Genomic DNA, 55635 nt, shown 5'->3' with positions numbered 1-55635 from the left:
CGGTGAGCACCATGCCGGGGGCGAGCACGTCCGGGTCGGTGAGCCGCTCGCCGTCGGGGGCGGTGACGCCCTTGTTGGCGGCGAAGAGCTCGGGCCAGCGGTCGCCGTCGCCCAACTCCCGCTGGGCGATGGCGGAGAGCGAGTCGCCGGAGTGCACGGTGACGCTGCCGTGCGCGGGCGCGGCGGGCGCGGCGGGCAGGGCGGGCGCGGTGCTGCTGCCCGCGGTGGCGCCGGTGGCGCCGCCCGCGGTGTCGGGCTTGGCGTCGGCGGGCATCAGCAGCCGCCAGCCGGGCTGGATCGGCCGGTCGGCGTCGAAGCGGGTGCCGGCCTCGTCCATCGGGCGGCCCGCGTTGAGCTTGGCGATCTCCGTCCAGCGTTCGCCGGAGCCGAGTTGGCGTTCGGCGATGGACCAGAGGCTGTCGGCGGGCCGGGCGTCGCGGACGGTGTAGACCGGCTGCTGCTGGGGGTCGGCGGCGGGGGCGGCCGCGGGTGCCCCGGCGGGCAGCGCGGCGTAGGCCGGGGCGGCGTCCAACTGGGCTGCGGCGGACGGTCGTTGCGCGAGTTCGGGGGTGGCGGCGAAGGCCGATCCGGCGACCGGGAGCAGGGCCAGGACGGAGCCGATCAGGCCGGCCGCGATGCGCTGGCTCCAGCCGAAGGCGGGGATCCGGCGGGCGACCCGGCCGCGCAGTTGGGCGGGGACCTCGACCAGGACGGAGAGCAGGAAGCACAGCCAGCCGATCCAGCCGACGCCGACCAGCAGCCACAGGAAGAGGCTGCCGTCGTCGGGGCTGGTGAGCGCGGCGAGCAGGTCGCCGTGGACGGGGTCGCCCGCGGCGGCGACGGCGAGGGTGCCGTAGCCGAGCAGGGCGGGCACGCCGACCAGCAGCAGGACGAGTGCCAGCAGCGCGCCGAGCGCGGCGAGCACCGAGCCGCCCGCGCCCCGTCGGCGGCGCCGTCCGGGGGCCACCGGGACGGGCCGGGGCCCGCCGCGGCCGGGGGTGGCGGTGCGGTCCGGTTGCCGCTCCCGGCGGCCCTTGCGGTGCTGGTCGTCGGCTCCGCGCGCGGCCATCAGCCGGTCTTCCCTTCCGTGATGCCGTGCAGCAGGGTGGCCTTGCCGTGGCCCTGCACGGAGAGTGTGTCGATGCCGACCACGCCGAGCAGCGCGGTCCGGTAGGTGCTGGTGACGCTGACGCTGATCACGCTCAGGTCGGGGTAGCGGGGGTACTCGACGCGGCCCTCGACGCCCTGGGAGGCGAGGTAGGCCCGGGCGGCGGACTCGGCCTGTCGGGGGTCAACCTGGTAGCCGCCGCCGGAGCGGAGCCGGTCGATGTCGAGTTGCTGTCCGGCCACCCGGGCGGCTTCCTGCGCCACCGCGTCGGCCCGTTCGGTGGCCCGGAGTTGGCCGCCGAAGTCGAGCACCAGGCCGACCACGGCGACCAGGCTGACGGCGGTGATGGCGACCATGACCGAAATGCTGCCCCGGTCCCGCCCGTTCACGCCTGCTTCGTGCACGTTCCCTCCCCCCACGGTCTGTTGACGTCCTCTCAGTTTCCCCGGTACCGGTCCAGCACGGAGGTGAACGTGCCGGTGACGGTCTTGCTGCCCGGCAGGCCGTCCAGTCCGACCAGGTCGGAGAGCGGCACCGTGCAGGAGACCCGGACGGTGACGGTGGTCAGGGCGCCGCCGGTGGTGGCCAGGGTGCCGTACACCGGGTCCCCGGTGGGTTCGGCCGTGCACGTCACCGACCGGGCCGCCAGCGCCTGCCGGACGGCGTCGGCGGCGTCCTGCCGGGCGGCTTCGGGGCTGCGGGCCAGTGAGGCGGCGCGGGCTCCGGCGCGGGCGGCGGCGTCGACCACCGAGCCGGTGGTCTGCAGGCGTCCGGCGGCGACCGCCATCAGGGCGAAGCTGAGCACCACCGGCACCAGGACCGCCGCCTCGATCGCGAACGAACCGCGGTCCCGGGGGCGGGAGCCGCCCCTCCCCGCCGCTCCCCCGCCGTTCACGGCGCCACCGGCGGGACGAACTTCTCCCGGGGTGCGGTGGCGGTCTTGCTGATCGCCACGTCCGCGAACGGGAACAGGGTGAGCGGCTGCACGGTGACGGTCAGTTGGTACAGGTCGGGGTCGTTGCCGGTCTGCCGCGGCGGCGCGCCCAGTTCGACCACGTCACCGAGCCGCCGGACGAACTCGGTGGCCCGTTCCTCACCCGCACCGGGCGGCGCGCCGTTGATCCGTCCGGCTTCCACGCCCTCCCGGGCGGCGGCCAGCGCGGCCTGTTCGGCGTACCACCACAGGCCGGCCTGCACCACCAGGAGGATCACGAAGAGCACGGCCGGGAACACGATGGCGAGGCTGATCGCCATCGCGCCCCGGTCGGAGCTGCGGGCACGCGCGAGCCACCCGGCCGGTGCGGGCCGGGTGGCGGGCCGGTGCGGGCGGCGGGTCACGGCGCGGTGCCGCCGGCGGGGACGTCCTTCTGGATGTTGCCCTGGACCTTGTTGCCGAGCTGGGTGATCGCGTAGACGACCGTCCCGGCGATGGCGACCAGCACGATGACGGCGAGGGCGAGTTCGATGCTGATCGCGCCGCGGTCGCCCGACTCGCGGGCGGCGCGCAGCTTGACGAGGCGGTACTCGAGGGCGGGTCGGACGAGATGGAACGGGAGCAGCGGCCGCAGGGCGGTCGCCACGGTGCGGATCCGGGTCATGGTGTGGTCTCCAGGACTTCGACGGGAGGGGCTGGTGGTGCGGGGGTGCGGGGTGCCGCGCGGGGCGGGTGGCGCTGTTCCTTAGCTGCTCGGTCGGAGGGGGTCGGATTCGGCTGTGGTCAGGAGGTGTTGAGCATCTGGTAGACCGCGGGGAAGGCGATCAGGACGGTCATCAGCAGGGTCAGGGCGGAGCCGGGGGCGACCATCCGTTCGCTGTCGGTGTTGGCCTTGGCGAGCTCCTCGGAGAGCAGTTCGCCGCGCAGGCTCTTGGCGCGGGCCCGGAGGGTGTCGTAGACGGCCGCGCCGTCGACGCCGGAGATCCGCATGATGTCGGCGACGTCCTGGAGCGGGGTGAGGCCCAACTCCCGGGCGAGCGCGTCGAGTCCGTCCCAGGGCGGGAGCCGGTCGGTGGCGGCCCGCTCCAGCGCGTCGCGGATCCGCCGGAACACGGTGCCGCGCCCGACCGAGGCGGCGCGGCGCAGCGCCTCGGCGGGCCCGCAGTCGGCGGCCCGCTCCAGCGCGACGAGTTCCAGGTACGCGGCGATGCCGTGCAGGTACTCGGTGCGGGCCTCCTTGGCCTCGCCCGCGACGATGCCGTCGGGGACGAACCAGAGCAGCCCGGCGAGCAGCGGCCCGACCAGCAGCGGGACGGCGATCGGGAGGCCGTCGCCGATCACGGCGGCCATCACCGTCAGGTAGCCGGGCAGCGCGAACCCGAGGGCGGCGAACAGCAGTTTGTGCGCCATGAAGCGGGCCGGGCTGCGGCCGATCAGGGCGAGTTCGCGGCTCGGGATGCGCACCCCGGGCAGCCGGGCGGAGCCCTCGCCGACCCGGTCGTACCAGGGCAGCGCGAGGTCCTCGTCCTCGGCCCGGCGGGGTTCGGGGACGCGGTGCAGCCGGTCCAGGGCCTGGCCCAGGTCCGGTGGTGCGGGCCGGAGTTCGGCCAGCAGCAGGGCCACGCCGCCGGCCGCGGCGGCTCCGGCGAGGACCGCCCAGGGGGAGATCACCTGGCCTCCTTCAGGAGTGGTTCGCCGTCGCCGCCGGAGGCCCCGGACGGGCCGGACGCCTCGGACGCGGCGGATGCCCCGTCCTCGGTCCTCCGGCCGGGCAGGCGGCCGGTCCTGGAGCGGCGGTCGGGCTCCAGGACCCGGGGCAGCGGGGTGTGCCGGGCCAGCGAGCGCATCCAGGCGATCACCGCGACGAACGCCAACGCGACGACGGCGAGCACCAGTTGGCCGGTGACGGTGGTGTAGGGCTCGGTGTAGTGCGAGTTGAACCCGCCGATGACGATGACCAGCAGGATGATGCCGACCATCCAGCGGATCGTGGTGCGGTGCTTGGCGCGGTCCGCCTCGATGGCGCGCCGCTGCCGGACCTCCTCGCGCACCGAGTCGGCCATGTCGGCGAGCGCCCGGGCCAGGCCGGGGCCGCTGTCCCCGGCGCGCAGGACGAGGGCGGCGAGCACCTTGTCGGCGGTGGAGTCGGCGAGCTGGTCGCCGAAGGCGCGCAGCGCGTCCTCGGGCCGCCAGCGGGCCTGCAGGCGGGCGGCCAGGTCGGTGATCTCGGTCTCCAGGGCGGCGGGCGCGGTGCGTCGACTGGTCATGATCGCCTGGTTCAGGCCGACGCCGAGCAGCAGCACGTCGGCCAGGCGCTGGGTCCACTCGGCGAGCGCCTCCAGGCGTTCGATCCGGCGGGTGTCGGAGCGGGTCGCGTCGAACAGCCAGGGCAGGCCGAACACCGCGGCCGGGACGAGCAGTCCGACCAGCGGGATGCCGGTGAACAGCCAGCCGCCGGGGGCGCCGAGCAGGGCCAGCACCAGCTGGATCCGGCGCAGCCGGGCCATTCCGGGCGAGGCGGTGCCGGGCGCGCCGTACCAGAGGGTGTGCAGCCGGCCCTCCAGCGGGTTGTCGTGCTCCTCCTCGTCCACCGGGCGTCCGACCAGGCCGACCACCAGCGCGACCAGCCCGCCGGTCACCGCCAGTCCGCACAGCACGTACAGCAGCATCAGCGCGTCCCCCCGATCCGCAGCGCCAGCGGCGCGCCCCACGTCCCGTACGGCGAGCCGAGCAGCCCGGCGTCGAACCCGGCGCGGCGCAGGTCGTCCAGGCAGTGCGGCGGGGTGAGCGGCACGGCCCGGACCTCGCCGATCTCCGGGCGCGGCCCGAAGACGGTGTTCAGCGCGGGGCGGCCGGACTCGCCGAGGCCGGCCACCTCCAGCACGTGCGAGACGAAGCGGTGGCGGCGGCCGCCGACCGCGGTCTCGTCGACCATGGTGACGTGCACGATGAAGTCGACGGCGTTGGCGGTGAGCCGGTAGGCGAGGGTGTCGGTCATGTGGGCGCCGTACTCCAGGCAGAGTTCGGCGATCCGGTCGACCACCATGTGCGGGCCGCGGGCGTGCAGAGTGCACATCGAGCCGCCCTCGCCGTTGGTCATCACCCGCAGCATCGGCACCACCTCGGCGGAGCGGACCTCGCCGACGATGATCCGCGACAGCGTCATCCGCAGCGCCGCCGGGATCAGCTCGCCGATCGTCAACTCGCCCGCCAGGCGGCCGTCCACGCGTTCGCCGTTGCCCTCGCGGGCCTCCATCGGGACGACCTGCCGCAGGTGGCCCAGGGTGTGCAGCCACAGCTCGAACTCGGACTCCAGGGTGCCGACCCGCTCGTCCGGCGGGATCTCGGCGGCCATCGCGCGCAGCAGGCTGGTCTTGCCGACGCCCTGCGTCCCGGTGATCATCACGTTCTTCCGGGCCCGGATCGCGGACGCCAGGAACGCCGCCAGGGTGGTGTCCACGGTGCCGAGCTGGACGAGGTCGCTGAGCGTCGCACTGGCCACCCGGTGGCGGCGGATCGCCACGTACGGGCGGGGCGTCACCTCGGTCATCGCCTGCAGGCGCATCCCGCCCTCCAGGCGCAGCGCCAGCATCGGGCTGGCCGTCGACAGGCTGCGCTCGCTGCCGCCGTGCTGGCGGGCCAGGTCCTGCAGCAGCTCGACCAGTTCCTCGTCGCTGTCGGCCACCGGCGGGACCTGCCGCAGCGGCTGGTGCACCCGCGAGACCCACACGTCGTCGCACCCGTTGATCAGGATGTTCTCGATCTCCGGGTCGTCCAGGTACGGCTGCAGCCGTCCGGCCCGGAACAGCAGGTCGTACACCGCCTCGGCGAGCACCCGGTCCTGCTCCCGGGTCGGCGGGATGCCGTGGGTCTGCGCGTACGCGTCCGACCAGCGGGCCACCGCCTCCTCGATCAGCGCCCGCCCGCGCTGCCGCCGGGTCGCCCGGTCCGCCTCGCTCCCGGACGCCTGCGACAGCCGCGACAGCTGCTGGTGCAGCTCCGCCGCGACCTGCCGCTTCAACTCCCTCGCCACCTTGGTGTCCACCGCCGGACGCGCCCCCGCCGGCGAGAGCGCGGGCACCGCCGACGCCGCCGCGGACGCCGCCTGGCCGACCGGCCCGGTCGGCACCTGCGGCTGCGGCTGCACGGGTGGGTTCCCCCACGGCAGCCCGGCCGCGTCGGCCGAACCCCCGTACGCCACCTGGCCGTTCACCGGCTGCTGCGGCGGCACCGGCCCCTGGTACGGACTAGCGCGCACGCCACCCCTCCTCTCCGTCCGGCCCTTCCGCCCCCGTCTGCCCCGGGAACGGCGCGGGCACCGGCGGCTGCGGCACCGCGGGCGGCGCTATGTACGGCGCGGGCGCGGCGTACGAGATCTGCGGCGCCTCGGTCCGGACCGGCCACTCCCCCGTGAACTGCCCGCCCCCGACCGGCCCCTGCGGCTGCGGCTGGAACTGCTGCGGCTGCTGGTACGGCTGCGGCTGCTGCTGCGGCTGCTGGTACGGCTGCCCGTTCACCGGCCCCGCCACGAACGGCGGCACCGGCTGCGGGGCCTGCACCTGCGGCACCGGCTGCACCTGCGGCACCGGCTGCACCTGCGGCGGCAACTGCTGCTGCCGCGGCGGCTGCTGGTGCTGCTGCGGGCCGGCGAGGCGTCGGCGGCGGGTGGCGGCGAGGTCCTGGATCCGGTCCGCGGCGGTGCGCACGGTGCGCATCAGCTCGGAGCGGACGAACCGCCGGTCGGCGGTGTCGCCGCCGTCGGAGAGCACCCGGGCGGTGCGCGGCGCGTGGGCGAGCGCCCCCAGCACGGGGAGCCGGAACTGCCGGGAGACCTCGTTCTCCGGGTAGGGGCCCTCGGTGACCAGCAGCAGCCCGAGGCCGTCCGAGCCGGTGCCGTGGGTGTCGAGGTCCTCGCGCAGCGCGGCGATCCGGGGCCGGGCGGCGGACAGCCCGCGCAGGGTGGTGCGGACGGTCGCGGCCACCACGTCGGCCCGCCGCGGCAGCACCGCCATCGGCCCGCTCGCGCCGGAGCGCCCGAGGTCGAGCAGCACGTCGTAGCCCTGCGGTTCGAGCGCGTGCAGCGCCTCGACGAGGGGCTCCCAGGTGTAGACGAGGCCGGGGGCCTGGGCGGGGTCGGTGAGGCCGGGCAGCAGCAGGCGGTCGCCGGTGCCCTGCGGGGAGACGTCGAGCAGCTGCTCCCACAGCGTCTCGACGAGCAGCCCGCGCCGATCGGCGACGGCCAGGTTGCGCAGCCCGTACACGGCCTCGACCCGGCCCTCCAGCGCCCCGGCCAGCACCGCCCCACCGTCCGGGTCGCACTCGACCAGCAGCACCCGGCGGCCGGGGCCCAGCGGCCAGGACAGCAGCAGCGCGAGCGCACTGCTGGTGGCCCCCGGCGCGCCCGGCCCGCCGAGCACGGCCACCACCGTCATCAGGACCCCCCGGCGGTTCGGGGCGCCAGGATCACCTGGAACTTGCCGCCCGCCACCCACAGCGCGAGCTGCGGCCCGTTGGAGGGGCCGACCGCGACGTCTATCACGGTGCTGCCGTCGGTGTCCGGCTTGCCGACCGCGGCGACCACGGCGGTCATCGTCTCCGGCGTGCGCGTGGTGCCGCTCCCGCCGTCGGGCGTGTTGACGATCAGGATCTGCAGGCCCGGCTGCAGCCGGGTCGCGGGCAGCTGGGAGCGCTTCGCCGAGATGCCGACGATCTGCTGCCCCGGCTGCGTCGCCGGGTCGCTGGTCAGGTCCGACCTGACCAGCAGCGCCCCCCGCTTCAGGTCCGTGGTGGCCCGCAGCCCGACCGTCCCCTGCAGGTCCTGCGCGTCCAGCGGGTGCAGCGCCGGGTCCCCCGCGATGTGCGCCACCACCAGGTCGTCCGAAGTGATCACCTGCCCCATCGGCACGTCCCGGGCCAGCGCGAGCACCGCGATCCGCTGCCCGCTGCTGTTGTACAGCGCCGCCCCGCCCAGTCCCCCCGCCGCGATCAGCGCCGCCGCCATCGCCAGCACGGCAGGTCGCCGCCGCCGCGCACCGAGTCGGCGCGGCGGGGTCGGCATGCTTCGGTTCTCCACCGCTCTGCGGCCTCTCACTCGTGACGGTACGTCGAACTCCGGGCCACCCGGCCCCCCTGACAGGTCAGTTCAGCACCTGCACCTCGTTGACCGGGACGCGCAGCACCTGGCTTCCGGTGGTCGTCCAGCGGAAGCCGGTCGTGTCGATCGGGACGTTGTCGATCGTCCTGGCGGTCACCTGCCACTCGAACCGCACGGAGAGGCTGTACGCCTTGTCCTTCATCCGGGCCGAACTCTGGGTGAACAGGTGGCTGCAGGTCGGCGTGCCGGTCCTGCTGAACACCGTTCCGCCGTCCTGGCAGATGAACTCCTGGAAGGGGGCGTTCGGGTTCGGTCCGTCGTCCACCGTCCAGTGGACCTGCTTGAGGGTGATCGTGGTGATGACCGTGGGGCCCCCGTCGTCCTCGTGGAGCGGAGGGCTGCTGAGCGGGCCGGTGACGTTCTTGTCCGGTTCGATCCACAGCCACACCGGCGAGCCGACCACGGCGTTGTCGGCCGGGGCCGCGTGCAGGACGGGTTCGCCGACGGTGATCGTGGTCAGGGCGTCCCGGGCGACCTCGCGGGGCGACTTGGGCGGCCGGGCGGCGACGGGCTGGGCCAGGAAGACCTGCCCCGCCGGTACGAAACCGTCGTCCAGGATGCACGACTTGTCGTAGATCTTGCCGTCCTTGGAGGTGTGCGTGCCCCACACGGTCTCGGTGGCCAGGGGCTGCGGGGACGCCTCGATGTAGTAGCAACCGGCCGAGAAGGCGCCGCGGTTGTCGATCCAGCACGGCACCTCGCGTCCCTGCCAGGTGCAGGCCGCACTGCCGCCGCCCCCGCTGCCGCCTGACGTGCTGCCGGGGGTGCCCGGAACGGTGGTCGTCTGGTGGTCGCTGGTGCAGATGGTGCGCTCGGCGCAGGGGGTGATGACGGGGCCGTCGGCGCTGGCCGACGGGACGACCGCGAACGTCAATCCGGCCCCGACCATTACGCAAATAGCGGTTCGCCACGAGGAGTTCAACATGTCTTGGTCACCTCACGGGTGAAGTCGGCGATCAGCCAGCGGTTTCCGTATTTCTTCAGCACGGCCGTCGCCGGAAAGCGGGACAGCCGCTGTTGCGGATCCTTGATCTCCTTGGTGGCGGCGTCCGCCTGGTGCCAGTCCGACACGTCCAGGCAGTCGTCGATCGTCGCGGTGGGCGGATTGGCCTGCAGGTCGAGGCTTTTGAGCACGGGCGAGGTGCGCGGCCTGCCGACCATGACGAGTCTGGCGTCGTGCAGTTGGGTGAGCGAGATCGCGGTGTCGGTGAACGCCGTCCCGGTGGCGTACTGGCGCAGCTCCACTCCGTCCGAATCCGATCGGCCCAGCACCTCGACCTGGACGTCCCACCAGTCCTGATAGGCCGTCACGGCACCGTTCCCCTCCAGGCCCTGGGCCCCCTCCTTCGGGACGGGGCTGCCGGTCGGGGCGGGGGCCGCGGTGGTGGTGGCGGTGGGGCGGGGGAGGTTGGCGGAGGGGGTGCCGAGTCGGTCGGCGGATCCTGCGCCGGAGGCCGAGCAGGCTGTCAGCAGGAATGGCAGGAGCAACCCGCTGATCCCAATCGCCCCAGGGCGCACCAGAATTGAGCGCTGCCGCATAGCCCCACCTTGTTGCGGCCGGACCTGTGGTGGATCCGGACCGCGGATGTCGTCTGCCGTCCCCGGTTCGTTCTGAGGTCGCTCGGAGGTCGATTCTTCGCCACCCCGCCCCGGCACGGCAACACCCGGGGCCTCCTGACCTTACGCGGAAGGCGGATCGGTTGGGGCACTTTCTCGCCACAGAACTGCCAGAAGTTCATCGGAAAACGGCAATCCGGCGAGCGCTCCTCTCACGGCAGCCCGATTCCGCATCAGGAGCCTCCCCCCGTCACGCGGGACCAGGAGCCTGGCCTCTCCCGCGTTGGCCGGTTCCCCCCAGCCCAACTGTCCTTCCACGGCGGGCTGGAGGTCGAGCGGCCCGAGCGCGGCGGGGGCGCCGGGCACGCCGTGTTCGAGGACGCGGCCGAGGGCCCAGCTGAACGAGCCCTCGGCGCCGGGGAGCACGCCGTCGCGGCCGCGTCGGCCCGCGCTCCAGCGGCCGATCCGGCCCCACAGCGGGACGCGCGAGTGGGTGAGCAACTCGCCCGCACCGTCCTCGCGTTGCAGGGCGGCCCAGGTGTCGCGGTCGGCGACGGCGTCGACGATCAGCAGGGTCTCCTCCTGTTCGCCGTGCACCATGGCGCTGGTGATCCAGTCCCAGGCGAGGCCGCGCCGGTAGGCGTTGTCGGGGGTGGAGCCTGCGGTGACCAGGGCGACCCGGCGGCCGCGGGGGTCGGCGACGAGCTGGCCGACCAGGCCGACGACGAGCCAGCGGGCGGGGCGCTGGGCGGCCTGGCGCAGGGCGGTGAGGAGGGTGTTGGCGTCGGCGTCGGCCGGGGGGCTGGTGACGGTGCTGCCGCGGGTCCCGGCGTCGAAGGTGCGGCCGGGGAGGGCGTCGGCGAGGGTGCGGGCGCCCTCGGCGGCGCGGGCGGAGCCGCCGTGGCCGCGTTCGGGGCCGCCGTCGGCGCCGATCGTCACCAGTTCGATGCCGCCGCTCACCCGTACCGCCCCCTCCGCCTGTCCTGCCCCTGGCCCGCTGTGCCGCCCGCCGCCCCGTCCTCGGGGTGCCGCCGGAGGCCAAGGTATCGCCGAGGGGTGTCGGTGCGGGGCGGAATCGGCCCGATGAGCCCCAGCTCAGGGACCATGGGCCCTGGTCGGGGCGGTGCGGGCCGGGGCACCATCGGCGGTATGGACCGTGACGACCGGGTGGAGACCCTCAGCGAGGCCGAGTGCCTGCAGCTGCTCGGCACCGTGCCGCTGGGGCGGGTGGTGTACACCGAGCACGCGCTTCCCGCGGTGCTGCCGGTGGCCTTCCGGGTGGCGGCCGACGGCCGGCTGATCCTGGCCCTGCGCACCGGCACCCGGGTGGCCCGGGCCCTGGACGGGACGGTGGCGGCCTTCCAGGTGGACGACTTCGACCGGACGGGCCGCTGCGGCTGGAGCGTGCTGGTGCACGGCCGGGCCGAGGTGGTGCGCGACGCGGGCGAACGGGCGGCGCTGCGGGCCGGCGGCCTGCGCCCGTGGGTCCCGGAGCCGGGCCCGGAGTACGTGGCGATCAGCCCGGAGCTGGTCTCCGGCCGCCGCATCCTCCCGGACGCGACCCGGCCCGCCCGGCCCGCCCCCGCCCTCCCGGGCCGGCCCGCCTGACCACCGGGCCCCCGACCCCGCCCTGCCGGACCGGCCCGCCCCCGCCCCCGCTGACATGTGACCGGCGAGTAGGCATACTCTGCGAGGCGGCCCCGCCCGGGCCGTGCCCTGCCCCGACGCACCCGTGGAGCGCCCCGTGACGACCTTCGCCTCGCTCGCCGACCTGACCTCCGCGGTCGGCACCGAACTCGGCACCAGCGAGTGGCACACCGTCGACCAGGACCGGGTGAACCTGTTCGCGGAGGCGACCGGCGACCACCAGTGGATCCACGTCGACCCGGAGCGGGCGAAGCTGACCCCGTTCGGCGGGACGATCGTGCACGGCTACCTGACGCTCTCGCTGCTGCCCGTGCTGGCGAAGGAGTGCTACGGCGTGGAGGGCGTCGCGATGGCCCTCAACTACGGCTCCGACAAGGTGCGCTTCCCGTCCCCGCTGCCGGTGGGCTCGGCGGTGCGGGCGACGGCGGTGCTGGTCTCGGCGGACGAGCTGCCCGGCGGCGTCGTGCAGGCGGTGGTCCGGTTCACCGTCTCCAGCGAGGCCGGCACCAAGCCGCACTGCGTCGCGGAGACCATCACCCGCTTCTACCCGGCCGCCTGACCCCACTGCCTGACCCCACTGCCTGACCCCACCCGACCGCGAGGACGACCGCAGCACCGCGGCACCGCGGCACCGCAGCACCGAGAGAGACGCCGCAGTACCGAGACGGACCGTCCCGTGCCCCGGGGCGGTCCGTTCTCGTTGCTCCGCACGGCCGGTCCTCGTCACCCGTCCGTGGCGCGTCCGCGGCGAATTGCCGTGTTCCTCCGCTTTCCACCGGTAATGTCCCGGTCCGAGATGCGCCGTCCGGCGCCGGGGGCTCCCGGCTGCCCGGGTGTCGTCCTCCGGCCTGCCGTCGACGCCGCGGGGCGCGCTGCGTCCCGCCGTCCCCTGCGGTGCGCCGCCGTCCGGTGTTCGACCGTGGAGGTTCCCGTGTCCCGCCCCGTCTCCTGGCTGTTCCGCGCCGGCGAGCTGGCCGCCGAAGCCGGGCTAGCGCTGCGCGACGCGAAGCGCTCGTACCGGACACTGCCCCGGGAGACCTGGCAGCGGATGCGCACGGACGCGTTCGGCGCCGACCCGTCCGGCTGGCGCCTGCACCGGGTGCGCAACTCCCCGCACTTCGTGGACGGCGCGTTCCGCAACCCGGTGCCGACCCGCCGCCTCGCGTACGCGTACACCCCGCTGGCGCTGATGCGCACCAAGCTCGCGGTCGACCCGAACCGCCGCGCCCCGGCCGCGGCCGTCCCGGTGCACCGGCTGCTGCCGGTGGAGCTGGCCACCCCGCCCGCCTCCGGCCTGCGGCTGACCTGGCTGGGCCACGCCACCGTGCTGGCCGAGCTGGACGGCGTCCGGGTGCTGTTCGACCCGGTGTGGAGCGAGCGCTGCTCCCCGTTCGAGTGGATCGGCCCCAAGCGGCTGCACCCGGTGCCGCTGCCGCTGAGCGAGCTCGGACCGGTGGACGTGGTGGTGATCTCGCACGACCACTACGACCACCTGGACATGGCGACCGTGCGGACCCTGGCCGCGGGCGACGCGGTGTTCGCGGTGCCGCTGGGCGTGGGCGCGCACCTGGAGCACTGGGGGGTGTCGCCGCGCCGGATCGTCGACCTGGACTGGTGGGAGACCACCGAGCTGGACGGCCTGCGGCTGACCGCCACCCCGGCCCGGCACTACTGCTCGCGCGGGCCCCGGCCGAGCGGCAGGTTCCTGTGGTCGTCCTGGGTGGTGGAGGGCAAGCGGCACCGGCTCTTCCACAGCGGCGACAGCGGCTACTTCCCCGGGTTCGCCGAGATCGGACGCCGCTTCGGGCCGTTCGACGCGACGATGATGCAGGTCGGCGCGTACTCCGAGCACTGGCCGGAGGTCCACCTGACGCCCGAGGAGGCCGTGCAGGCCCACCGCGACCTGCGCGGCGACGTGCTGCTGCCGGTGCACTGGGCGACCTTCGACCTGGCCCCGCACCCGTGGGAGGAGCCCGCCGAGCGCACCGTCGCCGCCGCCCAGGACGCCGGGGTCACGCTGGCCCTGCCCCGCCCCGGCCGTCCCTTCGAGCCCGCGGCACCGCCCGCCGTCAAGCTCTGGTGGCGCTCCGTCGCCGCCGCCCCCTCCGGCGCCGACCTGCTCGTCCCCGACGGCCTCGCCCACGGCTCCGCCGTCCCGGACACCCCGGCCGCGCTCACCGCCGCCCCGGCCCGCCCCGACGCCCCGCTCGCCGAGGCCCGCCCCACCGCCGACCGGTCCCCGGGGCAGTCCCCGGGGCAGGACGGAGAGGTCCCGCTGTTCTGAGCCCCTCCGGAAGTTCCCGGCCCCGCACCGTGTCACAGGTGCGGGGCCCGTCTCGTCCCAGGGGGTGCAAGCACCGACGAGCACCACCGACGAGCACCGAGGAGCCCCCCGTGGACGCACGACTGAACTACTTCGCCAACCCGGCCGCCGGCAAGGCACTCAAGTACGTCATGGCCGCGGGCCGGGAGCTGAAGGACTCGCCGCTGCCCGCCCGGACGCAGGAGCTGGTGGCGCTGCGGGTGAGCCAGGTCAACGGCTGCGCGGTCTGCATCGACATGCACACCAAGGAGGCCGTCGCGGCCGGGGAGGACCACGGGCGGCTGCACCTGGTCGCGGCCTGGCGGGAGGCGACGGTCTTCACCCCGGCGGAGCGCGCCGCGCTCGCGCTGGCCGAGCAGGGCACCCGGGTCGCGGACGCGGCCGAGGGGGTCGACGACGAGGTGTGGGCCGAGGCCGCCCGGCACTACGACGAGGACCAGCTCGCGACCCTCGTGCTGCTGGTCGGGTTCCTGAACATGGTGAACCGGCTGAACGCCATCACCCGGCAGCCGGCGGGCAGCTACGAGGCGGGTAGTTTCCACTGACGGCCGCTGTGGTCACCACGGGCCGGGCCGACCGTGACGGCCGCACTACGAGGGGGAGGACGACATGGGCAAGGTCGAGGAGTTCGAGGAGCTGCGGCCGCTGCTGTTCTCGATCGCCTACCGGATCCTGGGCAGCGTGGGCGAGGCGGAGGACGCGGTGCAGGAGAGCTGGCTGCGCTACGACGCCTCGCCCACCCGCCCGGTGTCGGTCAAGGCGTTCCTGTCGACCACGGTGACCCGGATCTCGATCGACGTCCTGCGCTCGGCCCGGGTGCGGCGGGAGCAGTACGCCGGGACGTGGCTGCCGGAGCCGCTGCTCGACGACCCGTACCAGGACCCGGCCCGCGCCGCGGAGTTGGCCGACTCGGTGTCGATGGCGGCGCTGCTGCTGCTGGAGCGGCTCAGCCCGCTGGAGCGCTCGGTGTTCGTGCTGCGGGAGGTCTTCGCCTTCGGCTTCGACGAGGTCGCCGAGGCGGTGGGCCGCTCGGAGGCCGCCTGCCGCCAGCTGCTCGTCCGGGCGCGTCGGCACATGCGCGAGGGGCGGCCCCGGTTCGAGGCGGACCGGCAGGAGCAGCAGGAGCTGGCGCAGCGGTTCTTCGAGGCGCTCTCGCAGGGGGACGTGGAGGGGCTGCAGCGCCTGCTGTCCGCCGACGTCCAGTTGGTCGGGGACGGCGGCGGCAAGGCCCCGCAGCTGGCCCGGACCGTGGTCGGCGCCGAGCAGGTGGCCCGGCTGCTGGCCACCGTCCACCCGTTCATGGCGCTGACCGGCATCACCTGCGAGCAGCACCGGATCAACGGCCAGCCGGGCGCGCTGTTCCGCGACCGCGACGGCAGGGTGCTGCACACCCTGGTCCTGGACGTGCTCGACGGGCAGGTCCAGGCCGTCCGCTCGGTCATCAACCCGGACAAGCTCCGCCACCTCGGCCCGGTCGCCGACGCCTGGGCCGTCGACCGGGAGGTCCGGCGGGCCCGCCGGGAGGCCCCGCAGTAGCCGCCCCGCACCGGCCCCCGGCGGCACTACCGCCCCGCACCGCCCCGGACCGCCGGGGCCAGGCCGTTCACGCTTCGCCCCGCTCCTCGCCGCCGGCCCCCGTCGAACCGGCGGGCCCCCGGTCGCCCAGCAGCGCCGCCAGGGTGCGGGCCTCCGCGAGCAGTCTGGTGCCGCCCTTGCGGGCGGCGGTGCGGGTGACCGCGTCGATCGGGCCGCGGGCGCCGCTGCGGCGGGCGCAGTCGACCGCGACGGCGACCAGTTCGGCCGCGCCGCGCGGGGGTTGGCCGTCGAGCAGGCCGGGGAGCAGGGCGGCCAGGATGCTCCAGGTGAACTGGGGTGCGGGGTCGGCGAGTTCGGCGAGGGTGGCGGCCAGGCGGTTGGGCTTGACGGCGCCGAGGGCGAGCAGTTCGAGGGTCTCCCGGGCCAGCGCGGCCGGGTCGAGCTGCTGCTGGGCGGCGAGGGAGAGCAGGGCGTCGACCGTGGCGGAGCGGTCCTCGGCGTGGCCCGCGCCGAGGCCGTAGGCGAGGGCCTGGTGGACGGCGAAGCCGCAGGGACCGTCCGCCTCGGCGAGCAGCGGCAGCACCTGGGGGTTCCCGCGGACGGGGGCGTCCTGGGCGGAGTCGGCGAGTTGGCCGGTGAGGCGCAGCGCCAACTCCTCGCGGTGGTGCGGGAGCAGGGCGGTCCAGCGGGCGCCGGGCACGGAGTCCTCCACGGCGGAGCGGCGGAAGAAGGGCTCGGCGGGGCCGAGCAGGGCCCGGACGGCCTCGGGCACCCCGTCCGCCGGTTCCACTCCGGGTACGTCCAGGGCGGGTACCGCGAGGTGCGCCAGGTCCGTCTCCGGCAGCTCGGGTTGCTCCGCGTAGCGGCGGAGGTCCGAGCACCGGACGCCGAGCTTCCAGGTGCCGGGCGGCACCACGGTGGTGGTCCGCCGGGGCAGTCCGCCGCCGCGCAGCCAGGCCGCCAACTGCCGCCCGGCGGGCGAGGTCAGCGCCTCCGCGCCCTCGCTCCCGTCGCCGACCGTCCGCAACAGCGCCTGGGCGAAGTCCACCGGGCCGGGCCGGACCCCGAGTTCCTCGTACCGGGCCAGCCGGGCCACCAACTCCCGTGCGTCCAGGGAACCGTGGCACCAGGTCGGGGTGGACAGCAGGAACGGCACCGGGTCGGCGGCGAGCCGCCAGGCGGTCTCGTGCAGGCGGGCGGCGAGGAACTCGCCGACCGGGCCGCGGAATTCCCAGTGGCCGAAGATCCGGCCGCTGCGGGACCGCAGGGCGTTCAGGACGCGCGGCACGGGGGTGGCGCCGGTGGCGACGCCGGCGAGCCGGCCGAGCACCTGCCATTCGTCCTCGGCCCGCAGGACGGGGGCGAGGGCGGCGGCGAGGGCCGCCCGGTCGGTCCAGACCTGGCGGACCAGGCCGTCCAGGAGGCGTTCGAAGGCCACGCTCTCGTCGGGGGCGGCCATCGCGGCGGCCAGTTCCTCGGCCAGTTCGGCGGGCGTGCCGAACGGCGCGGGCATCGCCACCGGGCGCGGCGCCTCGGGCAGCCGGTCCGTCACCCCGCCGACCGGCGCCTGCACCGCCACGCCGAGCACCTCCGCCGCCGTGGCGGCGTGCGAGGGGTCCAGCAGCAGCGCCGCCGACCGCAGCTCCGCCAGCACCTCCCCCTCCACGGAGTCGACACAGCGCTTGATCACCTTCAGCGCCGCCCCCTGCACCTGCCGGTCCGGATGCCCCAGGCACCCCGCCAGCCCCCGCAGCGCCACCTCCGCCCGACCACCCGCCGCCACCCGGCCCAGCCACCCCACCAGCGCCCGCAGCAGCTTCTTCTCCGGACGCGCCGCCACCACCCCCGACGCCTCCAGCACCTCCCCCTCCCCCAGCAGCCCCGCCCCGTCCAGCACCACCAACGACTCCAGCGCGAACCCCGCCACCACCGAGTCCCCGTCCAGCATCGCCACCAACGCCCGCCGGTTGCCCGACAGTTCAGCCACGTCCGGCCCCAGCCCGCGCAGCACCCCCAGGGAGGTCCGCACCTCGCCCTGCCCGCCGCCGCGCACCAGCCGGGCGAAGCCGCGCCCGAGCAGCGCCGGGCGGTCGACGACGCCCTCGGCGGCGAGCCGGGCCAGCACGGCGGGCCAGCGCTGTTCGGGGCCCTTGGCGGCCCAGGGGCCGGAGAGCTCCTGGACGCTGCCGGTGTCGAAGACCAGCGGGGCGAGGAAGGGCGTGAAGCCGTCGGCGCGCAGCCGGGCGTACAGGTCGGGGCCGGGCGGCAGCAGGCCGCCCCGGCGGCGGGGGTCGGGGTCGCCGCGGTCGCGCATCCACTCGGTGACGAAGCCGGGTTCGGCGGGCGGCGGGGTGTCGCTGCGGCGCAGCAGGTGTTCGGCGATCTGGTAGGGGACGGAGCTGCTCCAGCTCTCGGGGAGCGCGGGGCGGCGCGCCAGCCGCAGCGCCACCTCCCGCTGCCAGGCGGCGGGTCGGCCGTCCAGCAGGGCGAGCAGCGGCTCCTGGCGCCAGGCCAGGACGTCGAACTCGCGGCCGGCGATCCAGTCGGCGGCGCCGGAGGGGGCGGTGTGGCAGACGGCTCCGGCGACCAGCAGGACGGTGAGCGCGCCGCCCCGGGAGTGCTCGCTCTCCCGCAGTTCGCGGCGCAGCCGCTTGAGCCCGGGCAGTTCGGCCCGGCGCTCGGCGTCCGTCATCCGCTCGACCAGGGCGGCGGCCGTCGCGGTCCGGGCCTCCCGGATCGCGGTCACGAGGTCCTCGGTGGTCACTTCCGCTCCGCTCCGTCCGCACCGGTCGTCGTACGCGTCCCGCCCGCCATCCGGACCGCGAGCACGTGGCTGCACGGCCCGCGGCCGCCGCGGTGGCGGGCCCACCAGCGGCAGGTGCAGCCGAGGGCGGTGCCGTCGGCGGCGATCCGGACGTGGTGGGCGTGGTCGCCGACGGTGACGGCCCGGACGTCGCCGACGGCCGGGCCGACGGCGTCGGCGGCGAGCAGGGCGCGGGCGGAGCGCAGCCGGGGGTTGCGGTCCTCGGCGCGGCCGCTCTCGTAGGGGAGGCGGCGGTGGAAGTGGGCGGCTTCGGCGAGGTCGTAGCCGATCTGGCCGGAGGTGGCGAGGTGGGCGAGGGCGGTGCGGACCCGGTCGGGGGTCAGGCCGGAGTCCTCGGCGAGGTCGGCGGGTTCGATCCGCGCGTCCCAGGCGAGCAGCGCGGCCAGCGCGTCGACGTCCTCGTCCGCCCCCGCGGCGTCGGCGAGCAGGTCGAGCAGGCCGCCCTCGCCGGAGAAGCCGCGGGAGCTGTCGGGCGACAGGGTGAGGGTCAACCGGCCGCCGGGGAGGGCGAGTTCCCAGGCGGAGGCGGTGGGCCCGGCGGGGGTGCCGGGCGGGGCGTAGACCCGCAGGGCGGTGGCGTGCCGCAGCAGCGGGCGCAGCGCGGCGAGGCGTTCGGGGCCGGGCAGGCAGATCGCGCCGGGGCCGGGCCGGGAGACGGGGCGCAGGCCGGGTCCGGCCGGGACGACCCAGCGGACGGTGCCGCGGCCGGTGGCCGGGAGGGTGCGCAGGAAGCGGACGGCCTCGGCGGCGGCCAGTCGGGCGCGCAGGTCGAAGCGGGCGGTGAGCACCTGGGTCTCGGCGAAGCCCTTGAGCCAGCGGGCGGGCAGCGGGACCTTGCGTTCGACCAGGGTGTCGGCGCCGACGGCGACGGCCATCTCCTCGGCGCCGACGGCCAGTTGCAGTCGCTCGCCGGGGGTGCGCAGGCGCAGCGCCTCGCGCAGCGGGGCGTTGACGTCGACGTTGGTGGTGCCGTGGCCGGTGGCGGCGCCGTCGAGGCCCTCGGGCAGGACGTCGAGCCGGGCGTGCACGCCGCCGCAGCCGGAGAAGGACTCGAAGCGCAGCCGGTCGCCGTCGGCGGTGACCACGGGGTCGAGCGAGGCGGCGCCGGTGGGCCGGTGGTAGCGGGCGGCGGCGACGTCGGCGACGGCGAGCAGGGCGGCGGCCGCGGCGTCGGGGTGGCGCAGCGCGCCGGTGAAGAACCGGGGGTGGTCGGCCGCGCCGTGCGGGGTGGCGCCGCCGCTGGTGGCGAGGTCCAGCCGGTGGGGGCGGAGCGCGGAGGGCTGCAGGTAGCGCAGGGCGTGAACGGCCGTGGTCATGGACGGAACGCTAACCGCCGCCCCCGACAGGGCCGCTGGGCCCTCGCCGCGTGACGGGCACCACAGGACCCGCCCACTGCAACCTGTTCTAGCATGATCCGGGTGACCGCCCCCACCGTCCCGACGCCCGAACCCCGCTCCGGTCTGCGCTCCTTCGCGGAGCTGCTCGGCATCGAGGAGCTGGAGGAGAACCTGTTCCGGGGCCGCTGCCACGCGGGCGCCCCGCTGCGCGCCTTCGGCGGGCAGGTCGCGGCGCAGGCGCTGACCTCGGCGGGGCGCACGGTGGAGGCGGGCCGCGGGGTGCACAGCCTGCACGGGTACTTCCTGCGGCCGGGCGACCCGCGCCGCCCGATCGTCTACCAGGTGGACCGGGCCCGGGACGGGGGCTCGTACGCGACCCGGCGGGTGACGGCGGTCCAGCGCGGCGAGGTGATCTTCACCATGGCCGCCTCGTTCAAGCGCCCGGAGGCGGCGGGCGACCGGCAGCGCACGATGCCGCCGGTGCCGGGCCCGGAGGAGCTGCCCGACCCGTACCGGGCCTGGGAGCGGGACGCCCCGGAGCAGTTCGCGGGCGCGGCGGTCTTCCGCGCCCTGCAGATGCGCTTCGTCCCGGCCGGTGCGCCCGGCCTGCCGCCGGAGGTGCCGGGCGTCCCGCAGCAGTTCGTCTGGCTGCGGACGGAGCGTCCGCTGCCCGGGGACGACCCGCTGCTACAGGTCTGCGCGTTGACGTACCTCTCCGACCTGACGCTGGCCTCGACCGCGGCGCTGCACCTGCAGCCGCACCTGGTGCACCGGATCGAGGAGCCCCGGGTCTCGCTGGCCTCGCTGGACCACGCGATGTGGTTCCACCGCCCGTTCCGCGCCGACGAGTGGCTGCTGTTCGCGCAGCGCAGCCCGTCCGCGTCGGACGGCCGGGGCCTGGCGATGGGCGAGTTCTACGACCGGGACGGGGCGCTGGTGGCCTCCGCCGTCCAGGAGACCCTGCTGCGCGAGCTGCGCCCGGGGCGCTCCCGCGCGCACTGAGGGGCCGTCGTCACCCACCGGTGACCTCTCGCGTCGTACCGCGCCGAGGGGCCGCCCCGTATCATGGTTCGGGTGACCAAGGTTGACCTGTCACCTCGTCCGGTGGAGGCGATGTCCCCCCGTCAGCTCGAACGCCGCGGCTCCCTCCTGTCCGCCGCCCTGGCCCTGGTGACCGAGATCGGCGTGGAGCGGCTCCAGATGAAACAGGTGTCGGAGCGTTCTGGCGTGGCCCTCGGTACCGCGTACAGGTACTTCTCGTCGAAGGACCACCTGCTCGCCGCCGCGATAGCGGACTGGCACCGGCTGCTGCTCGCCGACCTGGTCGGCGAGGTGGGGGCGGGGCGCAGCGCCTCGCCGACCGAGCGGGCGGTGCGGTTCGTGCGGCGGGGGATGCGGGCGTACCAGCGGCAGCCGGAGCTGGCCCGGCTGCGGGTGGCGGTGGCGACGTCCACGGACCCGTTCGCCAGCGAGGCGCTGCAGGGCCTGGCCCGGGCGGACCGGGCGGCGCTGGGGGCGGTGATGCCGGAGGTCCCGCCGGCCTCCGGGGACTTGGTGCGGCACATGGTGGGGCACGCCTGGCAGGGCGAGTTGACGGCCTGGGTGACGGGGCGGACCACGCTGGACGACGCCCGGACCCGGCTGGAGGAGATGGTCCGGCTGGTGCTGACGCCGTACGAGCCGTCGCCCCCGCTGCCCGCCTGAGCGCACCGCCCGGGCCGCCCGCCCCCGCCGCCCGCCCGGGCCGCAGCGGCCGGACGGGTCGGCGTGCCGCGCCGACCCGAGCGCCGGTTTGTGGCCATAGTTCCCGTTGTGTCCACTTCTGCCGAGCCCCCGACGGACCGTCAGCCCACCGCGCCGGACGCGGACGCCTTCCCGCTGGACCGGGTGGTGTTCGGGGTCGGCGCGGCCGCCGTGCTGGGGGTGGTGGCCTGGGGCGTGTTCGCGGAGGACTCCCTGGGCCGGGCCTCGGATTCCGCGCTGGCCTGGGTGCTGCACAATTTCGGCTGGCTGTTCGTGGTCGCCGCGGACGTGTTCCTGCTGCTCGCCGTGGTGCTGGCGGTCAGCCGGTACGGCCGGATCCCGCTGGGCCGGGACGGCGAGCAGCCGGAGTTCTCCACGCTGGCCTGGATCGCGATGATGTTCTCCGCCGGGATGGGAATCGGCCTGCTGTTCTACGGGGTCGGCGAGCCGCTGCAGCTGTACGCGCAGCCGCAGCCGGGCTCGGGGCTGGCGCCGCAGACCCCGGCGGCGGCGCAGCGGGCGCTGGAGTTCTCGCTGTTCCACTGGACGTTGCACCCGTGGGCGATCTACGCGGTGGGCGGCCTGGCGCTGGCGTACACCACCTTCCGCAAGGGCCGGGGCAACCGGATGTCGGCGGCGTTCGTGCCGCTGATCGGCGAGCGCGGGGCGAACGGCTGGAAGGGGCGGCTGGTCGACCTGCTGTCGGTGTTCGCGACGGTGTTCGGCTCGGCGACCAGCCTGGGCCTGGGCGCGATCCAGGTCGCGGGCGGCCTGGGCTACGTCACCGACGTCCGGGCCACCGAGGGCGTGGAGCTGGTGGTGATCGCGGCGCTGGGCAGCGCGTTCGTGCTGTCCGCGATGTCGGGCGTGCACCGGGGCGTGAAGTGGCTGTCGACCACCAGCGTGGTGCTGGCCTGCGTGCTGATGGTGTTCGTGTTCCTGGTCGGCCCGACGGTCTTCGTGCTGGACGCGCTGCCCTCGACGGTCGGCGGCTACCTGTCCGACCTGGCGGTGCTGGCCACCCAGACCGGGGCGTTCACGGACGAGGACTGGCTGGGCAGTTGGACGGTCTTCTACTGGGCGTGGTGGCTGTCCTGGGCGCCGTTCGTCGGCACCTTCATCGCCCGGATCTCCCGGGGCCGGACAGTGCGCCAGTTCCTGGTCGGCGTGCTGCTGGTGCCCAGCGGGGCGACGGCGGTGTGGTTCGTGGTGATGGGCGGCTCGGCGATCCGGCTGCAGGCCACCGGCGCGACCGACCTGGTGGCGACCGTCCCGCGCGGCGCGGACGCCGGGCTGTTCGCGATGCTGGAGGCGCTGCCGCTGGGGGCGGTGACCAGCGTGGTCGCGGTGCTGCTGGTGATGCTGTACTTCATCACCTCCGCCGACTCGGCCTCCCTGGTGCTCGGTTCGCTGTCCTCCGGCGGCGCCCTGCACCCGCGCACCTGGCTGGTGGTGGTCTGGGGGGTGCTGATGGCGGGCGTGGCCGCCGCCCTGCTGCTGGCGGGCGGGCTGACGGCGCTGCAGAACGCCACCGTCCTGGTCGCGCTGCCGTTCGTGCTGGTGATGCTGGGGCTGTGCCTGGCCCTGGTCCGCGAGCTGCGCACCGACCCCGCCGCGGGCCCCTCCCGCGCCCACCCGCCGCACGGCCTGCGCGACGCGGTCGGCACGAGCGTCGGCGAGGAGCGCCCCGGGCGTCCCCGCCCGCGGAAGTGAACCCGCGGCCGCCCCGCCGCCCGCGCCCCGCCCGGGCCACCCCGTCCGACCTGCGGGGACGCGGCAGGGGCGCGGGAGCGGGGGTTCCGACGCCGAGATCCCTTCCAGACTTCACCCGCGTTTCGCGACCGCGTAACACCCGGCTGGCAGGCTCCGTGCCATGAACGCCCGCACCGTCCCGTCGGCCCGGACCCCGCGCTTCCCGCTGCCCCGCCGGCACCGCCGCCTGCTCGCCTGCGCCGCCGTCGCGGCCTCCGTCGCGCTGGGTTCGCTCGGCGTCGGCGCGACCGTGGAGACCGTCCGCCACCAGGACGGGTCGGCGCGGGCCGCGGCGTCGGCCGGGCGCTGAGCCGAACGAGTGGTGGGCGCGGAACCCCGGTCCGATACTGGGAGTGACCCGGCCGGAAGGGAGTCCACCATGGAGACCGGCACCGTTCGGTGGTTCAGCACCGAACAGGGCTACGGCTACATCGCCCCGGACGCGGGCGGACCCGACGTCACCGTCTACTACGACTCGGTGGTCGCCGACACCGACGCGCACCGCTTCCTGCACCAGGGGCAGCGCGTCCAGTACGACGTGGCCAGGGAGGTCCCCCGGCCGGTCGCCGAGCCCGTCCGTCCGCTCACCCCCTGAGGCCCGTCACACCCCTTGCCGGTCCCGGCCCCGCCCCGGGGCCGGGACCGGCGCCGGGCGGGAGTGCCGACCGCCGCCGCCGGGGGGTTCGGGTTCGGCGCGGGGGGCGTAGCGGGCGGCGGGGGCGCGCAGCAGCCAGGTGCGGCCCGCCGGGGCGGCGAGGCCCATCCGGTGGAGCAGGTCGAGCGCGTCGCGGCGGAAGGCGGCGAGGTCGGCGAGGTAGCCCGCGTCCCACCCGGCGCTCATGCCGTAGTCGTCGGTGATGTCGCCGAGGGTGCCGTCGATGAGCGCGTCCGGCACCAGGACGGCGGGCGGGGCGGTCTCGGTGCCGACGGGGCGGAGGTCCTCGACGAGGCGTTCGGCGAGCAGCAGGGCGGCCTGGGCGAGGGTGCCGGGGCCGGGGAGGGCGAGGTCGGTGAGCTCGTCGGCCGGGTCGAGCAGGGCGACGCCCTCGGCGCGGATCTCGGCGGTGAGGCCGAGGAAGTCGGCGAACCGTTCCGTCTCGGCGGGGGCGGCCGCGAGCAGGTGGGCGCGGGCGGCGGGCGCGAGGTCGTCGTACAGGACGACGGGGGTCTCGGCGAGCAGGCGGCGGACGGTGACCTCGGGGCCGACGGCGGGCAGCGGGGGCGCGGTGAGCAGGTCCGCGGCGAGGGCCGCGGGCGGGCGCCAGTCGTCGAGCAGGGCCCGGACGGGGGGCGGGGCGGGGGCGCCGGCCAGGGCGCGGGCGAGGGCGGCGTACCCGGCCGGGTCGAGGCCGGGCAGCGGACGGCCGGGCAGCGGGGCCTTGTGCAGGCGGGCGTGGGCGGGGCCGAGGGTGAGGCGGTAGCCGAGCAGGGCGCCGAAGCGTTCGGCGAGGGCGCCGGCGTGACGGCGGATCAGCGGGAGTCCGGCGCCGTGCGGTCCGTCGGCGGTGACCAGCGGGTGGGCCATCAGCAACCGGGCGGCGGTGCGCAGTTCGGTGGCGGCGGCCAGGTCGCCGGTGGCGGCGGGGTGTTCGGGTTTGCGGTGGCGGCCGCCGCCGGTGGGGCGGGCCGCGGCCTGGGCGGGGGCTTCCCGGCGTATCCGGCGGTAGCCGAGCGGCCGGAACAGCGGCGAGGTGCTGTGGTGGACGGTCGGCCCGTGCCACCAGCTGGTGCCGGGCGCGGGTTCGGCCTGCCGGGGCGCACCGCCGAGGTGCCGGGCCCCGTACGCGCCGAACACGGCGCTGGCCAGCAGGTCGGCCTCGGCGGGTTCGGCGGCGGCGAAGCGGGCGGCCAACTCCTCGGCGGCCGCGGCGGGTTCGGGCCCGGGGCGGGCGGCAGCGCGGGCGCCCGGGAGCGCCTGGGCGACGGGCCGTCCGGCCCCGCCCGCGCGCCCCGTCCCCGTGCGCCCCGTCCCCGTTCCGCCGGTCGCCGTGACGGCCCCGACGGCTGCTTGCTGCCGCTCCATGTCGGTGCCAAGCCTAGACGCCGCACAACCCGCTACGCGCCGGTAACAACCTCTTCCGCTGGTCGCCGCCGTCCCCTAGGGTTCCGGGCATGCCACACCTGCCCGATGTCGTGCTCTGGTCGATACCGGCCTTCGTGCTGCTCACCGTCCTGGAGATCGTCTCGTACCGCTTCCATCCGGACGAGGAGGAGCAGGGGTACGCCGCGAAGGACACCGCGACGAGCCTGACCATGGGTCTGGGCTCGCTGCTGTTCGACGCGGGGTGGAAGGTCCCGATCGTGGCGGTCTACTCGTTCCTGTACGAGTGGACGCCGCTGCGGGTGCCGGTGCTGTGGTGGACGGTGCCGCTGATGCTGCTGGCCCAGGACTTCTTCTACTACTGGTCGCACCGCGGCCACCACGTGGTCCGGATCCTGTGGGCCTGCCACGTGGTGCACCACTCCAGCCGGCACTACAACCTGTCCACGGCGCTGCGCCAGCCCTGGACCTCGGCCACCAGTTGGGTGTTCTTCGTGCCGATGGTCCTGGCGGGCGTGCACCCGGCGGCGCTGGCGTTCTGCTCCTCGGCGAACCTGGTCTACCAGTTCTGGATCCACACCGAGCGGATCGGCCGACTGCCCCGCCCGGTCGAGTACCTCTTCAACACCCCCTCGCACCACCGGGTCCACCACGCCTCCCAGGGCGGCTACCTGGACCGCAACTTCGGCGGCATCCTGATCGTCTTCGACCGGCTGTTCGGCTCCTTCGCGGCCGAGGCCGAGCGCCCGGTGTACGGCCTGACCAAGAACATCGGCACCTTCAACCCCTTGCGGGTCGCCACCCACGAGTACGCCTCCATCGCCCGGGACATACGGGGTGCGAGCACCTGGGGCGACCGGCTGCGCCACCTCACGAAGGGGCCCGGCTGGCACCCCGCGCCCCGCACCGAGACCACCGCCGCCACCGGACCGGAGAGTGCCGCCGCATGACTTCCCTTCGCGACCCGCGCACCGCGCGGGCCCTGCTGATCGCCTTCACCGTCGTCTCGGCCGCGCACCTGCTGGCGATCTGCTTCGGCGTCAAGCCCCTGCAGTACGGCACCAAGCCGCTGCTGATGCCGCTGCTGGCCGCCTGGGTGTGGGCCCTCGCCAAGCCCGGCACGCCGCGGCTGCTGGTGCCCGCGCTGCTGTGCGGCGCGGGCGGCGACATCCTGCTGGAGATCGGCGGGACGGTCGCCTTCCTGGCCGGGATGGGTTCGTTCGCGGCGGGCCACGTCTGCTACGTGACGATGTTCGTGAAGCTGGGCGCGCTCGCCGACCGCCGCCGGGTGCTGCTGGTCGGAGGCTGCTACGCGGTGGTCTGGGCGGCGCTGATCGTGCTGCTCTGGCCCGACCTGGACGCCGGGATGCGCGTCCCGGTGGCGCTCTACAGCCTGCTGCTGGCCTCCACCGCGGTGACCGCCTCGCAGGTCAACGTGCGGGCGGGGCTGGGCGGGGCGCTGTTCCTGTTCTCCGACACCCTGATCGCCACCGACCTGGCGGACTGGCGGCACCTGCCCGCGCACGCCTTCCTGATCATGGCGACCTACCTGGCCGGGCAGTACCTGCTGACGGTCGGCACCCTGGAGCGCACCGGCGGCGTGCCGCGCACCGACGACTGAGCGCACCGGCCCCGGGCGCACCGGCCCCGGACGCGGCGGAGGGCGGCACCCGCTCGGGTGCCGCCCTCCGCCGTGCCGTCGGCCGCGTGGGACGCGCGGCCTGCCGGTACGGTGGGCGCGTACCGGACGGCCGCTCAGGAGGCCCGGCCGGAGGCCGCGCCGCGACGGCGCAGCAGCCAGAACCCGCCGACGCCGGACGCGACCAGCCCGGCGCCGACGGCCAGCCGGGTGCCGTCCACGCCGACCGAGCCGCCCAGGCCGGTCTCCACGCCGCCGTGCGGGAGCCGGGCGCCCTCCCAGACGCCCGCCCCGGCGGCCGCGCCGCTGACGGTGCCGTTCGTCCCGGCGGCCGCGATGGCCACCGCACCGACGAAGCCGTCCCCGTTGGGGCACTTGCCGTCGATGCCCCAGGACGAGTCGGTGGTGGTGCGCTTGGCGGCGGCCGCGGCCATCTCCTGTTCGGAGATGACGGTGGCGCTGCCCGAGTACTTCCCGTCGGGGCCCACGCGGAGCGTGGTGGAACCGCCGGCGAAGGCCGGCGAGGTCGCGGTGACGGTCTTCTCCGTGCTGCTCGCGCACGTGACACTGACCGAGACCGACTGCCCGGGCTGGGCCTGCGCGGGAGAGACCCAGGCGGGTTCGCTGCCCTTCGCGGACGCGGGGGCGGTGCCGGCCATGCCGAGCAGGACGGTGGTGCCGAACAGTGCGGCGGCGGCGGTGCGCGTCGGGCGCATGCCGTACCTCCAGGGGGTCGGGGTGGGGAGAGCGGCTCCGTGACCGGTCCGCTACTCCCGGTTGCCGACCACGCTAGGCAGTGCCGCCCGGCCCGGCGAACTCGCAAGGCCGTTCGGGTCCGACCGATGCTCCGGACCCGAACGACCCGCGGCCCCGCCCCCGGCGAACCGCACCCGCGGGCCGGGCCACGAACGCCCCCGGGAGGGGCTACTCGTTGCGGGCCGTCTCCGGCCCGGTGATCCGGCGCAGCAGCGGCAGGGTGGCGCCGATGACGGCCAGCGCCCCGGCCAGCCCGCCCGCGACCGCCAGGTAGTAGCCGGTGCCGAGCGAGTGCAGCGTGTACTTCAGCTGCGAGCGCAGGAACAGGTCGGCGGCCAGCAGTCCGGTGCCGATCGCCAGGGCCGAGACCGCCAGCAGCGGCACCGCGGACTCCATCAGCACCACCCTCCGCAGCATCGCCAGCGACACCCCGCTCAGCCGCAGCAGGCTGAACGGCCGCTTGCGCTCGCCGAGCGCGGCGGCCACGCTGACCGCCAGGCTGCAACCCGCGATCGGGAAGGTCGCCAGGATCACCACCCTCGCCAACTGCTGGAAGCCCTCCAGCTCGCTGCCGGACAGCTTCCGCCCCTCGGACAGGGTCATCGCCTGCCGGACCGCCGGGTAGGCCGCGTCCACCGCCGTCCGGACCCGCTCGACCGCGGTCGGCGAGCCGTCGGTGGCGACCACCACGTTCACCACCGGCAGGGCCGCCACCTGCTCGGGGGTGTGGGGCGCGGCGGGCCACGCGGTGCCGGAGTAGTCGCGGAACCCCGCCAGCACGGACGGCAGGTAGGCGGTGGCCGCGCCGGGCTCGCAGTGGCCGAACACCCCGACGGCGTCGAGCTCCGGGCAGGTCACCACCTCGGAGGCCGTGGTCTCCTCCCCGACGTGGACCGGCACCACCTCGTCGAGCGGGTGCACCAGCATGGTGGCGCGCACGCCGGGGACGGCCTGAAGGCCGGCGGTGAATCCGGGCGGCGCGGGCGGGCCGGAGCTGCGGTCCAGGCCCTCGGGGGTGCGGCCGTCACTGAGGTTGTCGAGCAGCACGTGGTCGAACTGCGGGCCGCCCTCGACCCGGCCGCGCTCGTCGGTCATGGTGGTGATGATCCCGATCGTCGCGGTCATCACCAGCAGGGCCAGCACCAGCCCGCTGACGGCCCGGAACCCGGCGGTGGGGTTGTCGGCGAGCCGGCGGGCCGCGATCAGCGTGGCCGGGTGCTGGGTGCGCCGGGCCAGCAGGGCGGCGGCCCGGCCGGTCAGCCAGGGGCCGGACAGCACGATGCCGAGCATGATCAGGACGAACGAGGAGAGGTAGCCCCGCACCTGGCCCGGGACCGACTCCGGGTGCCGGAACAGCAGGAACACCAGCTCGGCGAGCCCGGCCAGCAGCGGTGCCACCCGCCAGGCCCGGGGCGGCTCCGGGGTGACCCGGCGGCTGACCCCGAGCGGGGAGACCTGCACCCGGCGCAGCGCGATCCGGGCCGCGACGACGGCCGCCAGCGGCACGCCCAGCAGGAGGGCCGCGACCTGCGGGAGCGTCAGGGTGAGGTCGGAGGCGTAGAAGCGCTCCGTGGTCAGCGACAGTTCGGCGACCCGGCCGCGCACCGCGAGGTAGGGCAGGAAGCCGAGCAGCGCGCCCGCCGCGGCGGCCAGCGCCGCCTCGACGGCGGAGACCGCCGCCACCTGCCGGGGCGTCGCGCCGACCAGCCGCATCGCGGCGAAGCGGCGCTCGCGCTGGGTGGCGCTCAGCCGGGTGGCGGTGCCGATCAGGATCAGCAGCGGGAAGACCAGTGCCCCGGCGACGACGGTCAGGATCAGCGTGACGCCGTTGGACTGGATGCCGACCACGCAGTCGTCGCAGCGGTCGGGCGGGGTGGTGAGGATCCGGGCGACCTGCACCGCCCCGTCGACCTTCGACACCTCCTGCGGGGTGCCGCCGACCAGGGCGACCAGGCTGTCGGGGCCGGGCAGCGCGTCCTTGCCGAGGATGCCGATCCGGTGGCTGCCGTAGCGGTCGGCGAGCTGCTCGGGGGGCACCGCGTCGGCGAGCTTCGCCAGCGCGGGCGACAGGTAGTACTCGCCGTCGGCGGGCAGCCGGTCCACGCCGGGCGGCAGTGCGCCGGTCGGGCCGGTGGGGGCGACGTCGATCCGGCCGATCTGCCGCCCCTGGAAGTAGTCGCGCCGGACCAGCCACCACAGCGGCGCGTCGCCGTCCGCGGTCGGCCCGGCCGCCGTCGGCCCGGCCGCTCCCGCCGCCTCCCGATCGGCGGGGTCGGCCTGGCTGGCGGCGGAGAAGCCGCTGTTGGCCCAGGCGTAGCGGCCGTTCTGGGCGTGCACGGCGTTGACGGCGGCGAGGGTGGTGAACAGCAGTCCGACGCCGACGGCGACGGCGACGGCGGTGACCAGCAGGCGCAGCCACGCCTCGCGGCCGCCGCTGACGGCGAGGCGCAGGCCGAGGCGGATCACCGGGCGGCCCGTCCGCTCAGCGAGGTGGCGCGGCCGTCGCGGACGATCGTCTCGCGGTCGGCGTAGGCGGCGATCCGGGCCTCGTGGGTGACCAGGACGACGGTGGTGCCCTGGGCGCGGGCGGAGTCGACCAGCAGGTCCATCACGTGCTCGCCGGTGAGCGAGTCGAGCGCACCGGTGGGTTCGTCGGCGAACAGCACGCGCGGCTCGGCGACCAGCCCGCGGGCCAGGGCGACCCGCTGGGCCTGGCCGCCGGAGAGCTCGCCGGAGCGGCGGCGCTCCAGCCCGTCCAGGCCGAGCCGGGGGAACCAGGCGCGGGCCCGGGCCAGCGCGTCGGCGCGCTTGGCGCCGCCGAGCAGCAGCGGCAGGGCGACGTTCTCCTCGGCGCTCAACTCCGGGACGAGCTGGCCGAACTGGAAGACGAAGCCGAAGCTGTCGCGGCGCAGCGCGCTGCGCTCCTGCTCGCCGAGGCGGTCGATCCGGCGGCCGTCGAAGTGGATCTCGCCGCCGTCGGGGGCGAGGATGCCGGCCAGGCAGTGCAGCAGGGTGGACTTGCCGGAGCCGGAGGGGCCCATCACGGCGAGGATCTCGCCGGCGTCCACCTCCAGGTCGGCGCCGCGCAGGGCGGGGGTCTCGCCGAAGGAGAGGGTGACGGCGCGGGCCTCGATCAGGGGTGCGGTCACCGGGCGGTCACCTCCGCGGCGAGGGCGTCCAGGCGGGCGGCGGTGAGGTCGATCCAGCGCAGGTCGGACTCCAGGTGGAACAGGCCGTGGTCGGCGAGCAGGGCGTCGACCAGGCTGCCGGAGCGCTTGACCTCGGTGAGTTCGCGCATCCGCCGCAGGTGGGCGGCGCGCTGGGTGTCGAGGTAGCGCTCGGCGTCGCGGCCGAGCATCAGGGCGAGCACGACCTTGCTGAACAGCACGGTCTGCAGGTGGGGTTCGGCGGCGACCGGTTCGCTCAGCCACTCCTCGAACTCGGTGGCCCCCGCCTCGGTGATCACGTACCGCTTGCGGTCCGGCCCGTCGCCGGCCTCGGGGTCGCCGACCACCACCTTCCCGTCCCGGGCCAGCCGTCCGAGGGTCGCGTACACCTGGCCGAAGGGCAGCGGTTTGCCGCGCCCGAAGAAGGCGTCGTAGTCGCGCTTGAGGTCGTAGCCGTGGCTGGGCTCGCGTTCGAGGAGCCCGAGCAGGGTGAGAGGAACGCTCATGATCGGAGCCTACGCCGCGCGTACACTCCACGTCTATACACTCGGAGAATACTGACGCGAGGATCTTCCTCCACTACCCTCCACCTGGGGTTTTCCGGCAACGGGGGGACGGCATGGAGTTCACGGCGCTCCGCAGGAGCGATTCGGCGACGGTGCGGACGCCGCTCGGCGAGCTGGTGCTGCACCGCTCGCCCGAGAAGGTCGCCCCCGGCGTCTGGACCCCGGGCCTGCGGGACTGGCGGCTGGAACTCGACGGCCGCCCGCTCGGCGGGCTCCCCGGGTTCGCGCCCGGCCCGCGCGCCGTCAGGGCGGCCCGCCGCGGCAGGCTGACGGCCGACTTCGAGGGCGCCGAGGCGCGCGTCACCGCCCGCAGCCGCCACCTGCTGCGCTCCCGCCGGTACGTGCAGTTCGAGGTCGGCGGGCGCACCCTGTGCTTCGTCCGCCGCGGCCTGGTGCGCACCGAACTGCTGGAGGGCGGGCGGACGGTGGGCCGCACCAGGCTCGGCTCCTGGGAGTTGGCCGAGCCCGATCCGCTGCGGGTGTTCGCCACCGCGGTCTACGCCTGGGGCGGCCTGGACCACGCCAACGACAACCCGCTGCTGCCCGACGTGCTCTCGGAACTCCTCCTCGCCCCCCTGTCCTGAACCGGGCTCACAGGTCCAGGTCGACCACCACCGGCGCGTGGTCCGACGTCCCCTTGCCCTTGCGGGCCTCGCGGTCCACGTAGCTGTCGGTGACGGCGTCCGCGAACGGCTTGTTGGCGTACGTCAGGTCGATCCGCATGCCGCGGTTCTTCGGGAAGGCCAGTGCCCGGTAGTCCCAGAAGGTGTACGGGCGGTCGTACTTGAGGGCGCGCGGGACGACGTCCTGCAGGCCGGTCTCGCGGAGGGCGGCGAGGGTGGCGCGCTCGGGGGCGGTGACGTGGGTGAGGCCCTCGAAGGCGGCGAGGTCGAAGACGTCCTCGTCGGTGGGGGCGACGTTGAAGTCGCCGAGGACGGCGAACGGGCGCTCGCCCGCCGCGTCCTCGCGGACGGCGTCGCGCAGCGCGGCCATCCACTCCAGCTTGTAGCGGTAGTGCGCGTGGTCGACCTCGCGGCCGTTGGGCACGTACACCGACCAGACCCGCACCGGGCCGCAGGTCGCGGCGATCGCGCGCGGCTCGACCACCGGGAGCAGCGCGTCCTCGGCGAGGTAGCCGGGTTGGGCGGGCAGGTCGCGGACCACGTCCGCCAGGCCGATCCGCGACAGCACGGCGACGCCGTTCCACCGGCCGTCGCCGTGCGCGGCGGACTCGTAGCCGAGCTCGGCGACCGCCTCGGCGGGGAACGCGTCGGTGGCGCACTTGAGTTCCTGCAGGCAGAGCACGTCCGGCTTGGCGGACTCCAGCCACTCCAGCAGCTTGGGCAGCCGGGCGGTGACGGAGTTGATGTTCCAGGTGGCGATGCGGACGGTCACGGCGGCCTTCCCTCGGCGGTGCGGACGGACGGGGCCCCGGCGCGCGGGCCGGGCACCCCGTCCGAACATACCGCCCGCCGCCGACAGCACCCGGCAGCCGGACGGGCTGACGGGGGGTCAGCGGGAGGGCCGCACCACGCCCGCCGCTCCCCCGCCGCGCCGCACCGGTTCGGCGGCGGCCAGCCAGCGGCCGTCCGGGAGCCGTTCGACGCCGGTGGCGGCGCCGATCTCCGGGGTGGCCGCGAACACGTGGCCCAGCGCCTGCAGCTGCGCCGCCTCGGGCGAGGCCAGGAAGGCGGGTTCGGCCTGGGTGGCGGCGCCGTTGCGCTGGCTGGCCCGGGGCGCGGCGATGGCCTGTTCCAGCGTCAGCCCGCGGTCCACCCGGCCGGTCAGCACCTGTAGGACGGTGGTGATGATGGTGGCGCCGCCGGGCGAGCCGAGCGCCAGGTAGGGCTCGCCGTCCTTGAGCACGATCGTCGGCGAGATCGAGGAGCGCGGCCGCTTGCCGGGTCCGGGCAGGTTCGGGTCGGGGACGCCGGGGGTGAGCGGCGCGAAGTCGAAGTCGGTCAGCTCGTTGTTGAGCAGGAAGCCCCGGCCGGGGACGGTGATGCCGCTGCCGCCGGTCTGCTCGATGGTCAGCGTGTAGGAGACCACGTTCCCCCAGCGGTCGGCGACGGTCAGGTGGGTGGTGCTCTGCCCCTCGTACGGTTCGGCGGCGGGCTGCCCGGTGCTGCCGCAGGCCGTCGGGTGGTACGGGTCGCCGGGGGCGAGCGGGCTGGTCAGGGCGTGGCCGGGGTCGATCAGGCAGGCCCGGGCGGCGCCGTAGCCGGGGTCGAGGAGCTGCCGGGTCGGCACCTGGACGGCGGACGGGTCGCCGACCCAGCGGTTGCGGTCGGCGAAGGCGATCCGGCTGGCCTCCAGGAAGCGGTGGTCGTAGCGGACGGGGTCGGCGAGGTCGGCGCCGCTGCCCGCGGACAGGATGTTCAGCGCCTCGCCGACCGTCGTCCCGCCGGAGGAGGACGGCGCGATGCCGTACACGTCCAGGCCCCGGTAGCTGACGTGGGTCGGCTCCTGGTCGCGGACCCGGTAGGCGGCCAGGTCGGCGGCGTCGACCTTCCCGGGGCGGGCGGTGCGGCCGGAGGCGGGGTCGACGGGCGGGTGCTGCAGGGTGCGCACCACGTCGGCGCCGATCGGGCCGCGGTACAGCGCGTCGGTGCCGCGGCGGCCCAGCTCCCGGTAGGTGGCGGCCAGGTCGGGGTTGCGGAAGGTGGAGCCGACGGCCGGGAGCTGCCCGCCGGGCAGGAACAGGTCGCGGCTGGCCGGGAAGTCCTGGAACCTGGCCCGGTTGGCGGCGGTCTGGTCCTGGAAGGTCCGGTCGACGGTGAACCCGCGCTCGGCGATCCGCTCGGCGGGCTCCAGCACCCGGCCCAGGCTGCGGCTGCCCCAGCGCTGCAGCGCGCGCTGCCAGGTCGCGGCGGTGCCGGGCACGCCGACCGACAGGCCGCTGGTGACGGCCTCGTCGAAGGCGAGCGGCTTGCCGTCCTCCAGGAACAGCGCGCTGTCGGCGTGCCGGGAGGCGGTCTCCCGGCCGTCGATGGTCTCGACCTTCCCGGTGCGGGCGTCGTAGTGGACGAAGTACCCGCCGCCGCCGATCCCGGCCGAGTAGGGCTCGGTGACGCCGAGCGCGGCGGCGGTCGCGACGGCGGCGTCCACCGCGTTGCCGCCGTGCTCGAGCACCTCCAGCCCGGCGGCGGTGGCGTCGGCGTCCACGCTGGCCACCGCGCCGCCCCAGCCGACCGCGACCGGCTGCTTGCCCGGCGGGGCCTTGCCGTCGGGGACGGCCTGCGCGGGGGCGGCCAGCAGTCCGGTGGCGGTGACCAGCACGAGGAGGGGGACGAGACGGGTGCGGGCGCGCATGCGGCCTCCCTGGAACGGCGTCGGTCCCCCGTTCTCCCACATCCGCCGTGCACCGGACAACAGGTGCGTCGGCCATCCGGCGGCGTTTTCACGAGGTGTTGACGCGGCGTCAACACCCGTGCGGCGGTCAGCCGTTGCCCGCGGTCCGTTCCACCCGGCGGCGCTTGACGGTGCGGAAGCGGCGGGCGACCTGGCGGGCCAGGTCCGCGGCGCCGACCAGTCCGGCCTCGTTGCCGAGGGCGGCGTGCGCGATCTCGGCCTCGGGGCGGAAGCCGCGGCCGGTGAGGGTGCGGGCGAAGGCGTCCCGGGCGGGGGCCAGCAGCAGGTCGCCCGCCTCGCTGACGCCGCCGCCGATGACGAAGCGGCCGGGGTCGAGGGCGGCGGCCAGGTTGGCGATGCCGACGCCGAGCCAGCGGCCGACCTCGTAGAGCAGCTCGACGGCGACGGCGTCGCCGTCCCGGGCGGCCTCGGTGACCAGCGGGCCGGTGATGCCCAGCGGGGTGCCGCCGGCCCGGGCCAGCAGGGGCTGCACCACCGGGGACTCCTCGGCGGCCAGTTCGCGGGCCTCGCGCACCAGCGCGTTGCCGGAGGAGTACTGCTCCCAGCAGCCGCGGTTGCCGCACGGGCAGCGGTGGCCGCCGGGCACCACCTGCATGTGGCCGAACTCCCCGGCCAGGCCGTGCTTGCCCCGGTCGACGTGGCCGTCGCGGACCTGGGCGCCGCCGATCCCGGTGCCCAGGGTGATCATCACCATGTGGTCCTCGCCGCGTCCGGCGCCGAAGCGCCACTCGGCCCAGGCCGCGGCGTTGGCGTCGTTCTCCACCACGACGGGGAAGCGCAGCCGGGAGCTGAGCGCCTGCTGCAACGGTTCTCCGCGCCAGTTCAGGTGCGGGGCGAACAGCACGGTGGAGCGCTCGGCGTCCACCCAGCCCGCCGCGCCGACGCCGACCGCGTGCACGTCGTGCTTGTCGGCGAGCTGCAGGACCAGGTCGACGATGACGTCCTCGACCACCTTGGGGCTCTTGCTCTTGTCGGGCGTCTCGGTGCGCAGCCGGTCCACCACGTGGCCGTCCCCGTCGACCACGCCCGCGACCACCTTGGTGCCGCCGATGTCCACGCCGATGGTGGGGAGCCTCAGCACGCCCGCGGGCAGGGTGCGGCGGCGGCGCTCGGCGCGCGGGCCGAGGCCCAGCAGGTTGGGCAGGACGGGGCGGGCGGGGCGGGCGGGGCCGCTGGCTCGGGTCACGGAACGAATGCTCCTTGATTGGGTAAAGGTTGCGGTCCGGTGTCGGAGGGCCGTGGGCGAACTGGCAGACTGAGCGCAGAACGCACAGCGGATTCTCACGAAAACGTGATGTTCCTCTCAGGTTTCCGCGAGTGTCGACAGCAACTGATCGACTGTGTGACGCAGTCTGACAAGTGTGATGCGTGAACCGGGGGACCTTGCCCCGGACGGCCGGACGAACCGATGCGAGAGACCCAGATGCAGCTGACAGGCACCCCGTTCCTCATCCTCACGATCGTCCTGGTGCCGGTCTCCATCGCGGTGGCGCTGCTGCTCTGGGGCCGGGTGCGCGGACCGCGGGCCTTCCAGGCGCTGTCCAGGATCGCGATGCTGCTGTTCTGTCAGCTCACCGCCGTCCTCACGGTGTTCGTCATGGTGAACAACGCCAACCTGATCTACGGCAGTTGGGACGACCTGCTGGGCACCGGCAACCACGTCCGCGCGGTGCCGGACCTGCAGGCGCAGGCCAACGGCGGGCCGGACGCGACGGGCGCCCCCGGCAACGACGCGCAGCACGCCAAGGTGCTCCAGCAGTTCAAGCCGGTCGGCGACCCGAAGGTCCCCAACGACGTGCAGACCACCGACCTGAAGGGCGCGGTCTCCGGCGTGGACGGCGAGGTGCTGGTCTGGCTGCCGCCGCAGTACGACGACCCCGCGTACAAGGACAAGACCTTCCCCGTGGTGGAGCTGCTGCCGGGCTGGCCGGGCTCCTCGAAGACCTGGTTCGGCACCCTGCGGGTGTCCGAGCAGCTGAAGCCGATGATGCAGAGCGGGCAGGTCGCCCCGTTCATCCTGGTCTCGCCGCGCACCAACCTGCTGGGCGACAACACCGACACCGGCTGCGCCGACGTCCCCGGCAAGGTCAACGCGGACGCCTGGCTGTCGCGCGACGTCCCGCAGATGGTGCTCGACAACTTCCGGGCCGACCCGTCCCCCGACCGCTGGGCGGTGGCCGGGTACTCCGCGGGCGCCCACTGCGCGGCCAAGCTCGCCCTGGAGCACCCGAACCGCTACCGGGCCGGGGTCAGCCTCTCCGGGTACAACGACCCGGGCGTCGAGGAGAAGTCGCTGACCGCGAAGGACCCGCACCTGCGGGAGGTCTCCAACCCGCTGAACATCCTGAAGTCCGCGAAGACCCCGCCGAAGACCGCCCTCTACGTCAGCGGCAACAAGGGCGACGGCCTGGAGGCGGGCGAGGCCCTGAAGGCCGCCGCGAAGGCCCCCACCACCGTCACCGTGCAGGAGACCAGCGGCGCGCACAGCAGCGACGTGTGGAAGCCCATGGTGCCGGGCGTGTTCACCTGGCTGACGGGCGTGATCCCCGTCCAGCACTGACGCGGCGTCCGCGCGAAGGGCCGTCAGGCGAGTTCGAGGGCCAGGTAGAAGTCGACCCGGTCCTCCAGGCGGGAGAGGTCGCGGCCGGTGAGCTCCTCGATCCGGCCGATGCGGTAGCGCAGCGTGTTGACGTGGACGTGCAGCTGGGCGGCGCAGCGCGTCCAGGAGCCGTCGGAGCGGAGGAACGCCTCCAGGGTGCGGACCAGGTCCGCCTGGTGCTCCAGGTCGTAGGCGATGACCCGGTCGAGCAGGCGGCTGCGGAAGGCGCGGCGGACCTCGTCGGGGACGGCGGCCAGCAGCAGGACGTGCGAGGCGAGCTCCTCGGGGCCCGCCACGCAGACCCGGCCGACCCGGGCGGCGGCGATCCGCCGGGCGTGCCGGGCCTCCTCCAGGGCGCCGCGCAGGCCGCCGGACTCGGCGGCGGGGGCGCAGACGCCGACGGTGATCCGGCCCTCGGAGCCGAGGCCCGCCTCCAGCGGGGCGAGCAGCGCCCGGACGGCGTCGGCGGGGACGGGGGTGTCGAGGGCGGGCAGGACGACGACCGCGCCGGTCGGGCCGAGGGCGGCGACCAGGGCGCGGTCGGTGGCCGCGGCGAGGGCCTCCTCCAGGACGGGGCGCAGCGCGCCGTCGGGCAGTCCGGTGGCGTCGGCGGACAGCACCAGCCACTGCGGGCTCGCGCCGGAGGTCTCGGTGGAGCCCTCGTAGCGGGCGGCCATGGTGGTGGACGCCTGCAGGGCGCGGCCGATCTCGGCGGGGTCGGCGTCGCGCTGGAGCAGGGTGAGGACCTCGTCGGCGATCCGGCGGCGCAGGCGGCGGCCCTCGTCGCGGCGGGTGCGTTCGGCGGCGACCAGGCGGGCCAGGTTCTCGGCGAGCTGCTGGCGCTTGGGGGTCCATTCGGTGACGTCCCCGGCGACGGCGAGGATCCAGTCGGCGAGCGGGGTCTCGGCGTCCGTCTCGGCGGCGGCGGGCAGCAGCGAGTAGGTGCCCCCGGCGAGGCGGACGCGGTGCGGGGGGCGGCGGCGCTGGCGCTGGGCGGCCAGGTGGGCGCGGGAGAGCTGGTCGCGGTCGGCGGCGGGCAGCCGGTCGGCGGGCCCGGCGACGACCCGGCCGGTGGGGGTGAGCACCCAGCAGTCCAGGTCGAGGTCGCCGCCGAGCAGGTCGAGGACGGCGTCGAGGCCGCCCGCGCCCGCGGCGGAGACCAGCAGGCGGTGCCGGTCGACGAGGGCGGCGAGGTCGGCGGCGCGGTCGGCGGAGACCTGGCGGCCGACGTACTCGGTGACCGTGCCGAAGGCGACGTCGTCGGGGACGGCGAGCAGCGGCAGGCGGTGGCGGCGGCAGGCTTCGACCAGGTCGGCGGGGACGGGGCCGACCTCGACCTCCCCGGCGCCGAGGGCGGCGGCCCCGGCGGTGGCGATGGTGCGCACGAAGCGCTCGGAGTCGGCGGGCGCGGTGCGCCAGAGCATGCCGGTGAGGACGAGTTCGCCGCCGTGCAGGTAGCGGCCGGGGTCCTGCAGGTCGGTGGTCATCACTCCGGTGACCTGCCGGTCGAGCTCGTCCTCGCCGGCGAGCAGGCGCAGTCGGGGGGCTCCGGGGGCGAGCAGGTCACGGACGCGCATGGGCAGCCCTTCTTGCTTGGTCTGTGAGGGTGGGACCGCGGGGTGGAACGGCCCAGTGTGCACGAGCTGGGCTGGAGGATCGTCCACCTTAGAGGAACGTACAGGACGGTGGTGCGGGGCACTGCCGGGCCTCATGCCATCGGTGACTGCCAGTGGCCCCCGTCACAGCGGTTCACTTGCCAACACGCCGCCGGGCTGCACCGCGGTGGCCGAGGCCCCCGGGCCCCGGACACCGGCAAGGGCGCAGGTGCCCGCGTCCGTCGGCGACGACTTGAGGAGTTACCCGCATGGAGTTCCTTCGGCCCGCCACCTGGGACGAGGCACTCGCGGCGAAGGCCGAGCACCCCACCGCGCTGCCGATCTCCGGCGGCACGGACGTCATGGTCGAGTTGAACTTCGACGTGCACCGGCCATCCGCGATCCTCGACCTGAACCGCATCACCGAGCTCACCGAGTGGAGCAGCGACGGCGCGACCGTCCGGCTGGGTGCGGCGGTGCCGTACGCCCGGATCATCGAGGAGCTGTCGGGGCCGCTGCCGGGCCTGGCGCTGGCCGCGCACACCGTCGGCTCGCCGCAGATCCGCAACCGCGGCAGCGTCGGCGGCAACCTGGGCGCGGCCTCGCCGGCCGGCGACTCGCACCCGGCGCTGCTGGCCGCGGGCCGGGAGGTGTGCGTGGAGGCGCACTCGGTGCGCGGGTCGCGGCTGATCCCGATCGACGAGTTCTACGTCGGGGTGAAGCGCAACAGCCTGGAGCCGGACGAGCTGATCCGCGCGGTGCGGATCCCGGTCGCGGACGGCCCGCAGCAGTTCTCGAAGATCGGCACCCGCAACGCGATGGTGATCGCGGTCTGCGCGTTCGGCTTCGCGCTGCACCCCGAGGACGGCACGGTCGGCACCGGCATCGGCTCGGCCGCGCCGACGCCGCGCCGGGCGGTGGAGGCCGAGGAGTACCTGCGGGGGGTGCTGGCCGAGCGCGGCCTGTGGGAGTCCGGCGAGCTGCTGGGCCCGGAGGTGGTGCAGCGCTTCGGCGAGCTGGTGAAGGCCGCGGCCTCCCCGATCGACGACGTCCGGGGCACCGCCGACTACCGGCGGCACGCGCTGGCCGTGATGGCCCGGCGCACCCTGACGTGGTGTTGGAACGACTATCGCAAGCAGATCAGGAGCGCGGCATGAGGGTCACGTTCAGCGCGAACGGCAAGCCGGTGGAGGCCGACGACGTGTGGGAGGGCGAGTCCCTGCTGTACGTCCTGCGCGAGCGGGTCGGCCTCCCCGGGTCCAAGAACGCCTGCGAGCAGGGCGAGTGCGGCTCGTGCACGGTCTACCTGGACGGGGTGCCGGTGTGCTCCTGCCTGGTGGCGGCGGGCCAGGTGCAGGGCCGCGAGGTGCGCACCGTGGAGGGCCTGGCCGGCCCGGACGGCGAACTGGGCCTGGTCCAGCAGGCGTTCGTGGACGCGGGCGCCGTGCAGTGCGGCTTCTGCACCCCCGGGCTGCTGGTGCAGACCGACGCCCTGCTGGCCGCGGACCCGCAGCCCTCGGACACCGACATCCGCGAGGCGCTGTCGGGCAACCTGTGCCGCTGCACCGGCTACGAGAAGATCATGGACGCGGTGCGGCTGGCCTCGGCCCGCACGTGTGCGGGCAAGGAGCACGCGGAATGAGCACTCGTACCATCGCGGGCCAGAAGAACCTGCAGAAGATCAACCAGGCGGCCAAGGACGGCATCGGCGGCTCCCCGCTGCGCCCCGACGGCACGCTGAAGGTGAAGGGCGAGTTCGCCTACTCCTCCGACCTGTGGCACGAGGACATGCTGTGGGGCACCGCGCTGCGCTCCCCGCACCCCCGGGCGAACATCCTGTCGGTGGACGTCTCCGAGGCGCTGAAGGTGCCCGGGGTGTACGCGGTGCTCACCCACGAGGACATCCCGGGCGAGAAGTACTACGGCCTGGAGATCGCCGACCAGCCGGCCCTGGCGATCGACAAGGTCCGCTACCACGGCGAGGCGATCGCCCTGGTGGCCGCCGACCACCCGGAGACGGCCCGCCGCGCGGTGAAGAAGATCAAGGTCGAGTACGAGGTGCTGACCCCGATCGTCACCGAGGAGCAGTGCCTCGACCCGGAGACCCACGGCTACGTGCACGAGCCGCACGAGTACAAGTCGCACGCGTACGGCAACGTCTGCCACGAGCAGAAGCTGGTCTCCGGCCTGGGCGTGACCGACGAGGTGCGGGCGCTGGCGGACGTGGTCGTCTCCGGCGAGTACGAGGTCGGCATGCAGGACCAGGCGTTCCTCGGCCCGGAGTCCGGGCTGGCGGTGCCCGCCGAGGACGGCGGCGTCGACCTGTACATCGCCACCCAGTGGCTGCACGTGGACCGCCAGCAGATGGCGCCCGTGCTGGACCTGCCGCTGGAGAAGGTCCGGCTCACGCTGGCCGGGGTGGGCGGGGCGTTCGGCGGCCGCGAGGACCTGTCGATGCAGATCCACGCCTGCCTGCTGGCGCTGCACACCGGCAAGCCCGTCAAGATCGTCTACGCCCGGGACGAGTCCTTCTTCGGGCACGTGCACCGCCACCCGGCGCGGATGCGCTACGAGCACGGCGCCACCCGCGACGGCAAGCTGGTCTTCGCCGACTGCCGGATCGTGCTGGACGGCGGCGCCTACGCCTCCGCCTCCCCCGCGGTGGTCGGCAACGCCGCCTCGCTGGGCCACGGCCCGTACGTCATCCCGAACGTGCGGATGCACGCGATCGCGCTGTACTCCAACAACCCGTCCTGCGGGGCGATGCGCGGCTTCGGCGCGGTGCAGGCCGCGTTCGGCTACGAGTCGCAGATGGACAAGCTGGCCGAGGCGCTCGGCATGGACCCGGTCGAGCTGCGGCAGCTGAACGCCGTCACCCAGGGCGACCGGATGCCGACCGGGCAGGAGATCGACGCGCCCGCGCCGGTCGCCGAACTGCTCCAGCGGGTCAAGGACATGCCGCTGCCGCCGCCGCTCGACCTGGAGCACCTGGACGTGCGCACCCTGCCGGGCGCGCTGTCCAACACCTCGCACGGCGAGGGCATCGTGCGCGGCGTCGGCTACTCGGTGGGCATCAAGAACGTCGGCTTCTCCGAGGGCTTCGACGACTACTCCACCGCCCGGGTCCGGCTGGAGGTGATCGGCGGCGAGCCGGTCGCCATGGTGCACACCGCGATGGCCGAGGTCGGCCAGGGCGGCGTCACCGTGCACGCCCAGATCGCCCGCACCGAGCTGGGCGTCGAGCAGGTCACCATCCACCCGGCCAACACCGAGGTCGGCTCGGCGGGCTCGACCTCCGCCTCCCGGCAGACGTACATGACCGGCGGCGCGGTGAAGCTCGCCGCCGAGGCCGTGCGGCACGAGCTGCTGGAGCGCGGGCGGCACCGCTACGGCTGGACGCAGACCGACCTGTCGCTGGTCGGCGGCAAGGTGGTCTCGGCCTCCGCCGGGGTGCTGATCCCGATCGTCGACCTGCTCGGGGACGACGCCATCGAGCAGACCCGCGAGCACCACCACCGCCCCACCGTCCCGTTCGACAAGGAGACCGGGCAGGGCTTCGGCCACGTCCAGTACACCTTCTGCGCCAACCGCGCCGTGGTCGACGTGGACGTGGAGCTGGGCCTGGTCAAGGTGGTCGAGCTGACGGCCGTGCAGGACGTCGGCAAGGCGCTCAACCCGCTCTCGGTGGTCGGCCAGATCCAGGGCGGCTGCACCCAGGCGCTGGGGCTCGCGGTGATGGAGGAGATCGTGGTGAAGGACGGCAAGGTGCGCAACGCCTCCTTCACCGACTACCTGATCCCGACCATCCTGGACACCCCGCCGATCCCGGTGCAGATCCTGGAGCTCCCCGACCCGCACGCCCCGTACGGGCTGCGCGGCGTCGGCGAGGCCCCCACCGTCTCCGCCACCCCGTCGATCGTCGCGGCCATCCGCCAGGCCACCGGCAAGGCGCTCACCCGCATCCCGGTGCGGCCGGAGCACCTGACCGACACGCTCTGACGGGCCGTCCGAGAACGTCCCCGGGGACAGCACCCGTCTTCCCTGCTGATCCCCGGGGCGCTGCCGGAGTCTCGCCGGGCCCCGCAGCACCCCCCACCCGTGAGTCGAACCAGTCCCCCTGCGTACCCCACCTGACGGGCATTCAGGTCGGCTCGCCCACCCCAACCCCCTATGAACCTTGGGAGTGGACATGTCCCGGACCTCCACGGAGCCCGGCCCCACCGAAGAAGCGGCCCCCACCGCGCCCGACACACCCGCCAGAGGCGCCCTCGACGCCTACTTCAAGATCTCGGCGCGCGGCTCCACCCTGGGCAACGAGATCCGCGGCGGCCTCACCACCTTCATGGCGATGGCCTACATCGTCCTGCTCAACCCGATCATCCTGAGCGGCGCGGACGTCACCGGCGCCAAGCTGGGCCACGCCCAGCTGACCACCGCCACCGCGCTGGCCGCCGCCGTCACCACGATCCTGATGGGCGTGGTCGGCAACGTGCCGCTGGCGGTCGCGGCCGGCCTGTCCGTCTCCGGCGCGATATCCGCGCTGGTGGTGCCGCACACCACCTGGGCGCAGGCGATGGGCCTGTGCGTGATCTACGGCCTGCTGATCGTGCTGCTGGTCGTCTCCGGCCTGCGCGAGAAGATCATGAACGGCATCCCGCTGCCGCTCAAGCACGCCATCACCATCGGCATCGGCCTGTTCGTCGCGATCATCGGCTTCTACAAGGCCGGGTTCGTGCACACCGGCGGCCCCACCCCGCTCTCGCTCGGCCCGTTCGGCGAGCTCCAGGGCTGGCCGGTGCTGGTCTTCGCGCTCACCCTGCTCACCATCTTCGTGCTGCTGGCCCGGAACGTCCGGGGCGCCATCCTGATCGGCATCGCGGCGGGCACCGCGGTCGCGCTGGTCGTCAACGAGGCGGCCGGGCTGACCGCGAAGGACTGGGGCGGCTCGGCGCCGACCTGGCCCGGCTCGCCGGTCTCCGCACCCGACTTCGGGCTGTTCGGGCACGTCGACCTGTTCGGCGCGTTCGGCTCGCACGGGCTGGGCGCGATCAGCGCCTCGGTCGCCGTGTTCACCCTGGTGCTGGCCGGGTTCTTCGACGCGATGGCCACCATCATCGGCGTCGGCACCGAGGCCGGGCTGGCCGACTCCAAGGGCCGGATGCCCGGCCTGTCCAAGGCACTGTTCGTCGACGGCGCGGGCGGCGCGATCGGCGGCCTGTCCGGCGCGTCCGGGCAGACCGTGTTCGTCGAGTCGGCCACCGGCGTCGGCGACGGCGCCCGCACCGGCCTGGCCTCCACCGTCACCGGCGGCGTGTTCGCCCTGATGCTGTTCTTCTCGCCGGTCGCCGCGGTGGTGCCGGTGCAGGTCGCCTCCGCCGCGCTGGTGGTGATCGGCTCGATGATGATGAGCCAGGCCCGGCACATCGACTGGTCGGACCGCGAGATCGCCATCCCCGCGTTCCTCACCTGCGTGCTGATGCCGTTCACCTACAGCATCACCGCGGGCGTCGCGGCCGGCGTCGTCTCGTACACCGTCATCAAGGCGGGCACCGGCAAGTGGCGCGAGCCCGGCCCGCTGATGTGGATCCTGACCGGCGTGTTCGTCGTGTACTTCGCGCTCGTCCCGATCAAGTCCTGGCTGGGCGTGCACTGACGCCCGCGCCCACCCCCGCCGCCCCGCCGGACCCTCCGGCGGGGCGGCACCGCCCGTCACAAGGAGCAGCCCCGTGCACGACATCGCCGACCAGTTGCACACCTGGCACGCCGCCGGACGCCGCTACGCGGTGGCCACCGTGGTCGGCGTCTCCGGCTCCGCCCCGCGCGAACCCGGCGCGGCGCTGGCCGTCGACGCGGACGGCGAGGCGGTCGGCTCGGTCTCCGGCGGCTGCGTCGAGGGCGCCGTGTACGAGCTGTGCCGCGCCGCGCTGGAGAGCGGCGCCCCCGTGCTGGAACGCTTCGGCTACAGCGACGAGGACGCCTTCGCCGTCGGCCTGACCTGCGGCGGCCTGCTCGACGTCTTCGTCCAGCCGGTCACCCCCGGCGCGGACCCCGGCCTGGACGCCGCCGTCGCCTGCACCGCCTCCGGCACGCCCGTCGCGGTGGCCCGGATCGTCGACGGCCCGCCCGCCCTGCTCGGCGGCACGATCGCCGTCACCGCCGACGCCCACCACGGCTCGTTCGCCTCCTTCCGGCTGGAGCGCGCCGCCGTCGCCGAGGCCCGCGCGATGCTCTCCGCCGGGCGCACCGGCCGGCTCGTCCTCGGCCTGGACGGGCGGCCCTGCGACCCGTCCGCCGAGCACACCGTCACCGTCTTCGTCGAGGCGTACGTGCCGCCGCCGCGGATGCTGGTCTTCGGGGCGATCGACTTCGCCTCGGCGGTGGTGCGGATCGGCAAGTTCCTCGGCTACCACGTCACCGTCTGCGACGCCCGGCCGGTCTTCGCCACCGCGCGCCGCTTCCCCGAGGCGGACGAGCTCGTCGTCGACTGGCCGCACCGCTACCTCGACACCCAGCTGGAGCGGCTCGACGGCCGCAGCGTGCTGTGCGTCCTCACCCACGACGCCAAGTTCGACGTCCCGCTGCTGGAGCGCGCCCTGCGCCTGCCGGTCGGCTACGTCGGTGCGATGGGCTCCCGCCGCACCCACCGCGACCGCGCCGCCCGGCTGCGCGAAGTCGGCGTCACCGAAGCCGAGTTGGCCCGCCTGCGCTCTCCCATCGGCCTCGACCTCGGCGCCCGCACCCCGGAGGAGACCGCCGTCTCCATCGCCGCCCAGCTCGTCGCCGAGGCCCGCGGCGGCTCCTGCCTCCCGCTCTCCGCCACCGGCGGCCCGATCCACCACGACCTCGCCCCGGCCGACCCCGGCTCCCCGCACGCGGCCTGAGCGGCCCTACCGACTGTCGCCGGCCCAGTCCCAGCGCCGCGGGTCGGTCGGGCGCGGCTCGTAGCGCGAGGTGCCCGCCCCGCCGTAGCGGCCCAGGTGGGTGGGCAGGGCGGCGCCGTCGGCGAGCGCGTCGGCCGCCCAGCCGGTGACGTCCAGCAGCAGCCCGTCCAGCGGGCCGCCGACCAGCTCCCGGTACGCCCGGCCCGGCCGGGGGCCGGGGTCGTCGTGGTCCGCGCCGTAGACCCGGCCCCGCAGCAACTGCTCGCTGTCGCGTTCGTCCATGGGGCCAGGCTCGCACCCCCGACCGACAACCCGGGCCCGGCGGGCGCCCCCCGGGGTCAGCACTCCGTCTTCTTCGCGGGGCTGAAGAGGATCGGCACGTCCTCCGTCACCCGCTGTCCGTTCCGCGTGACGACGGCCCGGTAGGTGCCGCCCCGGTCCTCGGGAAGGTCGACGGTGTAGAAGCGCCGCTCCACGCCCCCGACCGTGTACCGGGCGACCTCCGCCAGCGGGTGGTCCCGGCCCGCGCAGCTGACCGAGACCGCCTCCTCGGAGCTGGCCATCAGCAGGGCGGTCATGGTGTCGTCGGCGTTCAGCGTGGACCAGAAGACGTGCCGCAGGCCCGGGCCGGTCACGGCCAGCTTCTCCGGCCCCTCGCACGTGGACGCCGGGGTGAGGCGGGTGACCGCCTCCACCAGGCAGACGTCCCCGGACGCCGTCTGCCAGAGCAGTTGCGGCACCTGACCGCCGTGTCCACCGATCGAGGCGATGGAGCCCTCCACCGGTGACCAGCCCTCGGCCGCCGCCCTCTCCAGCGCCTGGCTGCGCGCCTCGGCCGGGAACCCCGCCACGGGGGCCGCCGACCCGGTGGGCGCCCCGGTGGGGCTCGCCGACCCGGTGGGCGCCCCGGTGGGGGCCACGGCCGTCGCGTGGTCGTCCGGGGCGCCGGAGCCCTGGGTGCAGGCCGCGAGGCCCAGCAGGAGGACGGCCACGGCGGTGGGAGCCGTTCTGCGGCCGATCGGTTTGCGCGCCATCTCTGTTCTCCCCCTTCCACACCCCCGACCCGTACGCCGGGAGGAGGCCCGAGTATGGCACCGCCTCCGGCCCCGACGCCCCGTGGTTTCCCTCCCGTTACCGTGCCTCCCGCTACAGCCCCTCCCCCAGCGTCCCGCCCTCCCGCGCGCCCGGCAGGACCCAGGCGACGGCGGAGGCCGTGTGCGTCAGGAACGGCGTCAGCGCGTCGCGTTCGGCGAGGCGGGTCTGGACGCGGACGAAGAGGGCCGGGTCGGGCATGAAGGCGCAGAACAGGAGGCCGCGGTCGGCCGGGGCGTCGTCGTAGGACCAGCCGCGGCGGAGCATCCGGGCGCCGCCGTCGAGGCGGGGGCTGCTGAGGCGGACGTGGGCGCTGGCGGGGATGACGTAGGAGCCGTCGGGGTGCTTGGCGTAGATGTCGGGGTCGTCGTGCTCGGCGCTGCCGGTGAGCGGGGCGCCGGTGTCGGCGCGGCGGCCCACGGCGAGTTCGCGGCGGTCGGCGGGGAGGGCCGCGAAGGCGGCGGTGTCCATCCGGATGCGACGGTAGACCAGGACGGTGCCGTCCCGCTGCCAGAGGGCGGGGTCGGCGGGGTCGGGGTTGGCGGTGCCGTCCTTGAAGCCGAACAGGTTGCGCGGGGTCCGGCCGTCGGGGGCGGGCGGCAGGAAGCCGTCCTGGCGCCAGCGGGGGGTGGCGCCCGCGGCGGTGGCGGCGGCGAGCAGGTGCTCGGTCAGGACGCCGGTGGTCCAGGGCTGTTCGGTGCTGACCTGGAGCAGCAGGTCGCCGCCGCTGCGGGCGGGGTCGAGGCGGTCGCCGGGGAGGGCGGGGAGTTCGGCGAAGCCGTCGGGGACGGGCAGCCGGAGGCGGGCGGCGAGGGCGGGGCCGATCGCGGCGAGCGAGGTGGTGCGCGGCGGGGCGCCGTCCAGGCGCGGGTCGTCGAGGGTGCCGTCGGCGGCGCGGGCCAGGACGTCACCGGCGGCGGCGAGCAGGGCGCGCAGTGCGGTGCGGTCGGTGCCGGCGGGCAGGTCGAGGGCGAGCAGCCGGGTGGCGGGGAGCTGGGGGCGGGTGACGCCGGACTGCCGGGCACCGTGGAAGGGGGCGGGCCCGGGCGGTGGCGGGGCGGCGGCCGGGTGCCGCTCCTCGCGGGCGAGGGCGGTGGCGGCACCGGCTCCGGCGGCCCCCGCCGCGAGGGCGGCGCCCGCGGCGAACAGGGTGCGGCGGTCGATCCGGGCCCGGGCCGGTGCGGTGGCGTCCTGCGGGTTCCCCGGTTCGATGTGCATGGCCGCCATTGCAGACGATAGAACACGTTTCATGCAACTCCGCCTCTCACTTGCTCCCTTGATGATCCGTCAGGCCCGGGCGGGCCGGTTGGCGCTCGGTGCGGCGCTGCTGCTGCTCCCGGCGGCGGTCGGCTGCTCCTCGGGCGGGGGTGGCGGCCCGTCCGCCGACCGCCATCCGCCGGGGACGGTGGTCCGGGTGCCGCAGGACGTCCCGACCGTGCAGCGGGCGGTGGACGTCGCGAACCCGGGCGACCTGGTGCTGGTCGGCCCGGGGACGTACCGGGAGAGCGTGCGGATCACGAAGCCGCGGGTGGTGCTGCGCGGCACGGACCGCAACGCGGTGGTGTTCGACGGCGGCCTGAAGCTGGTCAACGGCATCACGGCGACGGGCCCGGGCAGCGTGGTGGAGAACCTGACCGTGCACGGCTACCTGGCCAACGGCGTGCTGTTCACCGGCGTCACCGACGAGAAGCTGCAGCGCCACGGCGCGGGCGGCTCCGCGTACGACCCGCTGGACACCACGCGCTTCCCACCGGTGCAGGGCTTCCGGGCGACCCGGGTGACGGCGTACGGGAACGCGCTGTACGGGATCTACGCGTTCGACGCGCGCGGCGGGGTCATCGAGGAGTCGTACGCGTCGGGGCAGGCCGACTCGGGGATCTACGTCGGGCAGTGCAAGCCGTGCGACACCCTGGTGCGGGGCAACACGGTGGAGCGCAACGCGGTCGGCATCGAGATCACCAACGCCTCGGAGAACCTGACGGTGGTCGGCAACCGGGTGGTGGGCAACCGGGTCGGGGTGACGGTCAACTCCAACGACCTGGAGTCGCTGGCGCCGCAGCACGCCGCGGTGATCGCGGGCAACGTGGTGGCGGACAACAACGCGGCGGACTCGCCGGAGCAGGCCGACGGCGGCTTCGGCATCGGGATCGGCATCGGCGGCGGGACGGGCAACCGGGTGGAGCGGAACCTGGTGCGGGGCAACCGGGCGGCGGGCGTGCTGGTGACGGACCCGCCGGGGCACCCGGCGTCCGGGAACCGGGTCACCCGGAACGCGGTCACCGGCAACGGGGTGGACCTGGTCAGTTCGGCGGCCGACCCGAGCAACTGCTTCAGCGGCAACGGTCCCTCGACGCAGAGCCCGGACCGGCTGGAGCAGCTGGCCGCCTGCGACGCACCGGGCGCGGGCCCCGTCCCGGCGGGCCGGGTGGCGGGCGTGCAGGCCCCGCCGGGAACGGCCTTCAACGCCGTCCCGGCCCCGCCCGCCCAACCCTCGCTCCCCGACCCGCAGGCCCCGGCCGCACCCGCCGTCGACCTCCCGGGCCGGGTCGACCCGGACTCCTACCCCCTGCCCACCGGAGTCTGAGACCACGCCGCCCCGCCCGGCCCCGCTGCGCCGCCTCACCCCGCGGTCACCCACGGCGGCCTCCGGCAGCTTCGCCCCGGGCTGCGGGCACCCCGCCACACCCCCGCCAGCCCGCCGCAGGCGCACTCCCCACCCGCCGCAGCCGCCCCCGCCCCGCTGCGCCGCCTCACCCCGCCGTCACCCACGGCGCCTCCGGCAGCTTCGCCCCGGGCTGCGGGCCGTGGAAGTCCAGGGTGGCGGGGGTCCCGAGGCCGGGCATCCGCATGGTGACGCGGCGCAGGCCGCCCTCGGCGTCGATCCAGTAGGTGAGCGGCGAGGTGTCGCCGCTCGCGGCGGCTTCGCGCGGGCGGGGGCCGGAGACGCGGTCGTGGTCGCGGCCGTCGATGCGGTCGTGGCCGAGCAGGCGGGGGCCGGCCTGGGCGAGGAGCAGCGGGTTGTCGGGGCGGTCGGCGCCGAGTTGGACGGCGAGGTCGAGTCCGGCGTCGAGCGGGTCGGTGCCGTAGGGGCGGGAGGTCCAGCCGGTGCGGGGGACGTGTTCGGCCTGTTCCCAGGGCGGTCCGTCCGCCCCGGCGGGGCTCTTGGCGAGGCCGAGGCCGCCGGTGTCCCAGGCGACGAGCCCCTCGTCGAGGACGCCCCGGCTGCCGGTGACCCGGTAGCTGCCCGCGGCGTGCCGGGTGCGGTAGTCGACGACGCCGTGCACCTCGACGACGGTGCCGCCGCCCTCCCGGACGGTCAGGTCGACGGCGGCGGGGCTCGCCCCGTAGAGGGTGAACCGGGAGAGCGCGAGCCGGGACGCCTCCTCGGTGGTGAGCGGACGGGCGTCGTCCTGGCGGGCGGCGACCTGCCAGGCCGTCACCCCGCCCGCGGTGGTCAGGACGGCGGCCAGGACGGCCGCCACCGCGTACCGTCGGCGGTTCTTCTTCTGCGTGGCCACGGTTTCCTCTGCGGCTTCGGGGGTTCACGGGTGGGGCCCCGGGCGGTGTGCCCGGGGCCCCGTCGGACGGTGGGGGTCAGCCGGTGCGGCGCCTGCGCACCGCGACCAGCAGGCCGGTGCCGAGCACCAGCAGCAGCGCTCCGCCCGCGAGCGCGTACGGGACGGCCCCGTCCAGGCCGGTGCTGGCGAGGTTGCCCGAGGGCGCCGGGCGGGCCTGCGGCGGCGCGGGTGCGGCCGGGGTGGGCGTCGGGGTGGGTGTCGGACTGGGGCTGGGCGGCGGGACGAGGGTGTTGACGGCGGTGGTGGTGATGCCCGCGTCGAGGTGCGCGTCGTCCAGCACGACCGGTCCGAGGACCGGCTGCTCGGGTGCCCGGTAGCCCTTGGGCGGGGTGACCTCCTGCCAGTAGTAGGTGCCGAGGTCGGCCTGGGCGGTGCAGGTGCCGTCCTCGCCGGTGGTGCACGGGTCGCCGACGGCGGTGTCCGGCTTCGCGCCGTCGCGCTGCAGGCCGTCGGTGCCGTTGGTCTCGCGCCACAGCCGGAAGACCGCGCCGGGCAGCGGCTTGCCGTCCTGGTCGTGCTTGACCAGGCGCAGCGCGCCCCGCTGCCGTTGGAAGCCGAAGTCGAAGCTGTGGTCGTCCTGGCCCGGTCCGCCGGTGGTGAGCGCCCGTTCGACGTACGTGCCGCCCTTCGGGACGGTGCCGTCGGAGTCGGTCAGGCGGTTGTCGCCGACGTTGTCCCCGGTCGGGACCCAGTGGTGCAGCGGGCCGCCCTCGGCGTAGTCGGCGGGGTTGTCGAGCCGGATGGTGTAGGAGGTCCTCGGCTTCAGCCCGCCGGTGACGTTGGTGTCGTCGAAGTAGTACTCGCCCCGGGCGGTGGTCCTCGTGGTGCCGACCAGCCTGCCGTCCGCGTCGTACAGGTGGACGGTCGCGCCGGGGACGGGTTTCTGCTGCGGCAGTTGCAGGCCGGAGCGCTCCGGGTCGTACCAGACCCGGTTGCCGATCTGCAGCGGGGCGCGGTCGCAGAGCACTTCGAGGTCGGCCATCGCGGCGCCCTTGCCGAAGCGCGAGCGGCCGTCGGAGAGTTCGTTGCCGAAGCCCGGGTCGGGTGCGCCGGTGCGCAGGGTGAACATCGTTCCGGCGGTGACGATGTTGTTGGAGACGTCGTAGCCGGAGGCGGCGATCGAGTTCTCGACCCTGGACAGCGCCATGCCCGCGAACGCCGGGTACGGGTGGCCGCCGGGGTAGGGCCGGCTCAGGTCGAAGAAGCCCTGGTTCCGGGTGGTCCGGCCGCAGCCGAGGTTGACGTCCAGCACGTAGGTGTCGCCCGACCGGCAGGCCTTGTTGAGGTCGGCCGAGGCGAGCACGTAGACGAAGCCGTCGGGCAGCGGCTGCCCCTCGGGCGGGGCGGCGGCGGCCTGGTCGGCGTACCGGTCGCGGAAGGCCAGCAGCATCGAGCCGTCGGTCTCGAAGCCGACCTCGCCGAGCTCGGGCTCCGGGTTGAGGCCGCAGACCTGGCCGTTCTGCAGCGGCTGGTCGTCCTGCCACGGGTACCAGTAGTAGCCCGCGCAGGTCTGCGCCGGGGTGCCGCGGTGGTCGAGCGGCTGGTCGAGCACGGCCGCCCCGAAGACGCCGGTGGCCGGGTCGAAGGGCAGCACCACGGCCCGCAGGTCGGTGATCCTCCCGGTCGACTGGCCGGAGCAGACGCCGCCGACGTAGCCGACCCCGTCCTGCATGCCGAGGCCGTACGGGCGCCAGTCGTCCGGCGACGGGCAGCCGCCGGAGGGGACGGCGTAGACGGCCTTCGGGGCGGACGCGGTCGGGGCGGTGGCGTCGTAGCGGTACAGCTTGCGGTCGTGCAGGTTGACCACGTACAGGTCGCGGCCGTCCTCGGTGAGCTTCAACCCGCCGAGGCTCTCCTTGCCGACCGCGGGCAGGAACGCCGCGTCGTCGCCGCCGGTGTGCGCGGTCGTCCCGGCGTTCGGGACGGTCGCGAACAGCGCGGTGGTCCTCTTCACCGGGTCGGTGACGTAGATCGCCCCCGGCCCGCCGGGCCCGTACGCGGTGGCGCGCTTGGCCTGGGCGGAGCTGAACAGCCGCCGGTCGTCCCGGTTCCAGGCGATGCCGAAGACGTTGCCGGTCGCGCCGCTGGTGCCGAGGTCGGTGACGTCCTTGTTCACCCCGCGCGACTCGTACGGGAAGGTCAGCAGGGTGCGCTGACCCGCCGGGGCGCCGATCGGGGGCTGGCAGGCGGTGGCGAGCGGCGCGTTGCGCTGGCAGTAGTCGGCGGGGTTCCACAGGCCGGTGGTGAGGGTGGCCTGCTGGCCCGCCGAGAGGTCGACGAACTCCTCGTTGCTGCTCAGCCTGTTCGGCGCCCCGGCCAGGCCCTCGCGGGCGGCGAACGCCGGGTACAGCACGCCGGGCTTCGGGTTGACCACCTCCACCCGGTACCTACCGCTGGCGGTCGCCTTCGCCGGGGTCAGCGTCACGGTGCCGTCGGCGGCCGTGACCCCCGTGCGCACCGCCCCGTCCTCCCCGGTCAGCGTGACGGTCACCCCGCCCATCCCCGGTTCCAGCGCCGGGGTCCACGTCCCGCTCTCGTCGACGGCCCGGACCACCCGCACCGTCACCGAGCCGTCCGCGCCGGCCGGGGAGGCCGACGGGGCGGCGACGGCGGTGGCCGCCGCGAAGGCCGCCACCACGGCGGCGGCCCGTTCGACCCGGCGGCGGGCCGCGCCCGGTACGGGCGCCCTGGTCTGTTGGTCTGTCTCGGTCATTCCCTGCTCTCGTCGTCGGTCCGGGAGGCGCGCCGAGCGGCCGTCGGAAGACCGTCCGGACGGCTCGGAATGCACCTCTTTTGGCCGAATATTAAGCGGAATGCGGCCATCCGGGTTGCCGGAAAGGAAAATTGACGACCCGTCACGAAGCACAGTGATCAGAACCGCGTGCGCCTCGTGCGCCCCCTCCTGACGGTCCGTCAGTTTCCCGCCGACGCCCCGCCCGCCCCCTCGGCACCGGACACCCCCGGCCGACCGGCCCGGACCGGCCCCCCGCCGGGGCGCACGGCGGGCACGCGCAGGGCGCACGGAAGATCGCTCCGTCGACCTCTCGCCCTACCGACTTGTCGACCTGCCGACCGGCCGCCGCCGACACCCGGAGGCCCGCGCCCGGCGCGACCGGCCAGCCCGCCGCGGTCGGCACGACGGGTGCCGAGGGGCCGGGCGGTCAGAGGTCGGCGTACCAGCAGTAGAGGTGGCCGCCGGTGGTGACGGCGGTCGTGGCGAGGCGGGTGAGGGCGCGGAGGAGGGCGGGGAGGTCGTCGTCGGTCATGTCCTCGCCGTCCTCGGCGCGGAGGCGGGCGGTCCAGCGGGCGGCGAGGTGGTGGAGGTCCTCGGGGGTGGCGCGGGACAGCGCGCGGGTGAGGCGGGGCGGGAGGGCGAAGGTCTCGCTGCCGTCGTTGGTGAGCGGGACGACGACGCGGGTGCCCGGCGGGGCGGCCGGGTCGTCGGCGAAGTGGGCGGACCAGTCGGCGACCGCGTCGTCCGGGTCGAACCAGCGCCCCCGCACGGACGCGAAGCGGTGCTGCGGGCCGCCCCGGTGGGCGGCGGCGGCCGCGTCGTCGTCGGGGGCGAGGAAGAACACGATGGCGTCGGGCACCGGCCGATTCTCGCAGCGGACGTTCCCGCGTGACCGGGGTGGGTGGGCGCAGGAGAATGGAACGGTTCGCGGAAGCCCTGAACAGGTCCGGGAGGCGTGCGATGCGAACCTTGATCGTCGCGGAGATCGACACCGACAGGTCCAACGAGCTGATCACCAGCGGGCAGATGCCCGAGATGATGGGCCGGATGATGGAGCAGTTGCGGCCCGAAGCGGCGTACTTCTACCCGCTGAACGGCCACCGCGGGTTCACCCTGGTGGTGGACGTGGACCAGGAGTCCTCGCTGGTCACCACGATGGAGCCGCTGTGGATGCGGCTCGGGGCCAAGGTCACGGTGACGCCGTGCATGTCGGCGGACGAACTGCGGGCCGGGATCGAGAAGTTGCGCGGCTGAAGCGACCGGCCCGAGGGGCCGGGGCGAGGGGCGGCGGGGCCGGTGCGGTCCGCGGCGCGGGCCGCACCGGGCCCCCGGGCGGGGCTGCGCCGTCCGCGGTGCCTCCGGTGGGGCGCCGGTGGGTCAGAGGGTCCGGCCCGGCAGGCCCGGGTGGGTGTAGTCGCTGACGCGGTGGACGTACGGGGTGATGTAGACCGTGCCGCCGTCGTAGGTGGAGAACGAGCCGCCGTAGATGTGGCCGATGCCCCGGTAGCCGTCGGAGGTGATCGCCCAGCCCTCGCAGCCCTGGGCGTCCGTGCCGTGGTCGACCAGCTGGTAGCGGACGTGGACGCCGTCGGTGTCGTCGTAGAAGCTGACCTGGCTCTCGCAGGTGTGGGTGACGTCCCAGAAGGAGTAGGGGGTCTTGGTGGTGGCGTCGGCGGCCGAGGCCTGGGTCGCGCCGACCAGGGCGAGCAGTGGTGCGGCGGCGACCACGGCCGTCCTCCAGGGTGAGCGTCGCATGGGTTCCCCTCCGTTGCGGCCCCACTGATCGATCAGTGGTTTAGACCAGTCGCCAGTATGCGACCGCTGGGGCGGAAGGGTCCAATCCGTTCGTGGGCAACTGGAATTGACGGTACGTCAGTCCGTTTCGGCGGTGGACGGTGGGCGGCGGACGGCCTGCGGTCAGTCGGTGAGGGCCAGCTTCGCGCCGAAGCCGAGCACCGCGACGCCGGTGGCCCGGTCGAGCAGGCGCCGGACGGAGGGGCGGCGCAGCCGGGCGCGCAGGGTGCGGGCGAAGGCGATCAGGACGGCGGACCACAGCAGGCCCTCGACCACGTGCACCGAGGTGAGCAGCACCCCCGCGGCGAGGTGCGGGGCGCCCGCCGGGATGAACGGCGGCAGGACGGCCACGTAGAAGACGCCGACCTTGGGGTTGAGCAGGTTGGTCAGCACCCCGCGCCGCCAACCGGCCCACCAGCCGCCGGTGCCGTCCCCCGCGGGCGACCCGTCCGGCTGCTGGTGGCGGTTGCGCAGCATCCGCACGCCCGTCCACAGCAGGTAGCAGACGCCCGCCCAGCGCAGCGTCTCGTACCCGAGGCGGGAGGCGGTGAGCAGCACGGTGATCCCGGCCGCGGAGGCGGTGCCCCAGATCAGCGTGCCGGTCTGGATGCCGAGCACCACGCCCCACGCCCGGCGCCGCCGCCCCAGGGCGGCGGTGCGCAGGATCAGTGCGGTGTCGAGCCCCGGGGTGAGCGTGAGCAGGCCCACCACCAGGGCGAAGGAGGCCAGCGGTCCGGCCATCGTCGTCAGGTCCACGAGCGGCCAGTCCACGAGTCGGCGGGGCGGCCGAACCGGGCCAGGCAGTGCCACACCTTCTTCAGCTCCTGCGGATCGTGCTCCCCGGTGCGGGCGGCGGCGCCGATCGCGGCCGGGTCGAGCACGCCGTCGCGGGCGACCGCGGCGGCG

At 75.3% G+C, this 55635-nt stretch carries 54 protein-coding genes (2 of these 54 cut by a window edge); 21 read left to right on the top strand and 33 right to left on the bottom strand.

The genetic code is table 11. The features are described 5' to 3' along the window. The 13 genes from QSK52_RS02195 to QSK52_RS02135 all read right to left on the bottom strand — a co-directional run. On the bottom strand, positions 1 to 1069 hold the beginning of the coding sequence (locus tag QSK52_RS02195; RefSeq protein ID WP_285732840.1) for a LysM peptidoglycan-binding domain-containing protein. Its footprint begins 3104 nt before the window's first position; only the first 1069 of its 4173 coding nucleotides appear in the window; its start codon is at positions 1067 to 1069; its stop codon lies off the left edge, out of view. Then, positions 1069 to 1497: a TadE/TadG family type IV pilus assembly protein gene (locus QSK52_RS02190; RefSeq protein WP_285733427.1), complete on the bottom strand. Its 429-nt coding sequence runs from the start codon at positions 1495 to 1497 to the stop codon at positions 1069 to 1071. The genes QSK52_RS02195 and QSK52_RS02190 overlap by 1 nt, the downstream gene beginning before the upstream one ends. Positions 1498 to 1544: 47 nt before the next feature. Beyond that, positions 1545 to 2003, bottom strand: coding sequence for a TadE/TadG family type IV pilus assembly protein (locus QSK52_RS02185; RefSeq protein WP_285732837.1), 459 nt, complete (start codon positions 2001 to 2003; stop codon positions 1545 to 1547). Continuing rightward, positions 2000 to 2362, bottom strand: a complete 363-nt coding sequence (locus tag QSK52_RS02180) for a TadE/TadG family type IV pilus assembly protein (RefSeq protein WP_285732834.1) — start codon at positions 2360 to 2362, stop codon at positions 2000 to 2002. The genes QSK52_RS02185 and QSK52_RS02180 overlap by 4 nt, the downstream gene beginning before the upstream one ends. 80 nt (positions 2363 to 2442) lie before the next feature. Next, positions 2443 to 2706 (bottom strand): hypothetical protein, encoded by a 264-nt coding sequence (locus QSK52_RS02175; protein ID WP_285732832.1) that lies wholly within the window; start codon positions 2704 to 2706, stop codon positions 2443 to 2445. A 119-nt stretch (positions 2707 to 2825) separates the two neighbouring features. Further along, a complete protein-coding gene (locus tag QSK52_RS02170) occupies positions 2826 to 3713 on the bottom strand; it encodes a hypothetical protein (RefSeq protein ID WP_285732830.1) in 888 nt (295 codons plus the stop codon). Beyond that, a complete protein-coding gene (locus QSK52_RS02165; protein WP_285732828.1) occupies positions 3710 to 4711 on the bottom strand; it encodes a type II secretion system F family protein in 1002 nt (333 codons plus the stop codon). Before QSK52_RS02165 ends, QSK52_RS02170 begins: the two co-directional genes overlap by 4 nt. Then, positions 4711 to 6300: a CpaF family protein gene (locus QSK52_RS02160; RefSeq protein WP_285732826.1), complete on the bottom strand. Its 1590-nt coding sequence runs from the start codon at positions 6298 to 6300 to the stop codon at positions 4711 to 4713. Before QSK52_RS02160 ends, QSK52_RS02165 begins: the two co-directional genes overlap by 1 nt. After that, positions 6290 to 7474, bottom strand: a complete 1185-nt coding sequence (locus QSK52_RS02155; RefSeq protein WP_285732823.1) for a hypothetical protein — start codon at positions 7472 to 7474, stop codon at positions 6290 to 6292. The genes QSK52_RS02160 and QSK52_RS02155 overlap by 11 nt, the downstream gene beginning before the upstream one ends. Then, the gene (locus tag QSK52_RS02150; RefSeq protein WP_285732821.1) at positions 7474 to 8100 is read right to left on the bottom strand and encodes an SAF domain-containing protein; all 627 of its coding nucleotides are present in this window, start codon (positions 8098 to 8100) and stop codon (positions 7474 to 7476) included. Before QSK52_RS02150 ends, QSK52_RS02155 begins: the two co-directional genes overlap by 1 nt. A gap of 79 nt (positions 8101 to 8179) precedes the next feature. Next, positions 8180 to 9070: a hypothetical protein gene (locus QSK52_RS02145; RefSeq protein WP_285732820.1), complete on the bottom strand. Its 891-nt coding sequence runs from the start codon at positions 9068 to 9070 to the stop codon at positions 8180 to 8182. A gap of 44 nt (positions 9071 to 9114) precedes the next feature. Continuing rightward, complete coding sequence (locus QSK52_RS02140; RefSeq protein WP_285732818.1) at positions 9115 to 9735, bottom strand: hypothetical protein; 621 nt, start codon at positions 9733 to 9735, stop codon at positions 9115 to 9117. A gap of 141 nt (positions 9736 to 9876) precedes the next feature. Then, on the bottom strand, positions 9877 to 10713 hold the full coding sequence (locus QSK52_RS02135; protein ID WP_285732816.1) for a hypothetical protein: 837 nt from the start codon (positions 10711 to 10713) through the stop codon (positions 9877 to 9879). 189 nt (positions 10714 to 10902) lie between these two features. Here QSK52_RS02135 and QSK52_RS02130 point away from each other — a divergent pair, with 189 nt between their 5' ends. The 5 genes from QSK52_RS02130 to QSK52_RS02110 all read left to right on the top strand — a co-directional run bounded on the left by QSK52_RS02130 (position 10903) and on the right by QSK52_RS02110 (position 15259). After that, positions 10903 to 11361: a pyridoxamine 5'-phosphate oxidase family protein gene (locus tag QSK52_RS02130; protein WP_285732814.1), complete on the top strand. Its 459-nt coding sequence runs from the start codon at positions 10903 to 10905 to the stop codon at positions 11359 to 11361. Between the two features lie 136 nt (positions 11362 to 11497). Then, complete coding sequence (locus tag QSK52_RS02125; RefSeq protein ID WP_285732812.1) at positions 11498 to 11959, top strand: MaoC family dehydratase; 462 nt, start codon at positions 11498 to 11500, stop codon at positions 11957 to 11959. Between the two features lie 372 nt (positions 11960 to 12331). Then, positions 12332 to 13684 carry an MBL fold metallo-hydrolase gene (locus QSK52_RS02120; protein WP_435053145.1) on the top strand — a complete coding sequence of 451 codons (1353 nt, stop codon included), beginning with the start codon at positions 12332 to 12334 and terminating at the stop codon, positions 13682 to 13684. Between the two features lie 110 nt (positions 13685 to 13794). Further along, positions 13795 to 14268, top strand: a complete 474-nt coding sequence (locus QSK52_RS02115; protein ID WP_285732810.1) for a carboxymuconolactone decarboxylase family protein — start codon at positions 13795 to 13797, stop codon at positions 14266 to 14268. Between the two features lie 64 nt (positions 14269 to 14332). Continuing rightward, the gene (locus QSK52_RS02110) at positions 14333 to 15259 is read left to right on the top strand and encodes an RNA polymerase sigma-70 factor (RefSeq protein ID WP_285732808.1); all 927 of its coding nucleotides are present in this window, start codon (positions 14333 to 14335) and stop codon (positions 15257 to 15259) included. A 67-nt stretch (positions 15260 to 15326) separates the two neighbouring features. Here the strand turns inward: QSK52_RS02110 and QSK52_RS02105 are convergent, their stop codons facing one another. Further along, positions 15327 to 18023, bottom strand: coding sequence for a DUF6493 family protein (locus tag QSK52_RS02105; protein ID WP_285732806.1), 2697 nt, complete (start codon positions 18021 to 18023; stop codon positions 15327 to 15329). Continuing rightward, positions 18020 to 19399, bottom strand: a complete 1380-nt coding sequence (locus tag QSK52_RS02100; protein ID WP_285732805.1) for an SWIM zinc finger family protein — start codon at positions 19397 to 19399, stop codon at positions 18020 to 18022. The genes QSK52_RS02105 and QSK52_RS02100 overlap by 4 nt, the downstream gene beginning before the upstream one ends. Before the next feature lie 93 nt (positions 19400 to 19492). Here QSK52_RS02100 and QSK52_RS02095 point away from each other — a divergent pair, with 93 nt between their 5' ends. From QSK52_RS02095 to QSK52_RS02075, 5 genes are all read left to right on the top strand, one after another. Next, complete coding sequence (locus QSK52_RS02095; RefSeq protein WP_285732803.1) at positions 19493 to 20422, top strand: acyl-CoA thioesterase; 930 nt, start codon at positions 19493 to 19495, stop codon at positions 20420 to 20422. Positions 20423 to 20494: 72 nt separating this feature from the next. Beyond that, a complete protein-coding gene (locus QSK52_RS02090; RefSeq protein WP_285732800.1) occupies positions 20495 to 21124 on the top strand; it encodes a TetR/AcrR family transcriptional regulator in 630 nt (209 codons plus the stop codon). A gap of 108 nt (positions 21125 to 21232) precedes the next feature. Then, complete coding sequence (locus QSK52_RS02085) at positions 21233 to 22876, top strand: BCCT family transporter (protein ID WP_435053144.1); 1644 nt, start codon at positions 21233 to 21235, stop codon at positions 22874 to 22876. A gap of 160 nt (positions 22877 to 23036) precedes the next feature. After that, positions 23037 to 23225 (top strand): hypothetical protein, encoded by a 189-nt coding sequence (locus QSK52_RS02080; RefSeq protein ID WP_285732798.1) that lies wholly within the window; start codon positions 23037 to 23039, stop codon positions 23223 to 23225. Positions 23226 to 23294: 69 nt separating this feature from the next. After that, positions 23295 to 23510 (top strand): cold-shock protein, encoded by a 216-nt coding sequence (locus QSK52_RS02075; RefSeq protein WP_285732796.1) that lies wholly within the window; start codon positions 23295 to 23297, stop codon positions 23508 to 23510. A 6-nt stretch (positions 23511 to 23516) separates the two neighbouring features. Here the strand turns inward: QSK52_RS02075 and QSK52_RS02070 are convergent, their stop codons facing one another. Next, positions 23517 to 24938, bottom strand: a complete 1422-nt coding sequence (locus QSK52_RS02070) for a DUF2398 family protein (RefSeq protein WP_285732793.1) — start codon at positions 24936 to 24938, stop codon at positions 23517 to 23519. Between the two features lie 89 nt (positions 24939 to 25027). Between QSK52_RS02070 and QSK52_RS02065 the strand changes: the two genes are divergently transcribed. Continuing rightward, positions 25028 to 25906 (top strand): sterol desaturase family protein, encoded by an 879-nt coding sequence (locus QSK52_RS02065; RefSeq protein WP_285732791.1) that lies wholly within the window; start codon positions 25028 to 25030, stop codon positions 25904 to 25906. Then, the gene (locus QSK52_RS02060; protein ID WP_352230255.1) at positions 25903 to 26577 is read left to right on the top strand and encodes a lysoplasmalogenase; all 675 of its coding nucleotides are present in this window, start codon (positions 25903 to 25905) and stop codon (positions 26575 to 26577) included. The genes QSK52_RS02065 and QSK52_RS02060 overlap by 4 nt, the downstream gene beginning before the upstream one ends. A 134-nt stretch (positions 26578 to 26711) precedes the next feature. On the opposite strand, the gene QSK52_RS02055 is transcribed toward QSK52_RS02060, so the two are convergent. From QSK52_RS02055 to QSK52_RS02040, 4 genes are all read right to left on the bottom strand, one after another. Further along, complete coding sequence (locus QSK52_RS02055; RefSeq protein WP_285732790.1) at positions 26712 to 27311, bottom strand: hypothetical protein; 600 nt, start codon at positions 27309 to 27311, stop codon at positions 26712 to 26714. Between the two features lie 208 nt (positions 27312 to 27519). Beyond that, on the bottom strand, positions 27520 to 29817 hold the full coding sequence (locus QSK52_RS02050) for an FtsX-like permease family protein (protein WP_285732787.1): 2298 nt from the start codon (positions 29815 to 29817) through the stop codon (positions 27520 to 27522). Continuing rightward, complete coding sequence (locus QSK52_RS02045) at positions 29814 to 30500, bottom strand: ABC transporter ATP-binding protein (protein ID WP_285732785.1); 687 nt, start codon at positions 30498 to 30500, stop codon at positions 29814 to 29816. The genes QSK52_RS02050 and QSK52_RS02045 overlap by 4 nt, the downstream gene beginning before the upstream one ends. Next, positions 30497 to 31024 (bottom strand): PadR family transcriptional regulator, encoded by a 528-nt coding sequence (locus tag QSK52_RS02040; protein ID WP_285732783.1) that lies wholly within the window; start codon positions 31022 to 31024, stop codon positions 30497 to 30499. Before QSK52_RS02040 ends, QSK52_RS02045 begins: the two co-directional genes overlap by 4 nt. Before the next feature lie 113 nt (positions 31025 to 31137). Between QSK52_RS02040 and QSK52_RS02035 the strand changes: the two genes are divergently transcribed. Further along, the gene (locus QSK52_RS02035; RefSeq protein ID WP_285732781.1) at positions 31138 to 31668 is read left to right on the top strand and encodes a hypothetical protein; all 531 of its coding nucleotides are present in this window, start codon (positions 31138 to 31140) and stop codon (positions 31666 to 31668) included. Between the two features lie 7 nt (positions 31669 to 31675). Here the strand turns inward: QSK52_RS02035 and QSK52_RS02030 are convergent, their stop codons facing one another. The 3 genes from QSK52_RS02030 to QSK52_RS02020 form a co-directional block, all read right to left on the bottom strand. Next, positions 31676 to 32479: an exodeoxyribonuclease III gene (locus tag QSK52_RS02030; protein WP_285732779.1), complete on the bottom strand. Its 804-nt coding sequence runs from the start codon at positions 32477 to 32479 to the stop codon at positions 31676 to 31678. 117 nt (positions 32480 to 32596) lie between these two features. Beyond that, a complete protein-coding gene (gene ggt, locus QSK52_RS02025) occupies positions 32597 to 34396 on the bottom strand; it encodes a gamma-glutamyltransferase (RefSeq protein WP_285732777.1) in 1800 nt (599 codons plus the stop codon). A 127-nt stretch (positions 34397 to 34523) separates the two neighbouring features. Continuing rightward, on the bottom strand, positions 34524 to 35591 hold the full coding sequence (locus QSK52_RS02020) for an ROK family glucokinase (protein ID WP_285733420.1): 1068 nt from the start codon (positions 35589 to 35591) through the stop codon (positions 34524 to 34526). A 273-nt stretch (positions 35592 to 35864) separates the two neighbouring features. Between QSK52_RS02020 and QSK52_RS02015 the strand changes: the two genes are divergently transcribed. Next, positions 35865 to 37016, top strand: a complete 1152-nt coding sequence (locus QSK52_RS02015; RefSeq protein WP_352230254.1) for an alpha/beta hydrolase — start codon at positions 35865 to 35867, stop codon at positions 37014 to 37016. A 23-nt stretch (positions 37017 to 37039) separates the two neighbouring features. Here the strand turns inward: QSK52_RS02015 and QSK52_RS02010 are convergent, their stop codons facing one another. Next, positions 37040 to 38632: a PucR family transcriptional regulator gene (locus QSK52_RS02010; RefSeq protein WP_285732775.1), complete on the bottom strand. Its 1593-nt coding sequence runs from the start codon at positions 38630 to 38632 to the stop codon at positions 37040 to 37042. A 287-nt stretch (positions 38633 to 38919) separates the two neighbouring features. Between QSK52_RS02010 and QSK52_RS02005 the strand changes: the two genes are divergently transcribed. From QSK52_RS02005 to QSK52_RS01985, 5 genes are all read left to right on the top strand, one after another. Beyond that, the gene (locus tag QSK52_RS02005; protein WP_285732772.1) at positions 38920 to 39807 is read left to right on the top strand and encodes an FAD binding domain-containing protein; all 888 of its coding nucleotides are present in this window, start codon (positions 38920 to 38922) and stop codon (positions 39805 to 39807) included. Continuing rightward, positions 39804 to 40292 (top strand): (2Fe-2S)-binding protein, encoded by a 489-nt coding sequence (locus QSK52_RS02000; RefSeq protein ID WP_285732770.1) that lies wholly within the window; start codon positions 39804 to 39806, stop codon positions 40290 to 40292. Before QSK52_RS02005 ends, QSK52_RS02000 begins: the two co-directional genes overlap by 4 nt. After that, positions 40289 to 42649, top strand: a complete 2361-nt coding sequence (pucD, locus tag QSK52_RS01995; RefSeq protein ID WP_285732768.1) for a xanthine dehydrogenase subunit D — start codon at positions 40289 to 40291, stop codon at positions 42647 to 42649. Before QSK52_RS02000 ends, pucD begins: the two co-directional genes overlap by 4 nt. Before the next feature lie 190 nt (positions 42650 to 42839). Beyond that, positions 42840 to 44303, top strand: a complete 1464-nt coding sequence (locus QSK52_RS01990; RefSeq protein ID WP_285732766.1) for an NCS2 family permease — start codon at positions 42840 to 42842, stop codon at positions 44301 to 44303. A gap of 73 nt (positions 44304 to 44376) precedes the next feature. Further along, the gene (locus QSK52_RS01985) at positions 44377 to 45531 is read left to right on the top strand and encodes an XdhC family protein (protein WP_285732764.1); all 1155 of its coding nucleotides are present in this window, start codon (positions 44377 to 44379) and stop codon (positions 45529 to 45531) included. 6 nt (positions 45532 to 45537) lie between these two features. On the opposite strand, the gene QSK52_RS01980 is transcribed toward QSK52_RS01985, so the two are convergent. The 3 genes from QSK52_RS01980 to QSK52_RS01970 form a co-directional block, all read right to left on the bottom strand. Further along, positions 45538 to 45813: a hypothetical protein gene (locus QSK52_RS01980; protein ID WP_285732762.1), complete on the bottom strand. Its 276-nt coding sequence runs from the start codon at positions 45811 to 45813 to the stop codon at positions 45538 to 45540. 56 nt (positions 45814 to 45869) lie between these two features. Further along, the gene (locus QSK52_RS01975; RefSeq protein WP_285732760.1) at positions 45870 to 46565 is read right to left on the bottom strand and encodes a hypothetical protein; all 696 of its coding nucleotides are present in this window, start codon (positions 46563 to 46565) and stop codon (positions 45870 to 45872) included. A gap of 112 nt (positions 46566 to 46677) precedes the next feature. Continuing rightward, positions 46678 to 47841 carry a Dyp-type peroxidase gene (locus QSK52_RS01970; RefSeq protein WP_285732758.1) on the bottom strand — a complete coding sequence of 388 codons (1164 nt, stop codon included), beginning with the start codon at positions 47839 to 47841 and terminating at the stop codon, positions 46678 to 46680. 61 nt (positions 47842 to 47902) lie between these two features. Here QSK52_RS01970 and QSK52_RS01965 point away from each other — a divergent pair, with 61 nt between their 5' ends. Beyond that, on the top strand, positions 47903 to 49207 hold the full coding sequence (locus QSK52_RS01965; RefSeq protein WP_285732756.1) for a right-handed parallel beta-helix repeat-containing protein: 1305 nt from the start codon (positions 47903 to 47905) through the stop codon (positions 49205 to 49207). 166 nt (positions 49208 to 49373) lie between these two features. Here QSK52_RS01965 and QSK52_RS01960 read toward each other — a convergent pair whose 3' ends face one another. The 3 genes from QSK52_RS01960 to QSK52_RS01950 form a co-directional block, all read right to left on the bottom strand. After that, positions 49374 to 50141 carry a hypothetical protein gene (locus QSK52_RS01960; RefSeq protein WP_285732754.1) on the bottom strand — a complete coding sequence of 256 codons (768 nt, stop codon included), beginning with the start codon at positions 50139 to 50141 and terminating at the stop codon, positions 49374 to 49376. A gap of 76 nt (positions 50142 to 50217) precedes the next feature. Continuing rightward, positions 50218 to 52914 (bottom strand): SdrD B-like domain-containing protein, encoded by a 2697-nt coding sequence (locus QSK52_RS01955; RefSeq protein ID WP_285732751.1) that lies wholly within the window; start codon positions 52912 to 52914, stop codon positions 50218 to 50220. A gap of 448 nt (positions 52915 to 53362) precedes the next feature. After that, on the bottom strand, positions 53363 to 53794 hold the full coding sequence (locus tag QSK52_RS01950) for a hypothetical protein (RefSeq protein WP_285732750.1): 432 nt from the start codon (positions 53792 to 53794) through the stop codon (positions 53363 to 53365). Positions 53795 to 53895: 101 nt separating this feature from the next. Between QSK52_RS01950 and QSK52_RS01945 the strand changes: the two genes are divergently transcribed. Then, entirely contained in the window at positions 53896 to 54189 is a 294-nt protein-coding gene (locus QSK52_RS01945) for a hypothetical protein (RefSeq protein WP_285732747.1), read from the top strand. Positions 54190 to 54312: 123 nt separating this feature from the next. On the opposite strand, the gene QSK52_RS01940 is transcribed toward QSK52_RS01945, so the two are convergent. The 3 genes from QSK52_RS01940 to QSK52_RS01930 all read right to left on the bottom strand — a co-directional run. Then, on the bottom strand, positions 54313 to 54690 hold the full coding sequence (locus tag QSK52_RS01940) for a hypothetical protein (protein WP_285732745.1): 378 nt from the start codon (positions 54688 to 54690) through the stop codon (positions 54313 to 54315). Positions 54691 to 54852: 162 nt separating this feature from the next. Beyond that, entirely contained in the window at positions 54853 to 55470 is a 618-nt protein-coding gene (locus tag QSK52_RS01935) for a LysE family translocator (RefSeq protein WP_285733415.1), read from the bottom strand. Between the two features lie 5 nt (positions 55471 to 55475). Further along, a protein-coding gene (locus tag QSK52_RS01930) for a DUF3626 domain-containing protein (RefSeq protein WP_285732743.1) crosses the window boundary here: on the bottom strand, positions 55476 to 55635 show its final stretch. 701 nt of this gene lie beyond the right edge of the window; 160 of the gene's 861 nt are visible here — the last part of the coding sequence; its start codon lies beyond the right edge, outside the window — the gene reads right to left on this strand; its stop codon occupies positions 55476 to 55478.

The sequence above is a fragment of the Kitasatospora phosalacinea genome, from assembly GCF_030268885.1.
GTDB lineage: Bacteria > Actinomycetota > Actinomycetes > Streptomycetales > Streptomycetaceae > Kitasatospora > Kitasatospora phosalacinea_C.
This window is presented reverse-complemented; position numbering and strand designations above follow the sequence as displayed.

Excerpts from the sequence above, each read along its gene's own strand:
- QSK52_RS02100 (WP_285732805.1), bottom strand. The coding sequence starts at position 19,399 with ATGACCACGGCCGTTCACGCCCTGCGCTACCTGCAGCCCTCCGCGCTC.
- QSK52_RS01955 (WP_285732751.1), bottom strand. The coding sequence starts at position 52,914 with ATGACCGAGACAGACCAACAGACCAGGGCGCCCGTACCGGGCGCGGCC.
- QSK52_RS02035 (WP_285732781.1), top strand. The coding sequence starts at position 31,138 with ATGGAGTTCACGGCGCTCCGCAGGAGCGATTCGGCGACGGTGCGGACG.
- QSK52_RS01980 (WP_285732762.1), bottom strand. The coding sequence starts at position 45,813 with ATGGACGAACGCGACAGCGAGCAGTTGCTGCGGGGCCGGGTCTACGGC.
- QSK52_RS02095 (WP_285732803.1), top strand. The coding sequence starts at position 19,493 with ATGATCCGGGTGACCGCCCCCACCGTCCCGACGCCCGAACCCCGCTCC.
- QSK52_RS02005 (WP_285732772.1), top strand. The coding sequence starts at position 38,920 with ATGGAGTTCCTTCGGCCCGCCACCTGGGACGAGGCACTCGCGGCGAAG.
- QSK52_RS02055 (WP_285732790.1), bottom strand. The coding sequence starts at position 27,311 with ATGCGCCCGACGCGCACCGCCGCCGCCGCACTGTTCGGCACCACCGTC.
- QSK52_RS01945 (WP_285732747.1), top strand. The coding sequence starts at position 53,896 with ATGCGAACCTTGATCGTCGCGGAGATCGACACCGACAGGTCCAACGAG.
- QSK52_RS02070 (WP_285732793.1), bottom strand. The coding sequence starts at position 24,938 with ATGGAGCGGCAGCAAGCAGCCGTCGGGGCCGTCACGGCGACCGGCGGA.
- QSK52_RS02165 (WP_285732828.1), bottom strand. The coding sequence starts at position 4,711 with ATGCTGCTGTACGTGCTGTGCGGACTGGCGGTGACCGGCGGGCTGGTC.
- QSK52_RS02040 (WP_285732783.1), bottom strand. The coding sequence starts at position 31,024 with ATGAGCGTTCCTCTCACCCTGCTCGGGCTCCTCGAACGCGAGCCCAGC.
- QSK52_RS02065 (WP_285732791.1), top strand. The coding sequence starts at position 25,028 with ATGCCACACCTGCCCGATGTCGTGCTCTGGTCGATACCGGCCTTCGTG.
- QSK52_RS02000 (WP_285732770.1), top strand. The coding sequence starts at position 39,804 with ATGAGGGTCACGTTCAGCGCGAACGGCAAGCCGGTGGAGGCCGACGAC.
- QSK52_RS02015 (WP_352230254.1), top strand. The coding sequence starts at position 35,865 with ATGCGAGAGACCCAGATGCAGCTGACAGGCACCCCGTTCCTCATCCTC.
- QSK52_RS02140 (WP_285732818.1), bottom strand. The coding sequence starts at position 9,735 with ATGCGGCAGCGCTCAATTCTGGTGCGCCCTGGGGCGATTGGGATCAGC.
- QSK52_RS01940 (WP_285732745.1), bottom strand. The coding sequence starts at position 54,690 with ATGCGACGCTCACCCTGGAGGACGGCCGTGGTCGCCGCCGCACCACTG.
- QSK52_RS01990 (WP_285732766.1), top strand. The coding sequence starts at position 42,840 with ATGTCCCGGACCTCCACGGAGCCCGGCCCCACCGAAGAAGCGGCCCCC.
- QSK52_RS02080 (WP_285732798.1), top strand. The coding sequence starts at position 23,037 with ATGAACGCCCGCACCGTCCCGTCGGCCCGGACCCCGCGCTTCCCGCTG.
- QSK52_RS02180 (WP_285732834.1), bottom strand. The coding sequence starts at position 2,362 with ATGGCGATCAGCCTCGCCATCGTGTTCCCGGCCGTGCTCTTCGTGATC.
- QSK52_RS01965 (WP_285732756.1), top strand. The coding sequence starts at position 47,903 with ATGATCCGTCAGGCCCGGGCGGGCCGGTTGGCGCTCGGTGCGGCGCTG.
- QSK52_RS01935 (WP_285733415.1), bottom strand. The coding sequence starts at position 55,470 with ATGGCCGGACCGCTGGCCTCCTTCGCCCTGGTGGTGGGCCTGCTCACG.
- QSK52_RS01975 (WP_285732760.1), bottom strand. The coding sequence starts at position 46,565 with ATGGCGCGCAAACCGATCGGCCGCAGAACGGCTCCCACCGCCGTGGCC.
- QSK52_RS02010 (WP_285732775.1), bottom strand. The coding sequence starts at position 38,632 with ATGCGCGTCCGTGACCTGCTCGCCCCCGGAGCCCCCCGACTGCGCCTG.
- QSK52_RS02075 (WP_285732796.1), top strand. The coding sequence starts at position 23,295 with ATGGAGACCGGCACCGTTCGGTGGTTCAGCACCGAACAGGGCTACGGC.
- QSK52_RS02130 (WP_285732814.1), top strand. The coding sequence starts at position 10,903 with ATGGACCGTGACGACCGGGTGGAGACCCTCAGCGAGGCCGAGTGCCTG.
- QSK52_RS02175 (WP_285732832.1), bottom strand. The coding sequence starts at position 2,706 with ATGACCCGGATCCGCACCGTGGCGACCGCCCTGCGGCCGCTGCTCCCG.
- QSK52_RS02155 (WP_285732823.1), bottom strand. The coding sequence starts at position 7,474 with ATGACGGTGGTGGCCGTGCTCGGCGGGCCGGGCGCGCCGGGGGCCACC.
- QSK52_RS02150 (WP_285732821.1), bottom strand. The coding sequence starts at position 8,100 with ATGCCGACCCCGCCGCGCCGACTCGGTGCGCGGCGGCGGCGACCTGCC.
- QSK52_RS02110 (WP_285732808.1), top strand. The coding sequence starts at position 14,333 with ATGGGCAAGGTCGAGGAGTTCGAGGAGCTGCGGCCGCTGCTGTTCTCG.
- pucD (WP_285732768.1), top strand. The coding sequence starts at position 40,289 with ATGAGCACTCGTACCATCGCGGGCCAGAAGAACCTGCAGAAGATCAAC.
- ggt (WP_285732777.1), bottom strand. The coding sequence starts at position 34,396 with ATGCGCGCCCGCACCCGTCTCGTCCCCCTCCTCGTGCTGGTCACCGCC.
- QSK52_RS02060 (WP_352230255.1), top strand. The coding sequence starts at position 25,903 with ATGACTTCCCTTCGCGACCCGCGCACCGCGCGGGCCCTGCTGATCGCC.
- QSK52_RS01970 (WP_285732758.1), bottom strand. The coding sequence starts at position 47,841 with ATGCACATCGAACCGGGGAACCCGCAGGACGCCACCGCACCGGCCCGG.